This window comes from Micromonospora sp. C41 (genome assembly GCF_018070485.1).
Lineage (GTDB): Bacteria > Actinomycetota > Actinomycetes > Mycobacteriales > Micromonosporaceae > Micromonospora > Micromonospora chalcea.
The window spans coordinates 57,672-113,663 of record NZ_JAGPXP010000011.1 but is presented as its reverse complement, the minus strand read 5'-3'; the positions used below and the strand labels follow the sequence as shown (position 1 = coordinate 113,663).

Sequence of the window (55,992 nt, the reverse complement as noted above, 5' to 3'; positions counted from 1 at the left end):
GATTCCTGGGTGGCAGTCCGATCTCGTACGCGTAGATCCGCTGTACGTTGGCCGGGCTCAGTTTGCCTTTGTGGGCGAAAGCCCGATTGGACAGCTCCTTGCCGTTGTAACCGAGCCAATACTGGTTCAGCGTCGAGAGGAAGAGCCTCGCCGCCTCGCGGAGGTCGTCGGGCACCGGCACATAGTTCGACCGTCCCACCACACGTTCATACCATCGGGAAGCATCCGGAAGCGATATGCGGTTGTGGATGCTTCCCGATGCTTCCGCGCCGCGAACGGCGTTCCGGCCACCCCTTCCAGGTGATTCCGTGCCCGCCATGCCGAACAACCGGGAACCCTGGCCAGCACCGCCGCCTGCGGCGCGACGCATCGCCGACGCCGTGCGCGAGGCCAACGGCGCGGCCGACTGGAAGCTGCCGCGCGAGCTGTACCGGCAGGTCATCGCGATGTTGCCGGAGCTGCCGCCGGACGAGCTGCTCGGTGCGCTCGCCGAGGCGCTCGCCGGTCTGATGCCTTCGTACGCGGGGAAGATCGGGCTGCTCGCCTCGCACACGCTCGCCGTCATGGCGGGCGCCGAGGGCGCCGAGTTGCTGGACGATGCGCTTTTTCTTCGGCTGTACCACGACGAGCGATTCACCCGTGCGGGTGAGCTCGGACGGCGGCGCCCACCACCCTTGCAGGCAGTGGTGGAGACCTGCCGCCGGCTGCGCGACGCCGAACTGCTCAGCGATCTCCTTCGCGGGGCCGGCAGCAGCGCGGTCGTCTGCGGGTCGGTCGACTATGGCGCGTTCTACAACGTCTGCACGGCATCCGACCTCGACCTCGTCGTGGTGGTGGACGGGACGAGCACCCTGGCGACGATCGCAGACCGGCTCGCCCTCCTTCCCGGCGTGGCCGACGCGGACGTAGCTCGCTTCGCTGAGCGGGCCCGGATCTTCGCCGGACGCTACGACGACGGGAACACCTCGTTCAGCCATAAGCTGACCGTTCGCGCGGACGGCTCGCCCGATCCGCTGCTGCCGATCGACGGGCCGCTCCCGCGGTACCGGATCAGCCTGCACGTCCTGACACGGCCGCTGTTGCGATACGTCCTCGTCGACCCAGTTACCCGGCTCACCGCCGACGATGCGGGCACGGCGCGGACCATGCGCGACTACCGTGAGATCACCACCGGGCGCCGGGACGTGCACCGGACGTTCGCCGGCCGGCAGCACGCGCGCGACGCGATCGTCGAGCCCGCCGAGGACGGCCACCTGCGTACGACATCGATCTACGTCATCGACGAGACGGACGCTTACTGCCTCGGGTTCGTCCAGTCGCTGTTACTCACGGCCCGGCCCGAGCCTCTGTGGGACGATCTCGGCATCCGGTCGGAGTTGGGCGCGTTCCGGCACAAACTCCGTGAGCGCCTGCGGATGGAACGTGCCCTTCACCCGTACAAAATGATGCTCTTGAGTCTTGCCCACGTGCGGCGACCGGTCCTCGGACCGCACGTGGTCCGGTCCTTGGACGGCTACTGATCCGACGGTCTGACGAGGCCTACCTCAGCGCGGGCGTCGCGCAGAAACGCGCGCTCGGCGGCCCACAGTTCGGTGAACCGCTCCGGCGGTATCGCATCGGGTCCATGCTCGGCACGGGCGACGGCGACGAGGCGTGCTCGGCGGACCAGCGCGTCGGTGGCCTCGACCACTGTGGCGGTACCGGCGACCAGGCGAATCGCGGACTTGGTGGCCTCGAGACGCTCCTTGTGCCGCGTGCCGCGCTCATCGAAGAACGGCATGTCGTCGCCCTCCCCGCTCTGGCGCGGCACCGCGGTGACCACGGCCGTTGGCGTGAGCAGGTAGGCCACGAGCTCCCGCATCGCGGTCAGGAAGTCCGTGTATGCCTTGAGCCGGATGTCCCGCCACTGTCGCTCGGTGTCCCGGCGCCACAGGCGGTCCTGCCCGCGGAGCGTCAGCCAGCCACCGAGAACGACCGCGCAAAGCGTCGCCACCGCAGTCACACCGACCTCGATCACGCGCTCAACCGTAGCAATCACGGTCCATGCTGGAATGCTCGCAGTCCGTCGATGCCTCACGGGCTCGTCGGTTGGCGGCCGGTGTGGTGATCACGTATTCAACGGCCTTCGCCGCCCTATCCTAGGATGCCTTGCGAGCTGTGTTTTCGTCAGCAGTTCAGTCTGGATAGAGCGGCAGGGCGGGTCCTTGACCGTTCGCCGTAACGGATCCGGTAACGGTGATGGTCCGCCAGGGGAGGAGTGGCCGACATGAGATGGCATTGGGACGTGATGCGTGATGCCGTTGTGTCCGGGTATGCGGATGTATCGAGCTGTTCTGGCATGGCGTGACAGAATCGTTGTAAAGCTGGGGGTCAAGGGGTCGTCGGTTCGAATCCGGCCGTCCCGACAAAGAAGAAGCCCTGACCAGCGGGAACACTGGTCAGGGCTTTGATTTTCTTCGATGGAGATTTGAACCGCCCCCCGAAAACCCCCCGTTTACGCGGTGCGGCAACCAAGTTCGTCATCGGTGTGCATCGTTCTCTCCTGGTGACGATCCTTGGGTGCTCGGGTGGCTGCTGAGCCGTTCGAGGATGCCGGACACGTCTGGGGCTTGTACCGGCTTGGCGATGTAGTGAGCCGTCTTCATCCTGTGTAGCGGCTGGTCTCGGCGCTGTGCAGGACGAGGATGGCCTTCACGATCGCCGTAGCGCGGCGGGGACAGCAACGCAGCTTGGTCAGGATCTTCCAGGTCTTCAGCGTGGCGATGGCTCGTTCGCCGCGGGCGCGGAGCCGGGCATGACCACGGTTGACGGCCCGCTGGCGGCGGGACAGATTCGGTCGGTATCGGTGGCGCTTGAACGGCGTGCGCACGCTTCCGCTGGCTCCCTGATAGCCCTTGTCTGCGAAGGTCAGCACGTTTGCGCTGGTCAGCGCGTCGATCAGTCTCTGGGTGCGGGCGGCGGTGAGGTCGTGGACCGCGCCGGGCAGCGCGGCCGACGCCCAGACCAACCGCCCGGCCGGGTCGGCCAGGACCTGCACGTTCACCCCGTGGCGCTTGTGCTTACCGGAGTAGTAGGGCCGCTGGTCAGCGACCCGGTCGATGGGAATCAGCGTGCCGTCGAGGATCGCGTACGCCAACCGGGCAGCCCGACGCATGGCGGCGGTGAGGTCGTCGGCGCAGGCGGCGAGCAGGTCGACGGCCTCGCGTAGGTACCGCCACACGGTGGCCACCGACACCTCGAAGCCGGCCGCGAGGCGGGTGAGGGTGTCGCCGTTGCGCAGGTGGGCCAGGGCCATCAGCGCTTGCTGCTGCGCAGGCAGCCTGCGCCAGCGGCCGCCGAGCGCACGTCGGCGGTCGCGGATCAGCTCGGTCAGGCGGGTCAGGCTGCGCGTGGACAGCGGGATGCTGGCAGGATAGGTCAGCAACGAAGCTCCCGTGCTGGGCAGTGCGTCTTGGTCGACTGCTGTCCTACCGGGAGCTTCGTCCTATCCGGACAATCGACACGCCACCCCCGCCTACCTGCTCAACCGCCCTTGATCACGATGAAAAGAGCTCAATGATCCAGTCCTGGTGCACAATTGCGGTGGCTCTCGCCCTCGGCATGATGCGACATGCGCATGCGCATGCGCAGATACCGGCATTGTCACCGGATACCACCCGCAGGTGGGAGACACGGTTGTTCTCGGTAGAGCGGAGCTGGGAGTCCCGCTCGCCGAGAAGTTGAATGGAGTCCATTGCAATGGCAAGGCATACGCCAACATCGGGGAGAACGGTAATCCGCAATGGGTGAACGAAGTTCAGAATGCACTCGGTAATGATGGGATGAACATCGCCGTCGACCTAGGTGGGCTCGACGCGAAGGCGGGTTGGGGTCCCAGAGAGATCTTCGAGGCGGCGGCAAGGCGTGGGAGCGGGCCGGGAGGCTGGAGGGGCAACGCGGGTACGGACTGGGAAATGAGACAGATTATGCTCAAATCCTTCCGAAATCCGAATCTTGCTGGCCGGATAACTTGGTACCTGAACGGTTCGAATGTCACTTCGGCCATGCGAGGCGTACTGGAATGGGAACGGATGCGCCAATGTCTGAGAAGAATCTGGTTGGTGCGCTTAACGGCGAGTTGGATCACTCTCTTGCGCTGAAATTTACGGTGGGCATTGCTTCGGCCGGCACTGCAGTAGCCGTCCTTTCGGTTGGGGAACGATTCGTAAACGTGATCGATAACGATGGCTCATACTTGCTGTCATTCAACTGGAAGGAGCGGCAGCAGGCGCACGGGCAAACCTCCGACATCTCCCACGTCGCCGACGCGGCACGGCGCTGGGTAGAAGGTTCAGGTCTAGAGGATCTCGCCGCCGACCATCCGTTCATCAAGTTCTCCGGGCTTCAACTCGCCTATGAGAGAGGGACTGCTGCCGAGTACCAATGGGCTGCGCTACTTGCCTCGGTTGAAGAAGAGGATCACATCTTCCGGGGCCTTGTTCTCCTGGCCTCGCGTGACAGCGTCCTCAATCGATTCTTTCCTCGCCTGGGCCACCGTTTCGCGTTGTCTGTCGACGAATACAGCGACGGCATTCTCGTCGCGGTGTTCGTCCGCCGTCCCGGACGGTTTGTCATCTTCGGTGACGACGACGGCGTCGAATTCGAGGGTGATGCGGCCCAGATGGTCGACTATTTGGTCGCGCGGCTTCGCGATCGGGTCCCCCGGTGAGCACCCGCCTTCGGGTGGGAGGATGGCCTGGTCGCCAACGTCACTCGGGTTCGGCGTTCCGTCCGCATCCGCTCCTCGACGAACCAGTACTGGTTGGCCCGGTCGGCCAGCGTCGCCCGCCCGCCCGGCGGCAAGGCCAACGCCGGGCGCCGCGACCCCTCCGCGACACGCGCCGACCTGCTGGCCGAGATCGTCGCCCCGCAGCTCGAACTCTCAGCTGGCCATAGCTCGGACCGCTTCTCGATCAAGCCGGCCAATGGTCGGATGTCCCCAGCCCGACGGCTCGCCAGGTCGAGGTCCCCGCTTGACGAAACCCATAGGGACACCCCCCCGCAGCGGGCCGGCCGTCGGTCCCTCGTTCACGCCACTGGAGAGGTGCCATGACCTCCACGTTTGCCCGACGGTTGACGGGCGCGGTCGGCCAGGTCGCGTTGGGCGCGATGCTGCTCGGTGCCGGCATCGCCCACCTGACAGTCGCGCGCCAGGAGTTCTTGGCGCAGGTGCCCTCCTGGCTCCCGCTCGACGCCGATCTCGTCGTCGTCGCCTCCGGAGTGGTCGAGATCTGTCTCGGGCTGGCCCTGCTCGCGGCTTGGAGACAGCCCGTACGCGGCCTCACCGGAGCGGTCGTAGCCGCCTTCTTCGTCGCGGTCTTCCCGGGCAACATCGCTCAGTTCACCGAAGGGCGTGACGGATTCGGCCTGGACACCGACGCGGCACGGGCGGTCCGCCTGCTCTTCCAGCCGCTGCTCGTACTCTGGGCGCTCGCCGCCACCAACGCGGTTCCCGCGCTCCGCTCACTGCGCCGTAGCCCCTGACACACGAACCGAATCCAACGGCATCCGTCAGCCCGGCTGCCGTTCGCTACCTGGGCGCCAGTTGCAGATCGTCTCTGATGACGACCATGTATGCCCAGATGCCGTCGCCGCACCGACACGAACCCCCATGCCGGCGAGCAGCGTGTCACGATGAACGGGGGTGGGCCGTTCTCGACCGTCGCGACTGCGGCGGCCGGGTGGACGCCCCGGACTTTGACGGGTGCGCTGTTGATGGGGGACCGTGGCGCCGTGGATCTGGTGACGCCCTGTCGTCGCCCCTCGTGTCGCCAGGCCGCGAGGCTGCTCAGCAACTGGATTGTCGCTCCAGTCGCTGTCTGCCGAGGGCGGCCCGTCTACTGCCCCTGGTCGACGAGATCCCGCCGATCAAAGGCATCCGCGGCCGACCCGGACAGCGACCGAAACGCATCTACGCCGACCCTGGCTAACGGCGACCGCGGCGGACGGGCTCGGCCTGAGCTGGCGCCAGGTTGATGACCCGGGCGCGGTGGTGGCGGGTCGTCGGCTGAGCGCGATAGACGCTTACCTCGAGCTCTCGCCCGATATACGGCCGGGCGGTGGCTTGCCGCGCACAGGACCTGAGCGAGAATGGGCCAGTTCGAACTCTGCGCAACCCTGGAAGGACCCTCCCTTGGCCGGTGGACTCGTAGCCCTGCTGGATGACGTGGCGGTGCTGGCCCGAGCCGCTGCCGCGTCGATCGATGACATCGGGGCGGGCGCCGCGAAGGCCGGCGCCAAGGCTGCGGGCGTCGTCGTCGACGATGCTGCCGTCACGCCGCAGTACGTGCGGAGCCTGGCGGCCGAGCGCGAGTTGCCGATTATCAAGCGCATTGCCCTGGGGTCGCTGCGCAACAAGTTCTTCATCATCCTGCCGGCCATGCTGCTGCTCAGTCAGTTCGTGCCCTGGCTGCTCACTCCGATCCTCATGCTCGGCGGCGCCTACCTCTGTTACGAAGGCGCGGAGAAGGTGTGGGCCAAGATCTCCCATCACGATGCCCACGGCGCGGGCGAGGAAGAGGTGCAGGACGAGACGACACTGGTGTCCGGGGCGGTACGAACCGACCTGATCCTCTCGGCGGAGATCATGGTCATCAGCCTCAACGAGGTGATCAATGAGGCGTTCTGGTCCCGCCTGGCGATCCTGGCGGTCGTCGCCGTCGTCATAACCGTCATGGTGTACGGCGTGGTGGCCCTGATCGTAAAGATGGACGACGCCGGGCTGCGCCTGTCGCAACGTTCCGGCGCCGTCGCCACGTTCGGCCGCGGTCTGGTGAGGGCGATGCCGGTAGTCCTCACCGTGCTGACGGTGGTCGGCACCGCGGCGATGCTGTGGGTGGGCGGGCACATCCTGCTGCTAGGCACGAACGAGCTGAACCTGCACTTCCTGTACGAGGCCGTGCACCACGTGGAGGTCGCCGCCCACGACTCCACGGGTGCGCTCGGCGGGCTCGTCGGCTGGCTCGTCAACACGGTGGCCAGCGCGATCCTCGGGCTGATCGTCGGAGCGCTGGTCGTACTGGTCATGACTCTCACGCTCCACCGCCGCAAATCCAAGCCTGCGGCTGCGACTGCGGCGGCCACGACTCGTACTGACGGCACCATCCCCGCCCAGCCGAGCCGTGCAGCTCAGCGTCGCGACGATCCTGCGGACCGAGCGCCGCGCGGTTGACGCACATCATCGCAACTCGACTGCGGGGTCAGGCGTTCTGGTGCTGAACCGCGCTTGGTACTCCAGCCGCACCTGGTGGGGTCGGAGTCTTCGCTGGTAGTGGGCCGTTTTGGCGCGGTATTGGTGTCGTCGTCGCCATCGTGACCTACCGACTCGGCATCCGGTTCGACCGGATGCTGGAAGCGGCCCAACGTCGGCGGAGCCGGGCGTTGAGAGCTGGGCGAATAGGTCGCGGGCACTCCCGCAGTCGGGATGTGCCGTTCCGGAGTCAGCGCTCGACGCCGAACTGGATGCCGCCTCGGCCATCAGCGTACGGCGATCAGAACGGGCGAACCGCGGGCGGCATACCTGGGAAGTCCGCCGACTCGCTCACCGACGCCCACTTCTCGACGTCGTCGAGCGCTGCACGGTAGGCGCGGGTGAGGTTGCGAACCGCCTCGGCGCCGAGCGGGAGCCGGAGCGGCGCGTCGGGTGTGTCGAGCATGTTCCGGATCACCCGGGCGGCTCGTGCCGGGTCGCCCTCCTGGATGCCGTCGGCTCCCTCCATGTTCGCGCGCACGGCACCGGTGACCCCCTCGTAGATCGAGCTCTGCCGCGCTGTGTTGAGCACGTCCGCGGCGTTGAACGCGGTGCGGAATCGACTGGGCTCGACGATGAGGACACGGATGCCGAACGGTGCGACCTCGCCCGCCAGCGCCTCCGACCAGCCCTCGAGCGCGAACTTGCCGGCTGAGTAGCTGCCGACGGCGGGAAACGACATCCGCCCGCCCTGGCTGCTCATCTGCACGACCGCACCAGAGCGACGTTCCCTCATGTGGGGCAGCACGGCACGCACGTAGGCGGCCGGGCCGAACAGGTGCTGCTCGAGCATGGCCCGCAGAGCAGCGTCCGTGATCTCTTCGGCGGCGCCGACCTGTCCGGCGCCTGCATTGTTGACGAGCACGTCGACGCGCCCGAACACCTCCAGCGCCCGCTGCACGACACCGGCCGCTCCGGCCGTGTCGCGCACATCGTGCGCGACGGCGAGGAGCCCATCCCCGTACCGCGCCTTGAGCCCGTCGAAGCGGTCGGCCCGTCGCGCGGTCCCGATCACATGCTCGCCAGCCTGGAGTGCCGCCTCGGCGAGCCCCAGACCGAGGCCGGAACTCGCGCCCGTGATGATCCATGTTCTCGTCTCGGCTGTCGTGGTCACGGCCCCGACACTAGAGCTTCGAGCGCGCTTGAAAGCAAGCCGCGCTCAGGCTCCGGAGGCGACGAGTGGTCCCGCCCGCTTGATCCTCTGCGCGACGATCTCGGTTTCGACGCTGTGCACGCCGGGGAGCGCACCGCGCACCGTTTGCGTTTCAGGCTGGAAACCGAGTTGTCGGTAGACCTCGGCCTTGTCGGCTGGGTCGGCACAGTGAGACTGAACTGGTTGCCGTAGAAGGCGCGGTGGGGTTCGCCGACCACGACGGCGCAGGGTAGGCCCGCGAGCCGTGGCTCGGACCGCTATCTGGTCCGGCGTAGCCGGCCCGAGCTACGGCTTGCGATCAGGCCGTGGCCCGGGGGCGTGGTCAGGCACCTGGTTTCGGAAGTGGGCTGTGCTGTGCGGGTTCCTGCGGTGTCACCGTGAACCCCGTCATGGCCAGCGAGAGCAGGCGGGTCGCTGTGGTACCGGGGTCGCGGTCGTTCTCGGTCGCCAGGGCGATCCCGGTGACCAGCGTCGACAGGTCGCCGAAGGTGACGTCGGGCGCCAGCACTCCGGCCTCGGCGGCTCGGCGTACCAGTGGCTCACCCGCCTCGGACAGTTGGTCGGACGCGCAGTAGGCGCTTTCGACGCGGCCGCGGTTCAGCGCCTCGGCCAGGCCCCGGATCGTGGCGGCGGCCCGCGTCATCTCGATCAGGAATTCGACGAGCGCGGCCCTGGGGTCCGGTTTGCCCACTAGTTCGCCCGCGCGGGCGCAGAGGGCGTCGATGCGCTCCCGGAAGACGGCTTCGAGCAGGGCGTGGCGGGTCGGGAAGTGGCGGCGGACCGTGCCGGAGCCCACCCCGGCGGTCCGGGCGATCTGTTCCAGCGACGCGTCGGCCCCGTGCTCGGCAACCGCCTCCGCTGCCACCGCGAGCAGAAGTTCGTAGTTGCGGCGTGCGTCTGCTCGCATGTCTCACCTCGGCGTTGCTAAGCGGCGGGGCCCGCCGTATCTTAGCAAGCATAAACGGCGGGCCCCGCCGTTTCTTGGGTCGAGGAGTGTCCATGTCTGATCGAGCACCAGTACTGGTCACCGGCGCTACCGGCCAGCAGGGCGGGGCAACCGCCCGCGCCCTGCTCGCCGCCGGCGTCCCGGTGTGCGCCCTGGTCCGTAACCCTGCTGCCGCCAAGGCCGCCGCAGTCGCCGCCCTCGGCGCCGAGCTGGTCACCGGCGATCTCCGCGACCCCGCATCGCTGGTCCCGGCCGCCCGGGGCGCCCGCGCCGTCTTCTCCGTGCAGATGCCGGAGCTGCGCGGCGACACCTGGGACTTCGAGAGCGAACTCGCCCAGGGCGTCAACCTGATCGAGGCCGCGCTGGCCGCGGAGGTCCCGCAGTTCGTGCACACCTCGGTGTCCGGCGCCGGGCGGCACGAGGACGCCCCCGGCTGGACCGACGGACGCTGGGCCGCGATGGAGCGCGTCTTCCTGCCCAAGGCCGGCATGCAGGAACGCGTCCGGGCCGCCGGCTTCGATCGGTGGACGCTGATCAAGCCGGGCTTCTTCATGGAGAACTTCCTGCCCGACCTGGCCTACCTGCTGCCGCGGGGCATCGCGGGCGGGCTCGCGACGGTCCTCCGGCCGCAGACCCACCTGTCGCTGGTCGCCGTCGACGACATCGGTCGCGCGGCCGCAGCTGCCGTCGCCGACCCCGACCGCTTCCACCGCGTCGAACTCGAACTGGCCGGCGACCACCTGCCGATGACGGAAATCGCGAAGATCATCGGTGAGTCGCTCGGCATCGACGGCACCGCTCCCGACATGACCGAGGCGGAAGCGCTTGCCGCCGGCATGCCGCCGTGGGCCACCACCTCCCACGAGTTCTTGAACGTCGCCGGGCAGCCGGCCCGGCCGGAGTTCGCGCGCGCCCTCGGCATCCCCCTGACCCCGTTCGCTGAGTGGGCCGACCGCCACCTGCGCCCCCTCCGTCAGGGCTGACGCCAAGGCTTGGTCATTGTCACGCCCATGGACACGCCGTCCGGCCCAAGTCGGCGAGTTTGTCGGCGCGACGTGAGCGATCGGTCGAGTTCGACATCGTCGACGAGCCGCCGACGGCCGTCGACGTTGCGCGGAGCATTCGCGTGAGTCACCGGACGACCTCCCCACTCCGGTTCCGTGGCGCGATCAGCCCCACCGATGGAAGCAGCATGAGCAGGGCAAGCCCAGTCAGGAGAGAAGCCACCCACACGGGGCCGAGGTCGCTGGAATCCGACAGCGTCAGGGCCGCAAGTGCCGGGCCGGCGGCGGCTCCTATGTTGAGCGCGGCGGTTGCGTAGGAACCTCCCATGCTGGGCGCTTCGGATGCTGCGTAGAGCACCCGCGCGATGAGCGTGCTACCCACCGCGAAAGCCAGGATGCCCTGGACGAAGACGAGGATCAGCAGCAGTACGGGGTGTGTGGCGACGAGTGCGAGTGCCAGCCACCCCAGGAACAGGAGGGGAGCGGCCACTCCGAGAATCGGACGAGGGCGCCGGTCGGAGAGCCGCCCGGCGGCAGTGACGCCGATGAACGATCCGATGCCGAACACGACCAGGGCCAGCGGTACCCACACCTCGTCCAGTCCTGCGGTCTCGGTGACGACGGGTGCAAGAAAGGTGAACGCCGCGAAGGTCCCGCCGTTGACAAACGCTCCGAGCAGCATTGCCACGAGCAGTCGGGGCTTTCGGAGTTGCGCGAGTTCGAAGGCCAGAGACGCGCCGGCGGCGGGCCCTTCCGCTGTCGGCTCCGAGCGGGGCCGGATCCCCGCGAGGATGCCGACAGCGGCGGGGACACACAGCAGCGCGACTGCCCAGAAGGTCGCTCGCCACCCCATCGCGGTGCCGAGCAGCGCGCCCGCCGGCACGCCTGCGACGACAGCGATCGTCGTACCGGAAAGGAGGGCCGCCAAGGCACGCCCCTTCTGGTTCGGGGCCACGAGACCGGTCGCGGTGGTGAGGGCGGCGGCCAGGAAGCCGGCGTTGGCAACCGCAGCCAGGACACGGGTTGCGAACAGCACGGAGAAGGACGGGGTTGTCGCGGCGACGACGTGGCAGAGAGTGAAGATCGCCACGAATCCAAGGAGCGTGGTCCGTGCCGGCCACCGACGTGCGAAGGCAGCCATGAGGGGTGAGCCGACGATCATCCCGACCGCGAAGGCGGAGGTGAGCAGTCCGGCGGACCCGACGGAGACATCGAGGCTCGTGGCGATGTCGGGCACAAGGCCCGCGAGCATGAATTCAGAGGTGCCCATGGCGAAGACGGCGAGGGCAAGAAGATGGAGAGCGAAAGGCATCGAGTTGCTCCGAGGCATGAAACGGACAGAAGGCGTCTCGTCACCACGGCCAACCCGGGGGTCGAACAACCGCCCACACGTATGCGGTAGTGGGCGGGAGGCTGGAACCTCAGTGGTTCAGGGGCTGACGGCGTGGCCGAAAGCCCCCGAAGTGTCCGACTCGGGGCTCGACATGGACGCCACTTTACCGATGGCTGCCCGGCTCCCGCACATCCATTTTCGATGAGGCAGGCCGCGCGACAGCTGCCTGGTTCGGCCCATTCCGGTAGACGTTGCGATGGCCACGCGATGCTGAGTAGCTCCGGGGCTTGAAATCCTACTTGCTCAGTAGGAAACTTGATCCATGCTGCTTGTTCGGCTGTTCACCTCCCGCCGGGTCGTCGACCTGATGCGGGTCGCCGCGCAGCTCTGTCGCGTGGCGACCCTTTCGGCCTGAGCGGGCGCTCGCTGCCTCTCGGTCCTCGTCCCGCCGGCTCGCGTCCGGCACCTCCGCGCCCGTTTCCGAGCGGCCGCACGTCAACGAGAGGGATCCGTCATGAACAGTGAACCCGCACCGTCCGCACCCCCCGACGCCGCACGACCCACCCGCGCGTTCGCCGACGACTGGCAGGAGTGGCACCGCCGGCACGAGGAGGCGCGGGCGGACCGCCACGGCTTCCTCGCCGTGGCCGGACTGCACTGGCTCACCGCGGAGCCGCAGCGGTTCCCCGGTGTGCCCGGGGAGTGGCGCACCGGGACGGACGGGCCGGTGGTGACCCTCGCCGACGACGAGGAGATCGTCGTCGACGGCCGGCGCATCCGGAAGAGGCATCAGTTCGGGGTGATCGCCGAGCGCGCCGGGATCACCGTGGAGATCGACGGTGGTGTCCTCGAGGTGGCCCGGCGGGGTGGGCGCGACATCCTCCGACCCCGACGCCCCGACCACCCGCTGCGGACGCGCTACCGGGGCACCGCCACCTTCCCGCCCGCCGAGCGGTGGGTGCTCCAAGGGCGGTTCGTGCCGTTCGAGCGTCCCCGGCCCACCACGGTCGGCGCTGCCGTGGAGGGGCTCCAGCACATCTACGACGCGCCCGGCCGGATCGAGTTCTGCGTCGACGGGCTGCCGCTGAGCCTGACCGCGTTCAACGGTGTGACGTCCGGCAGCCTGTCGGTGTCGCTGGCCGTCGGCGCGCCGGACGAGCAGGGCCGGGTGACGCTGGACTTCAACCGGGCCGTCAACCTGCCGTGCGCGTACACCGACTTCGCGACGTGCCCGCTGCCACCGACGGAGAACCGGCTGCCGGTCGCCGTCGAGGCCGGGGAGAAGATCCCGTACGAGCGGCTGGCGGCCGACCCCGCCGCCCGTTCCTAGCGCTCCGCGCCCACACCACTCGGGAGGAACGCCCATGACCTCGTCCGCCGACGACCCGATGGACGCCGACGCCGACGCGCTACGCAGGTTGCTGCGCCACCAGGCCAGCACCGTCACTGTGGTCACCGCCCCCGGTGCGCCGCCGGTGGGCTTCACCGCGACATCGTTCACGTCGGTGTCGCTGACGCCGCCGATCGTCTCGTTCTGCCTGAACCTCGGCTCGTCCACGTGGCCGACGCTGGCGCAGGCCCGGCACGTGGCGGTGCACCTGCTCGCACACGGCCAGCACAAGTTGGCCCATACCTTCGCCACGAGCGGCGTCGACCGCTTCGCCGCTCCGACCCGCTGGCGGCCCGGGCCGAACGGACTGCCGATCCTCGACGGCGCCCTGGCCTGGCTGGCGTGCCGGGTCGTCGACCGGGTGGTCGTCGGCGATCACGCGGTCGTGCTGGCCGAGCCGGAGTTGCTCCGGCACGCCGATGTCGGCTCTCCGCTGCTCTACCACCGGGGTCGCTACGCCGGTCTCGCGGACGCTCCGGACGGCACGGCCCGTCGCGCCGCCGCCTGACCATCGGGCCGGCGTCTTGCGCCGGTCGTCGTCGACAGGGTCGCCACTGTGGGCCACCTGTCGGGAACCTGGCGAGGACCGAAGGAGGTCGTATGCGTGCGATCGTCGCCGCTCCGGGCACCGTCGACGGGTTCCGGGTGACCGATGTCCCCGAGCCCGAATGCGGGCCGGGGCAGGTGCTGGTCGAGGTGCGGCATGCCGCCGTCAACAACGGCGAGATCCGTCACCTCGACCTCTGGCCGGCCGGACAGGTGCTCGGGCACGACGCCGCCGGAGAGGTGCTGCGCGCCGCCGAAAGCGGCACCGGTCCCCGGGTGGGCGACCGGGTGCTCGCCTTCGGACCGGGCGCGTGGGCCCAACTCGCGGTGTTCGACCTGGACAGCGTCGCGGTGGTGCCCCCCGATGTCGACCTGTCCGAGGTTGCCGCGCTGCCGATGGTCGGCCTCACCGCGCTGCGGACGCTGCGTGAGTCCGGTCCGCTGCCCGGGCGTCGCGTACTGATCACCGGGGCGTCCGGGGGAGTGGGCCGAGTTGCCGTCCAGTTGGCTCGGCACGGGGGCGCGTACGTGATCGCCGCGGTCGGGTCGGCGTCCCGGGGCGACGGGCTGGCGGCGCTGGGGGCCGACGAGGTGGTGGTCGGCCTGAAGGGTGTCGGCGACCCGGTCGACGTGGTGCTGGACACCGTGGGAGGCGCCCAGCTGGTGGTCGCGTGGGGTCTGCTCGCGCCGGGCGGGGTGCTGCACAGCATTGGCTGGGCCTCCGGTGAGCCGGCCGTCTTTCCGGTGAACTCGACCTTCGCCCCGGGCGCGTCCCGGACGCTGCGGTCCTTCGGCGACACCACCGCCCCGGCCGCCGATCTGGCGCTGCTGGTGGACCTCGTGGCTCAGGGGGCGCTGCGGGCGCCGATCGGCTGGCGCGGATCGTGGCGTCACCTCGGGGGCGCGATCGAGGCGCTGCGGGAACGACGGGTGCCGGGCAAGGTCCTGCTCGATCTGGACTGACTGTGACGCGCAGCGGTGAGTGCCCGGCGGATCGGTCCCGGCCCGGAGCGGGTCTAGGTCGACCCGCCGGACACATTCGGATTGGGCAAGTGGGAGATCGACGGGTGGGAGAGCAGACGGCGCTCCCGGCGGGGACCGTCCGCCTCCACGAGCGGCCTGTCGGACACATGTCAGCGGGGAACCGACGGAATCGCCGACTGCGGGTCGACCCCGGCGAACGCCAGCCCGATGACAAAGCCGGCGACCTCCTCCAACTGTCGTACCCGGTCGAGCGTTCCGAGGACCGCGGGAACTCCACCGACGTCTCGCACGAGCGACCCGACGACATCGAGTGCGCGCTCGTCGTCACCGCACATGGCGACCGTGACCGGTCCGGCATCGGGCGTCACCCACCGCTCGGCCGGGAAGAGATGGAAAGCCTTGACCACGTGCGCGCCGGGTGCGAGGGCGGCGATGTGGCCGGCGGCCGACCGGGCGGGTTCCGTCCGGAGGGTGCCGACACCGTGCTCGACGGCGTTCGTCGGGTCGATCAGGGCGAGGCCGGCCAGTGCGCCGGCGGGCCCGCCGGCCGCTGTCAGCATCTCGGTGATGCCGTCCCAGTGGACCGCGAGCAGAACCGCGTCGGTGCCGGCGGCGACCGTCGGCACGGGCCGCGCGGTGCCGCCGATCCGGTTCGCGATCGCTTCGGCGGCGGCCGTCGAGCGACCCCCGATGATGATGTCGTGTCCGGCCCGGGCCCAGCCGGTGGCCAGTGCCGTGGCGAGGTTGCCGGTGCCGAGGATTCCGATACGCATACCGTCACGCTAGGCAGGCCGACGCGCACCGGATGGTGCATGTCGGGCGTGCCAGGATGGGCGCATGGGTGACGGCGACCTCTGCGAGGAACTCGTGGCTGACTGCCGGATGCGGATGGCGACGGACCTGTTCGCGCACACGTGGGATGCGGTCGTGCTGGCCGCGCTGGCCGAGGGCGCCCTCCGCCGCCGCTCACTGCGGGCACGCATCGGAGGAATCAGCGACAAGGCGCTTACCGAGGCCGTACACAGGCTGGTCGGCAACGGCCTGGTCGAGCGGCGGTTCTTCCCCCAGGCGCCGCCCCGGGTCGATTACGCGCTCACCGATCTCGGCCGCAGCTTCGCCGACGGCCCGATGCGGGCGCTGGGCGTCTGGGTCACCGAGCATGGCGACGAACTGTTCGAGGCGCAGGAGCGGCTCAGCGCGTCGTAGCACCGCGAACGGCCCGGGCCGTTCGCGTACCCCACCCACTGAACCGCCCGGAGTCGTCGGGGTCGGCGATGACCTCAACGGGAAGCCCGTCACTGTGACGGGGCCGTGAGGTTTCCATACGCCCATTGGCGTGGACGCTACGTGCCTCGCGCCGGGTCGTGCTCACTCCAGCCCTGATCGAGGATCCGGAATCCCGCGTCGAGCATCGGATCGGTGTCACTCGTCACGAGTAGCTGGATCTGGAGGGCGAACCGGGCGTAGATCCGGATGTCGTCGCTCGGCTGGGACAGGCCGAGATCCTCGGTGATGGCTGCGACGAGTGCGTCCTCATGGCGGAGCCACATCCGGGAGGCGTACTCCTGGAGGGCCGGTGTGGCTTCCATCAGCGACATGACCCGGCGGCGGAGCGGCGCTTCCTCGCCGGACCACATGGCGACGAATTCGGAGCGGTAGTGGGCCTTCAGCGCTTCCGAGATCGAGAGGCCGGCCGGCCGCTCGCGCACGGCGGCGACGAGTCGCTCGCGTTGCGCGTCTTCCTCGTGGAAGAGGAGTGCCTCCTTCTGGGGGAAGTGGGCGAAGACAGTGGTGGGGGAGACGTCCGCCTGGTCGGCGATCTCCCGCACGCTCACCGCGTCGAAGCCGCGCTCGAGGAACAGCTCCTGCGCAGCTCGCAGGATCGAGGCCCTGGTCACGGCCTTCTTGCGCTCGCGCCGCCCAGTTCGATTCGGCTCCCTTGCCATGCCGTCATCGTACAACTCTGACCATGATGGTATTGACACCAAAACTGGTATCACTACACTTCCGTAGTGATACCAGGCTCCTCTGCCCCTGCCGACCTCGCCGAAGGGCTCCCGGCCATGACACAACTGGTGAAGGCAACGCCGAAGGCAACCGTCTCTGCGGCGTACCGGAGCGGCCAGCGCCAGCCCGCCGGGGCGGCGCTGGCCGCCGCAGCAGCGATCTTTCTGCTGCTCGAGTTCGTCGCCGCCGCGGCCTGGCGGAGCCCGCCCTACAGCTACACCTACCACTACATCAGCGACCTCGGAGTCCACGGCCCGTTGACCGCGTTCGGCCAGTACATTTATTCGCCCCTCTGGTGGGTCATGAACACCGGCTTCTTCCTCTTCGGAGTCCTGGTGTTCATCGGTGTCGCCCTGCTCAACGGCCTGCGAGGCTGGCGCCGGGGGGGCCTGCTCGGCATGGCCGCCCTGGTCGGTGCCGGCGGCGTCGTGCTGGCGCTCTTCCCCGGCGACGGCGAAGCCGACCGGCAGGGCACTGTCGACTTCCACGGTCTGGGCGCCATGGCCGCCATCGTCGGCGGCAACATTTTGATCATCGTGCTCGGGCGCATGTACCGAGACCTCCGCATCGGCAGGAAGCCCGGGAAGGCCATGGTCATGCTCGGCGCCTTCGGACTCGTCTCCACGGCGGCTTTCCTCGCCGTCGCCGGCTCAGGGGCCAACGTCTTGGTCGGCCTCGTCGAGCGCTGCGCCGTCTACCCGATCCTCATCGGCCTCATCTCCGCAGGGGTGTCCATCTGTCGCCGCAGCTACCGGGACACCGCCGCGCTCTAGTTCGCGGCCGAGAGGGAAGAGCACCTGCCGTGGTCGCCGACGACCCCGGCAACGGGAGTGGACATCATGCTCGACGTACGCCACCTCGATCTCGAAGAGATCGCCACAGCGCTGCAGGACCAGAGCGCGTACGAGTACCGCTGGCTCATCGATCCGGCCAGCGGGGAGATCAGGATGTGGACGGCTGACGGCGGCATCGACGGGAAGACACCGGTCGACCTCGATGAACTCGATCTGGTTTCGATCGAGGCGTTGCCGCCCTCCGTCTGGCACCGCGACATGGTCGACTTTGCCCAGCGGTCAGCGACGAGCAGGCGGGCCGCAGGCTCTTACGGGCCGTCCAAGGCAGGGGTGCCTTCCGTCGGTTCAGGGACGAACTGCACGACGAGTATCCGCACCTGCTGACGGTCTGGCATGCCTTCCACCAAGCTCGGGCAACCCGCCGGGCCATTGACTGGCTGCTCGACAGATGCCTGATCGATGACGCTGCCGCGAGCCGCTGTCGGACCGAGCACCCTGACCCGGACGTGCCGTGAGTCGAACAGGCCGAGGAGACGGGGGCAGCAGAGCAGGTTGATCGAGCCTATTCGACTTCTCGGAGCAGGGCGGTCCGCCCTGCAGAGACGCGAGCTCGCATGTCGGCGACCTCATGCGATGCCAGACCGTAGTCGGTGAAGTCTTCGTCGTCGAAGCGGTCGACGTGGCGAAGCATTGCGGCGAACACGCTCCGGTCGAATCCGTCGTCGGCGGCGTGCGCGAGGTCGCAGAGCTGGTCGAGGGTGTACCGGCCGCTGATGGCGGCATCGATGTCGAGGAAGTCGCGGGCGGCTGAGTCGCAGGTCGATGTCGGCGCGGCGACGCCTGGCGCGGTGAGCGCCTGCTCGTGCTAACCTACCAATCGCTTGGTTGGTTGATACGGAAGTCATGCCGGCTCCCAAACGCACGCCGGGGGAGCCGCCTCACTACGCAAGGAGACCTCGCGATGGAGGTACTCGTGGTCGGTGGAACCGGCATGATCGGGGTCCACACCGCCCTTCACCTGCGGGACCGGGGAGACAACGTCACCGTCGCCGCCCGAGGGACGGTCGACGCGGACTCACCCGTCGCCGGCCTGCCCGTCCTCCGCGGGGACTACGCCCGCCAGACCTTCACCCGCCAGGACCTGGCCCCCTTCGACGCGGTCGTCTTCGCGGCCGGGCAGGACGTACGCCACCTGCCCCGGGACGCGGACGAGGCCACGTTCTGGAAGGAGACCCAGAGCGCGGGCGTGCCGGCCTTCGCCGCCCTCGCCAAGAGTGCGGGCGTCTCCCGCTTCGTCCAGGTCGGCAGCTACTACCACCACCTGCGACCCGACCTGGCCGACTCCAGCGCCTACGTCGCCGCCCGCCGCGACGCCGACGAGGGTGCCCGGGCGCTGGCTGACGACTCCTTCACGGTTTGCACCCTCAACCCGCCCTCGATCATCGGTGCCATCCCCGGCGTCACGGCAAAGCGCTACCGCCGCATGGTGTCCTGGGCGGCCGGCAACGAGCCGCAGATCCCCGACCACGCGCCGGCCGGCGGCACGAACTACATGTCGGCCCGGTCCCTGGCCGAGGCGATCGGCGGCGCGCTCGACCGTGGCGCGGCGGGCGCGGCCTACCTCGTCGGTGACGCCAACCTGACGTTCACGCAGTTCTTCCAGCTGCTGGTCGACGCGGCCGGGGGCAACCGCACCATCGCCGAGCGCGACGAGCCGCACCCCTTCATGCCCGACTCGATGATCGTCCAGGGTCGCGGAAACGTTCTCGCCTACGAGCCGGATCCGGCCGAGACCGCGCTGCTCGGCTACACCCGCGGCGACTGCGAGCGCGCCGTCGCCGAGCTCGTCCAGGTCGTGCGCGCGGCGACCGCTCGCGCGGCGTGACCGGCCTCGGCGCGGCCGACCTCACCGCGCTGCGCGCGCTCTCCGAGACGTACGCCGCGGCGGCCGACGACCGCGACGCGGCAGCGATCGGCGCGCTGTTCGTCCCGGACGGCGTCCTGGTGGTTCCCGAGCCGCCGGCGCACCTCGGCCCGCACGTGCCCCACGTCGGCCGCGCCGCTGTCGTGGCCGCGTTAGGGGCGCTCGCCGGCACCCTGGCGACGACTCACGTCGTGGCCGGGGCGCGCTACCTGCCGACGTCGACCGGGGCCGGTGGCCGGGTTCGCGGCACGGCCCACCACCTGCTTCCCGGTCGCGACGGGCCCTCGGACGTGGTCTGGTTCCTGCACTACGACGACGAGTACGCGCGTACCGGCGAAGGATGGGCCTTCACCCGTCGCGCGGTGACCGTCAACTGGATCGAACGCCACCGCGTCTCCGTGACCCGGGCCGACGAGGAAGGAACCGGCAGATGAGCGCCACCCGCAGGCTCGAGGGCCGGATCGCTGTCGTCACCGGCGGCGCCCTCGGGATCGGCGGCGGCATCTCCCGCCGTCTCGCCGCCGCTGGCGCCCACGTCGTCCTCGTCGACATCGACGGGGAGGCCGCCACCGGCACCGCCGCCGACATCCGGAGCGCCGGCGGCGAGGTCGAGGTCGTCCTCGCCGACGTACGCACCGCCGACGGTGTCGCCGCCGCGGTCGCCGCCGCTGCGGCCGTCGACTCGGGGCGGGTCGACGTGCTCGTCAACAACGTCGGCGACTTCCGCCCGGCCGCCAAGACCTTCCTGCACTCGACCCCGCAGCAGTGGCAGGCGCTCTACGAGATCAACCTGTGGCACGTGCTCGCGATGACGCATGCGCTGCTGCCCGGCATGGTCGATCGGGGCCGTGGCGCCATCGTCAACAACTCGACAGTCGAGGCCTTCCGGGGCATCCCGGCGTGCGCCCCGTACTCCGCCTACAACGCCGGGGTCAGCGCCTTCACCAGGAGCCTCGCCGTCGAGGTCGCCGGCCACGGGGTACGGGTCAACGCCATTGCGCCCGACCTCGCCGACACGCCCCAGACACCGGCCGCGGCGATGCTGCGCGGACGCGACCCGGAGCTGATCCGTACGTGGATCCCCGTCGGACGCTTCGGCGAGCCCGACGACTATGCCGCCGTGGTCGAGTTCCTCGCCAGCGACGACGCCCGCTTCGTCACCGGGCACACGATCCCCGTCGATGGAGGAACCCTGGCCGCATCGGGCTGGTACGCGCGTGCCGACCGCAAGGGCTGGTCGAACATGCCGAACGAGGCGTGACCGTGGACGCCGGGGCTCGTCGACGGGTCCCGGCGTCCACGGCAGTGCTCAGTCGCGGCGGTCGAGACCGAAGAGCTCCGCTGCCGCGGCGAGCTGGTCGAGGTACTCGGCCAGGTCACGGTGCCGGACGACGAGGTTGACCACGGTGGCGCCCGCCTCGCCGATCCGGCCGACGAGGTCCAGCGCGGCCTCGGGGGCGCCGGTCGGGTCGAGGCGGGCCGGAGGCGTGATGACGACGTCGAACCCGTCCGGCAGGTCGTGCTCGGCGAGCATCCGCGGCAGCGTCTCCAGGTCCGGCCCGCGATACGTGACGGGGGCCGGCGCCCACCCGTCGCCCAGGGTGACAGCACGCCGGAGGGCGCGCCTGCTGTGGCCACCGACCCAGATCGGGACCTTCTCCTGAACCGCGTGCGGGCTGATCACCTGCTCGGTGAAGTGGTAGTACTCCCCGTGGTAGGTGGCGAGCCGTACCGACAGGGACGCCCGCAGCGCCCGCAGGGCGTCGTCGGCCCGTGGCCCGCGGTCGGCGAACGGACGCCCGAGCAGCGCGAACTCCTCCTCCAGGTTGCCGACGCCGACGCCGAGGACGACCCGCCCGCCGCTGAGGTGGTCGAGGGTGCCGTACCGCTTGGCCAACTCGAGCGGATGGTGCAGCCCGAGCACGAGCACGTACGGCAGGAAGCGGATCCGCTCGGTGATCGCCGCGAGGTACGAGAATGTCGCGACCGGGTCGTAGAAGCGTTCACCCCGGGCCAGCCCCGGTGACACGCTGACGTGCTCCGGGCAGGTGAAGAACTCGTACCCGAGCCGGTCGGCGGTGGTGAAGACGGTGCGCAACTCGGCGACCCCGGCCTCGGCCTCCCACGGGGGCCGGGGCCCGGAGTCGGCCAGGACCGGGGAACTGAGGCCGATGCGCACGGCCTCAGGCCTCGGATTCGACGGCGCGGGCGAGGAGGTCGCGGCCCTCGTCGGTGCCGTCGAGCTGGCGGTTCCAGCGGTGGGTCACCTTCCAGCCCTCGTCGGTGCGGGTGAACTCCCACCGGTTGGAGCCGGTACGCCAGATCCGGTAGCCGTTCTGGTCGGGGGCGCTGAGCACGAGCTGTGAGTAGTTCGTCACGACGGCCCGGTCGCCGTCGACGACGATGTGCGGTAGCCCCATGAGGTGGGCGGCGCCGTTGTTGATCAGGGCCTGGTGCCGCTCACCGTTGACCATGCCGCGCAGCGCGTCCCGGCCGTTGAGCACGACCGGGAAGGTGTCGTACACGCCCTCCTCGGTCCACAGCTGGGCGGTGATCTCGGCCGAGCCGCTGTCCACGGCGGGGCCGTAGCTGGCCACGATCCGCCAGAGGGCGAGCTGGTCCTCGGCTGCGGCGAGGCGCCGTTCGGCCTGTTCGAGGCGAGCCTCGAGCAGGGCGAGCCGGTCGGGCTGCGAGTCGCTCATGGTGGGTTCCTTTCGATCGGGTCTCGTCGGATGAACCGGTCGGCGGCCGGTCAGGCCGGGTTCGTCTCGAAGCGTTCCGGGGCGAGTTCGCGCAGCGCTGCCATCTGCTCGAGGTGGTGGGCGGCCGAGGTGGCCACGAGGCTCGCGTTGACAGCGGTCGCCCCGACGGTGTCGGCCGTGCGCAGGTGCGCGCGGGAGCCGTCCGGGTCGCCGAGCGGGTCCAGCGGCGGGATCTGCAGCACGAGGTCGAAGCCGTCCGGGCGTTCCACGGATTCCCAGATGCGGGTCAGCTCCCGCGGTCCGAGGCCGAACGGCGCCCATCCGGTGCCGTACGTCACGGCGCGGCGCAGCGAGCGGCGGGTGCGCCCGCCGATCCACATCGGCACCGTGGTGCGCGGCGCGTGCGGTTCGACGACGAAGTCGGTGAACGTGAACCGGGGCCCCTCGTGGTGCGGCACTGCCCTGCCCCACGCCGCGCGCAGGGCGGTGATCGCCTCGTCGGCGATCGCGCCGCGCCCGGCGAACTCGGCGCCGAGCAGGTCGAACTCCTCTTCGAGGCTGCCGACCCCGATCCCGAGGACGACGCGGCCGCCGCTGAGCAGGTCGAGGGTGCCGTAGGTCTTGGCGAGGGCGAGCGGATGGTGGTAGCCGATGACGACGACGTTCGTCGCGAGCCGGACGCGGCGCGTCGCCGAGGCGAGGAACGACAGCGTGGCCACGGGGTCGAAGTACGTCGCGCCCCGCTCGGCGGCGATCGGGGCGGGCACGGCGACGTGCTCGCTGCAGGTCAGGTGGTGGTAGCCCAGGTCGTCGGCGGCGCGGGCGACGGCCAGCAGCGCGCCGCCGACGTCGGGGCCGGACAGGACGTCCCGTTCCCAGGCGGCCGCGGTGCGCGGATGCTGGACGACGACCGGGGTGAGCAGCCCGATGCGTGCGGTCATGACAGGGTCTCCGATCCGGCGACGCCGCGCGTCGCGCTGGTGGGGCCGGCGTTCGCGGGCGGGATGGTGGCCGCGGCACTGGTCGGGATGAGCCGGAGGCGTTCGAGCAACGCGCCGAAGTCCTCGTCGTCGTCCGGGTCGAGCGGCAGCCCGAGCCCGAGCCCGTCGGCGATGCCGCCGTACGCCTGCCCGAGCACGTCCGGCAGCTCGGCGTAGGTGCCGTGCGGGATGAGAGCGGCCAGGGTCTCGTCGTCGAGGACGGTGGCGAGTCCGGTCCAGCGCCCGGAGGCGGCCATCGCGGCGAGCCGTTCGCCGACCCGGCCCAGGCCGAGCCGGTCCAGGGTGGTGCGGTAGGCGGGAGTGGAGAAGAGGAACGCCAGCTCCTGGCGGGCGGAGTCGCGGCTCGCGGCGAGCGCGGCCGGCGTCGGCCCGGTGATCGACTTGGACACCACGACGACCCGCGGGATCCCGGCGCGTCCGGCCCGTTCGGCCCCGGCGCGCAGCGCGGGGAGTACGACCGTGCGCAGGTGACTCGGGTGCGAGTTGGTGGCGTGGGTGACGAAGCCGTCGGCGAGCTCGCCGGCCACCTCGCAGACGCGCCGGTTGACCCCGCCGGTGTAGAGCGCCGGGGCCGCGGTCGGCAGCGGGCCGGGATTGAAGTACGGCTGCAGCCGGGTGAAGCGGTAGTGGCTGCCCTCGTGCTCCAGGGGTTCGCCGGTGCTGAACGCGGCGAAGATCGCCCGGATCGAGGCGAGGTAGTCGCGCAGGTTCTCCACCGGCCGCTCCCACGGCACCGAGAAGCGCCCGACGATGTTGCCGCGCACCTGGGTGGCCAGACCGAGCTGGAAGCGGCCCTCGGAGAACCGCGCGAGGTCCCACGCGGCGTACGCGGTCACCATCGGGCTGCGGGGGAAGGCCAGCGTCATGCTGGTGCGTACGGTGATCCGGCTGGTGTGCTCGGCCGCGAGCAGCGCGACCGCCAGGGAGTCGTGCGTCGTCTCGGGGATGTGCACGGTGTCGAAGCCGAGCCGTTCGATGCGCGCCACGACCGCGGGCACCTCGCGCAGCGCCGTCGTCGGCGGCAGCGTCGTGGTCAGCTCCATCCGGGTTGCGGGTGTCTGTGACGCCGTCACGGGATGCGGCCCGCCAGGGTGGCGTCGACGACCTCGTCGCCGTTGACGATCCGGGCGAGCTTCTCCAGCCGGGGCGCGCGCCGCAGGTGTGCCCCGCCTTCGACGGGCAGGCACGCGCCGGTGATCCAGGAGGAGCCGGGACCGCAGAGGAAGCGGACCGCGGCGGCGACGTCCTCGGCGCGCCCGATCCGCGACAGGGGCTTCTCGGCGACCGTCGCGGCGGCCAGTTCGGGGTCGGCCAGCAGCCGGCCCGGGTTCTCGCCGTCGGTGGCGACGATGCCGGGGCGTACCACGTTGACCCGTACCGCGAGGTGGCCGAGCTCGTCGGCGGCGACCCGGACGAGCGCTTCGAGCGCGGCCTTGCTCACCGAGTACGACGGCATGAACGGGAAGGAGTGCCCGCCCGCGCTCGACGAGGTGCACACGATCGCGCCCCCGCCGCGCGCGGCCAGGGCCTGCCCGCCGTGCCGGATGGCGTGCAGCGCCGTGGTGACGTTGCGCCGGAAGTCGTGTTCGAGGGTCTCGGCGTCGAGGGCGAGCAGGGGACGGAAGGTGCCGCCGCCGACTGTGGTGACGACCGCGGCCAGCGGGGTCTCGTCGGCGGCGCGTACCGCTGCTGCCACGTCCTTTTCGCGGGTGGAGTCGCCGGCGCTGATCCGTACCGGTGGTGCTCCGGGGGCGGCCGCGGCGATCGTCCCGGCCGCCGCCCGCAGCGTCGCCTCGGTCCGTCCCATGATCGTCACGGCGGCGCCGTCGGCGGCCAGCGCGGCGGCGATGGCGCGGCCGAAGCCGCCGCCCCCGCCGATGACGAGCGCGCCGCGGCCGGCGAGCGGGCCGGGTGCGGCGCTGCTCGGATGGGGATCGGTGCTCATGCCTGCTCCCTCGACGCTCGGCGGAACTTCTCCCGCGTGGACGGGTCGTCCATGAGGACGAAGGTGCCGGTGGCCGTGACGCACGTCAGGTCCCCGACGCGCAGTTCGCCGGAGCTGCGCACCTTGCGTCCGTCGCGCCCGTCGTGCCGGGCCAGGATCGTGATCGTCGAGCCGATCGGGATGGCCGCGCGGAACGAGATGTCGAGCCCGACGGTCACCGCGGCGTATCCGGCGCGGGCGTTGGCGATGCCGAGGGCGTGGTCCATCAGCATGGCCGAGGTGCCGCCGTGCACGTGCCCGGGTGGTCCTTGGAAGGCAAGCCTCAGGGTGACCTCCCCGCGTAAGGAACCGTCCGGCTCGACCCAGAGGGACACCGGCGGCGACAGCGGATTCTCGGTGCCGCCGGCGGGGTCGAAGCGGCCCGGGCCGGGCTGGCGCCACATCGTCGCGATCCGCTCGGCGAGGTCCGGGGCGTGGGCGTCGATCCGGGCGGTGAGCGCGTCGAGGTCGGCCACTATCGCGTCGGCGTCGGGGTCGACGGCGCCGCCCGCGCGCGTGACCGCGTCGATGAGCCGGCGGGTGGCCGAGGCGACCGCGTCGATGCCGGTGTCGCGGGGCTGTGCCGTGGCGAGGGGGGCTTCCACCGTGCGGACTCCTTTGGCCGGCCGGACATCAAGCAACCAAGCGCTTGCTTGATGCGCACCTTAGCGACCTGATCGCGTGCTGGCAACGGTTGCCCGCTACGCGCCGCCCCCTTGTCGATCATGCTGCCGATCGCCTATTGACGTGCCCGCACGCTGCCACCTACGGTTCCCAATCGAGCGCTTGTTTGGATCGCGAACGGCCGCAACACCGCCAGTCTCGGGCGCGGATGCCGATCAGCTCCGGACAGGCGCTCCACACCAGCGCCGCCATCCATCACCTCCATGACCATCGCGCCCGCACGGCCGCCGCCGAACGGCCCGGCCGCCCCCGGGAACCCGCCGGGTGACCCGCGGAGCCGCTCCCGCTCTCGGGCCGAAGGTCAGGAAAGGACCATTGTGTCTCGCCTCCCGCGCCGCCGACGCCTCGCCGTCGCCGCGAGCCTGCTCGCCGCCACCCTCGTCGTCGGAGCCTGCTCCGCCACCGGAACCGGCGACCCCGGTGCCACCACGGGTGAGATCGACCCCGACGCCGTCCTGCGGGTGAGCGCCTCGTCGCCGTTCCAGAACCTCGACCCGGCGCAGCCGGCCCCCGGCGGCTACCCCTACCTCACGCTGATCTACGACCGGCTCACCATGGTCGACTCCACCGACCAGGTCGTCCCCGGCCTGGCCAAGAAGTGGACCTACGCCCAGGACGGCTCCCACCTCGAACTCGCCCTGCGCGACGACGTCAAGTTCCACGACGGGACGCCCTTCGACGCCAACGCCGTCAAGGTCAACATCGAGCGCGGCCAGACGCTGCCCACGAGCACCATCAAGCAGGACCTCGCCAGCATCACCGGCGTCACAGTCGTCGACGCGCACACCGTGCGCCTCAACCTCAAGCCGGGCACCGGCGCCGTGCTCCCCTCGGCCCTGGCCACCGCCGCCGGGATGATGGTCTCGCCCAAGGCGATCGCCGACGGCGTCGACCTCAAGCGCGCCCCCGGCAAGGCCGGCTCGGGCCCGTACGTCGTCACCGAGTTCATCCCGAACGAGAAGTACGTCGTCAAGCGCGCCGAGGGCACCTACTGGGACCCCAACGCCGGGCGCCTCGCCGGCATGGAGATCACCCGGGTCCCCGAGGGCGCCACCCGGCTCAACGGCGTCATCAGCGGTCAGACCGACCTCAGCTTCGTCTCCTCGGCCAACGAGATCACCCAGGCCCGCCAGCTCGGCGAGGACGGCCAGCTCAAGGTGACCACCCGGCCGTTCCGCAACGTCCTCGGCATCCTGCTGCGCGCCAACATGGGCGACCTCAAGGACAAGCGGGTCCGTGAGGCAATCGCGCGCTCGGTCGACCCGGCCGCCATCCGCGCGCTCTTCGCCGACACCTGCACGCCCACCCGCAGCATCTACCCGGACAGCCCGTGGGAGGACCCGGCGGCGACCTACCCGTACGAGTTCGACCTGGCCAAGGCCAAGGCGCTGATCTCCGAGGTCGGCGGGGCGAAGGTGTCGATCAGCTTCTCCGCCGGCACCAACACCGAGCAGCCCGCCACCGCCATCCAGGCCGCCATGTCCCAGGCCGGCATCGACGCGAAGCTCAACCCGACGCCGAACTCCGAGACCGAGGCCCGCTTCATCGCCGGCGACTTCGAGCTCGAGGTGTCCAACACGTTCAATCCGCGTCTCGACCCGGCGGGCACTGTGGACAACTACCTGATCGGCAACTACAAGCTCGCCACCGACCCGGAGGTCATCGGCCCGATCGCGGCCAAGGCCGCCGACCCCCGCTCCAGCGTCGAGGAGCGCGCCAAGCAGTACCACCAGCTGTGGGAGCGGCTGTTCAGCGAGGCGTGGTTCATCCCGATCTGCAACCTCACCAGCGCCACCATCGCCTCCCCGAAGGTCGTCGGGGCCGAGCAGCTGCCGTGGACCAACCTCGGCCTGTTCGACCTGCGGACCGTCGCGATGACGAAGGGCTGAGCGTCAGGTCCCCGCCGTCCGCCACCGCGCGCGGCCGACCCGAAGAAAGGTAGCCAGAGCCAGTGAACCGTCCCACCGCAGCCACCCCGCTCCTGCCCGCCCTGTCCCGCCTGCTCGACGAGCAGCCGGACCTGACCCTCACCCTCGCCGGCGCCCCGTTCACAGTGGCCGAGCTCGACGCCGCGTCGCGTCGCCTCGCCGGGTTCCTCGCCGACCGCGTCGCGCCCGGCGACCGGGTCGTCGTCCTCGCCCGCAACGGCCGCCTGGCCCTGCTCTCCTGGTGGGCGACGACGCTTCGCGGCGGTTTCGTCGTCCCGCTCAACACGAGCAACCGCGGCGCCGTACTGGCCCACCAGGTGCTCGACGCCGACCCGGTCGCGATGATCGTCGAGGACGAGTTCGTGCCCGTCCTGGACGACGCCCTCATCGGCACGGAGCTACGGGTGCCGGTCCTCGTCGGCGCCCCCATCCGGCCCGCCTCGGGCCCGGCGCCCGCCTGGGCCACCGAGGTCGTGGACTTCGACGCCGCCGTCGCTGAGGGCTCGGCGGTGACGACCACCCCGGACCTCGACGCGTACGCCACCAGCCACCTCATCTACACGGCCGGCACGACCGGGCCGTCCAAGGCGTGCATGGTCAGCCACGGCTACGTGGCGAACATGGCCCGCCAGATGCACGAGAACCTCGAACGCCGCGCCGACGACGTCCTCTGGACGGCGATGCCGCTGTTCCACATGGCCGCCGTCGGGCACGTGATGGGTTCGCTCCAGCTCGGCTCGGCCATCGACCTCGCGTCGCGCTTCTCGGTCCGGGGCTTCTGGAACGAGATCCTGCGCAGCCGCGCGACGATGGCCGCGCTCATGGGCTCGATGCTGCCGATGATCGCCGGCGCCCCCGACTCCGAGGCCACCCGCGAGGCCTTCGGCCGGCTGCGCGTCGTGTCCGGCTCGCCGGTCACCGCCGAGCTCGCCGCTCGCTGGACGGAGCGCTTCGGCGTCGAACGGGTCGGCTCGGGCGCCTACGGCCTGACCGAGGCCTGCCTGATCACCCTCACCCCACCCGGGGGCTACCGGGCCGGGAGCGCCGGCAAGATCAACGACTCCTTCGAGGTACGCATCGTCGACGAGCACGACAACCCGCTGCCCGTCGGCGAGGTCGGCGAGATCGTCGCCCGTCCCAACCGTCCGGCGATCATGTTCAACGGCTACTGGCGTGAGCCGGAGAAGACGCTGGAGGTCTTCCGGGGACTGTGGTTCCACTGCGGTGACTACGGCCGCCTCGACGAGGACGGCTACCTCTACTTCGTCGACCGGGGCAAGGACTACCTGCGCCGCGGCGGCGAGAACATCTCCAGCTTCGAGATCGAGGGCGTCGTCGCGACCCACCCGGCCGTCGGCGAGGTCGCCGTCCACGCCGTCCCCTCCCCGCTGGCCGAGGACGACCTCAAGGTGACTGTCGTGCCCGCGCCCGGCGCCCAGATCGACCCCGCTGAGCTCTTCGAGTGGCTGCACCCGCGCATCCCGCGGTACGCCGTGCCCTCACACATCGAGGTCCGCACCGAACTGCCCAAGAACGCCGTCGGGCGGGTCCTCAAGCGCGTCCTGCGCGAGGAGGGCGTGACCGCGCGGACGTGGAGCACCGACCCCCGTGCCGTGACCGGCCTCCCGGTCCCGGCCGGCGCCCAGGAGCAGGCGTGAACAGCGTCCCCGGCCAGCGGTTCGAAGGGCCGCTGGCCGGCCTGCGGCTCCTCGAACTCGGTGGGCAGGGGCCGGTGCCGTTCGCGACGATGATGCTCGCCGACATGGGTGCCCAGGTGGTCCGGGTGGACCCGCCCGGCGAGCCCGACCGGCGGGAGCGCGCGCAGGTCAACGCGATCGACAGGGGCCGTACGACAGTCACGCTCGACCTGAAGTCCGAGGCCGACCGGGCGCTCGTGCACCGGCTGCTCGCCGACGCGGACGTGCTGCTCGACCCGTTCCGGCCCGGGGTGCTCGAACGTCTCGGCCTGGCCCCGGCCGAACTCACCGAGCGGTACCCGCGCCTGGTCGTGGCGCGGATGACCGGCTGGGGCCAGGACGGCCCTCTCGCCGCGGCCGCCGGGCACGACCTCAACTACATCGCCGTCTCCGGGGTGCTCGACACGATCGGCCTGCCCGACACCGGCCCCGTCGTACCGCCGATGTATCTGGCCGACTTCGCCGGCGGCGGCATGATGCTGGCCTTCGGCGTGCTGGCCGCACTGCAGGAGCGTGTCTCCTCCGGGCGTGGGCAGGTCGTGGACGCCTCGATGCTCGAGGGCAGCGCGCTGCTCACCGTCGTCATCCACTCGATGCTCGCGCGGGGCGCCTGGAACCTCACCCGTGGCACGAACTACCTCGACGGCGGGGCGCACTTCTACCGGGTGTACCGCACCGCCGACGACAGGTTCATGTCCGTGGCGGCCATCGAGGCGAAGTTCTACCGCACGTTCCTGCGTACCCTCGGCCTCGATCCGGAGGACGGGCCGGCGCAGTTCGACGAGTCGGGGTGGGCCGGCTGGGCCGAGCGGATCGCGTCGGTCTTCGCCGGCCGCACCCGGCGGGAGTGGACCGGCGTCTTCGAGGGCGTCGACGCGTGCGTGCATCCGGTGCTGGACATCGCCGAGTCGGCCGAGCACCCGCAGATGCGGGCCCGGGGCGCCGTCGTCGAGGTCGAGGGGGTCGCCCAGCCGGCCCCGACGCCCCGTTTCTCGCGTACACCCGCGGGGGTCCCACGGGCCCCGCGCCGGCGTGGTGAGGACACCGACCGGGTGCGCTCGGCGCTCGCCGCGAGCAGCCCATGGGAAGCGTTGTCAAGGCCTTGACCTGCGGCAAGCCTCACTCTACGCTTCGACCAAGCGCTTGCTTGTTTGGTGATTCGCATTTGACGACGGACGAGACGGAGCAAACGTCAATGACGACTCAGGCCCCGGTGGCCCGAAACTCGGGACCCGCCGTCTTCGCCGACATCGTGCGGGCACGCACGGGCGACGACCACCCCGGCCTGCTCTTCGAAGGCCGCACCATCACCTGGGGCCGGATCGTGCAGGAGGCCGCCGACCGGGCCGCGGCACTGGACGACGTGCCCCGGCCCGACGGCAGGCCACTGCACATCGGGCTGCTCCTGGAGAACACCCCCGACTACGTGTACTGGATCTGTGCCGCCGCGCTGGCCGGCGCCACAGTGGTCGGGATCAACCCGACCCGGCGTGGCGCCGAGCTGGCCCACGACGTGCGGCACACCGACACCGACCTGCTCCTCACCGAGGACCGCCTCGCCGGCCTCGTCGACGGGCTCGACCTGGGCATCCCCGCCGGGCAGGTGCGCAACATCGACTCCCCGGAGTACGCCGCCTGGCTGGCCCGGCACGCCGGCGCGCCGGTACCCACCGACGAGGTCGACCCGCGCGCCAACCTGCTGCTCATGTTCTCCTCCGGCTCGACCGGCGCCCCTAAGGCGGTCATCTGCTCCCACGGGCGCCTCGCCGCGGTCTCCGAGGCGCTGCTGGCCCGCACCGAGCTGACCCGCGACTCGGTCAGCTACCTGGCGATGCCGCTGTTCCACGGCAACGCCGTCATGCTCAACCTCGGCCCCGCCATGGTCTGCGGCGCGACGATCTGCATGGTCCGCAGGTTCTCCGCGTCCGGCTTCGTACGCGACGTGCACGAGCACGGCGTCACCTACTTCAACTACGTCGGCCGGGCACTGGCCTACATCCTGGCCCGGCCGGTCGACCCCCGCGACGCGACGAGCACGCTGCGGCGCGCCGTCGGAACCGAGGCCTCGGCCGCCGACATCGCCCGCTTCGCCGAGCGCTTCGGTGTCGTCATCTCCGAGGGCTACGGCTCCAGCGAGGGCGTCATGCGGATCAACCGCACCCCTGAGACGCCCGCCGAGGCGCTCGGTGTGGCCGTCGCCGGCGCCGAGATCAAGGTCATGAACGAGGAGACCGGGCTGGAGTGCCCGCCGGCCCGGCTCGACGGGACCGGGCGGCTGCTCAACGCCGACGAGGCCATCGGCCAGCTCGTCGGCGTCGGCATGGCGGCGAAGTTCGAGGGCTACTACAAGAACCCCGAGGCCGCCGCCGAGCGGGTCCGCGGCGAGGACTTCTGGTCCGGGGACCTGGCCTACCGCGACGCCGACGGCTACTTCTACTTCGCCGGCCGCTCCTCGGACTGGATCCGCGTCGACAGCGAGAACTTCGCGGCCGGCCCCGCCGAGCGGATCATCGAGCGCTGGGACCGGGTGGCGGTCGCCCCCGTCTTCGCCGTGCCCGACCCGCGTACCGGCGACCAGGTCATGTGCGTGATCCAGCTGCGCAGCGGCGCCACCTTCGACCCCGAGGCGTTCACCGCCTTCCTCGACGAGCAGGCCGACCTCGGCACCAAGTGGCGGCCCCGCTTCGTGCGGATCGTCGACCAGATCCCCAGCACCGGCAACGGCAAGGTCGCCAAGCAGATCCTGCGCCGTACCGCCTGGGTCACGACCGACCCCGTCTGGGTCCGCGACGGCGCGTCCACCGCGTACCGCCCGCTGACCGAGGCGGACGTCCGGGACCTCGAGAAGCAGTTCGCCGACAACGGACGTGCCGCGCTCCTGCCGGCCACCTGACCTGCCGGCCCGCCCGGCACACCGACTGGCGCCCACGCCCCGAGAATGAGGAACATCCATGTACCTGGAGTACACGCCCGAGCAGCGAGAGCTGAGCAGGGAGCTGCGAGCCTACTTCGCGCGCCTGCTCACGCCCGAGGTCCGCGAGGCGCTCGGCGGCACCAACGAGGACCGCCCGGCCTACCGCGAGATCATCCGTCAGATCGGCAAGGACGGCCTGCTCGGACTCGGCTGGCCCACGGAGTACGGCGGCCAGGGCCGCCCGGCGATCGACCAGTACATCCTCTTCGACGAGATCAACCGCGCCCAGGCACCGTTCCCCTTCGTCACCATCAACAACATCGGCCCGATGCTGATGCGCTACGGCACCGAGGAGCAGAAGCGCACCTACCTGCCGGGCATGCTGACCGGCGACGTCATCTTCGCCATCGGCTACAGCGAGCCGGGCTCCGGCACCGACCTCGCCTCGCTGAGCGCCCGGGCCGAGGCGACGCCCGACGGTGGCTGGGTCATCAACGGCCAGAAGGTGTTCACCAGCGGTGTCAGCCAGGCCGACTTCGTCTGGATGGCCGTGCGCACCGACCCCGCCGCCCCGAAGCACAAGGGCATCACCATCCTCATCGTGCCGACGTCGGACCCGGGCTTCAGCTGCACGCCGATCGCCACCAGCGGCATCACCCACACCAACGCCTCCTACTACGAGGACGTACGCGTCGGCCCCGAAGCCCTCGTCGGCGAGGTCAACGGCGGCTGGCGCCTCATCACCGGCCAGCTCGGTCACGAGCGGGTGGGCCTGGCCGCGATGGGCGGGCGCACCGAGCAGCTGTGGACCGACGTCGCCGCGTGGGCCGCCGAGCCCGACGCCGACGGCAACCGCGTCCTGGACAAGCCGTGGGTGCGCACGGAACTGGCCCGCGACTACGCCGAGCTGACCGCGATGCGCCTGCTCAACTGGAAGATCGCCGTCGTGGGGGAGGGCCAGAACCCGGCGCCCGCCGCCGCGTCGGTCGCCAAGGTCTACGGCACGGAGACCCACGACCGGGTCTGCCGCAACCTCGTCTCCGTCGTCGGTCCCCGCGCGACCCGGCGCGCCGGCGCGCCGGACGCCGTCCTCGGCGGACAGCTGGAGGCGTACACCCGCGGCTCCTACATCAACACCTTCGGCGGCGGCACCAACGAGGTGCTGCGCGACATGATCGCGGTCGCCGGTCTCGGCATGCCGAGGAAGGGGCGTTCCGCATGAGCACCACGACGCAGGCCCCCGCCTCCGAAGCCACCGACCAGGACGCCTTCCTCGCCCGTCTGCGCGAGTTCGTCGGCCTCGAGGCCACGCCCACCCGCTACGCCCAGGACGCCGTCAACCAGGCGATGATCCGGCACTTCGTCGAGGCGATGGGCGACGAGAACCCCGTCTACGTCGACGACCGGGCCGCCCGGGACACCGGCCGCGAGGGCGTCGTCGCCCCGCCGCCGATGCTGTCCACCTGGCTCATGGTCGGCTACAAGGCCCACACGGCCGCCGCCGCGGGCGCCGCGCCGGACACCCCGATGGCCCGGCTGCTCGCGCTGCTCGCCGACGCCGGCTTCGTCGGGGTCGTCGCGACGAACGACGAGCACGAGTACGTGCGCGAGCTGCGCCTGGGCGACGAGATCAAGATGACCACTGTCATCGAGGACGTCTCCCCGCGCAAGACCACCGGCCTGGGCACCGGCCACTTCATCACGACGCTGCGCACCTACACCGACCAGAACGACGAGGTCGTGGCCCGCCAGCGCTTCCGCATCCTGCGCTTCGACCCGTCCGGCGCCAAGCCCGCGGCGCCGGCCGCCGCCGACCCGGCGCTGCGGCACAAGCCGTTCATCCTGCGCGACAACGCGTTCTGGTTCGCCGCCGCCGCGCAGCGTCGCCTCGTCATCCAGGCCTGCACCGACTGCGGCACGCTGCGCCACCCGCCCGGCCCGATCTGCCCGTCCTGCCACTCGTACGCGTGGCACGAGGTGGAGGCGAGCGGCCGGGGCACCGTGCACAGCTACGTCGTCAGCCACCACCCGAAGGCGCCCGGGTACGACTACCCGCTCACCGTCGTGCTCGTCGACCTCGAAGAGGGCACCCGTCTGGTCGCCGACTTCGTCGGGGACGCCGGCGAGGTCGAGATCGGCATGCCCGTGCAGGTCGACTGGCTCGACTACGACGAGAACCTCACGCTGCCGCGTTTCCGGGCCGCGACCTCCGCATCGGAGCCCACAGAAGAGGAAGGGAACTGATGGACTTCCAGCTCGCCGAGGAACAGGTCACGGTCAACGACCTGGCGCGCGACGTGTTCTCGCGCAACGGCGACCCGCAGCGGCTCTTCGACATCGAGGCCGGGCCGGACCGCTTCGACCGCGTCCTGTACCGCGACCTGGCCGAGTCCGGCATCCTCGGGCTGCCCGTGCCCGAGGAGCACGGCGGCGCCGGGCTGGGCCTGTGGGAGATCGCCGGGGTCTTCGTCGAACAGGGCCGCACGCTCGGCACCGTCCCGCTGTGGGAGACCCTCGTCGGCGGCGTCCTGCCGCTGCTGCGCTACGGCAACGCCAAGCAACAGGCCGAGTGGCTGCCCCGCGTGGCCGCCGGAGACGCGGTCCTCACCGTGGCCGTCGACGACCTGACCGACGCCCGGCCGTACGGCGCCCGCGTCCGCGCGCGGTCCGGCGCCGAGCCCGGCGGTGACGGGGTCACCCTGAGCGGCACCGCCGTCGGCGTCCGCTCGGCGCACCTCGCCGACGCGATCGTCGTCCCGGCCACCGACGAGGCGGGCGCGGTCGGGCTGTACCTCGTGCCGACCGCCGGACCCGGGGTACGCCGGGACACCTTCGAGCGCACCGACCGTGGACTCGCCTCCGACGTTCACTTCGAGGACGCCGCCGCGGCGCTGCTCGCCGAGGGTCCCGAGGAGGACCGGCTCGACTGGCTGCTGCGCCAGGTCTGGACCGCGGTGGCGGCTCTGCAGAGCGGCGTCAGCCAGGCCGCCGTACGCCAGGCCGCCGACTATACCTCGGGCCGTGAGCAGTTCGGTGTGCCGATCGCGACCTTCCAGGCCGTCGCCCACCAGCTCGCCGACTGCCACATCGACACCGAGGCGATGGAGGTCACCTACCTCAACGCGCTCTGGCGCGAGACGACCGGGCGGCCGTCCCGGGCGGCGGTGCACGTCGCGAAGTACTGGGCCGCCGAGGCGGGCGACCGCGTCGCGCGCACCGTGCAGCACGTGCACGGCGGCATGGGCGCCGACGTCACCTATCCGATCCACCGTTACATGCTCTGGACCACGCAGCTTGCCAACACCGCCGGCTCCGGAGCCTGGCACCTGCAGCAGCTCGCGGACCTCGTGGGCGAGGGGGAGCAGCTGTGAGCACGCAGATCACCATCGAGCAGGTGAGCCCCGGCGACACGCTGCCGGAGCTGGAGATCCCGCTGACCCGGACCGTCATCGTCGCCGGCGCGCTCGCGACCCGCGACTACGAGGACGTGCACCACGACCCGGCCCAGGCCCAGCGTCGCGGCACCCCCGACACGTACATGAGCATCAACCACACCAACGGGCTCGTCGGCCGCTACGTCACCGACTGGGCCGGCCCCGCCGCGCGCATGGTGCGCCTGAGCACCCGCCTCGGGGTGCCGAACTTCCCGGGTGACGTGATGCGGCTGACCGGTGAGGTCGTCGGCGTCGAGGAGGACACCGTGCGCGTCGCGGTGCGTGGCATGAACAGCAAGGGCGGGCACGTCGTCTCCGAGGTGACAGTGCGCCTGCCCCGCGGATCGGAGCAGTGACGTGACGTCCACCTTCCTGTCGGGTCGCACCGCTGTCGTCGGCATCGGCGCGACGGAGTTCTCGAAGAACTCCGGCCGCAGCGAGCTGCAGCTGGCCGTCGAGGCCGTCTCGGCCGCCCTGGCCGACGCGGGCCTCAGCCCAGCCGACGTCGACGGCATGACGACCTTCACCATGGAGACCAACCCGGAGAACATGGTCGCCCGCAGCCTGGGCATCCCCGAGCTGAAGTTCTTCTCCCGGATCCCCTACGGCGGCGGCGGCGCCTGCGCACCCGTCCAGCAGGCCGCCATGGCCGTCGCGAGCGGGATCGCCGACGTCGTCGTGGCGTACCGCGCCTTCAACGAGCGCTCCGGCGTCCGCTTCGGGCAGGGACCTCCGCCGGCGAAGACCCAGGCCACCTCGGACAACGAGTACCGCTCCTGGGTCAACCCGTACGGCCTGCTCACCCCGGCCCAGCACACCGCGATGTTCGCCCGCCGCTACATGCACACGTACGGCGCGACCAGCGAGGACTACGGCCGGGTGGCGGTGCTCGCCCGCAAGCACGCCGCGAACAACCCCAGGGCGTGGTTCTACGGCAAGCCGCTCACGCTCGAGGAGCACCAGGCCTCGCGCTGGATCGCCGAGCCGCTGCACCTGTTCGACTGCTGCCAGGAGACCGACGGCGGCCAGGCGATGGTCGTCGTCAGCGCCGAACGCGCCAAGGACCTGCCCGTCACCCCGGTCTACATCCGGGGCGCGGCCCAGGGCCTGGGACCGGACCAGTACCAGATGGTCAGCTACTACCGCGAGGACCTGACCCGGATCCCCGAGGTCGAGCTCTGCGCCCGGCAGTTGTGGGCCCAGTCGGGGCTCGGTCCCGCCGACATGGACGCGGCGATCCTCTACGACCACTTCACGCCGTACGTGCTCAACCAGCTCGAGGAGTACGGCTTCTGCGGTCGCGGTGAGGCCAAGGACTTCATCGCCGACGGCAACCTGGAGGTCACCGGCTCGCTGCCGACGAACACCCACGGCGGCCAGATCGGCGAGGCCTACCTGCACGGCACGAACGGTGTCGCGGAGGGCGTCCGCCTCGTCCGGGGCACCTCGACCAACCAGCCCGACGGCGTCCGCAACGTCCTGGTGACGGCGGGCGTCGGCGTTCCCACCAGTGCACTGATCCTCTCCGCGGAGGGCTGAGACGCCGGCCACCACCACAGCTCCGAAGGCCGTCAGCGACCCACGGATCCCACCCGGCAGCGGCCGGAAGGGACAACACCACCTCTGATCAGCCGGAACGACTCGGCTCGTGTTTAGGAAGGATGAGAATGGGCGTCACCATAACGGCCCGCAAACGTGTGGTCGCGTTGATCAGCATCGGGGCTCTCGCCCTGGCCGGCTGCAGCTCGCCGGACAACTCCGGCAGCGGCAGCAGCGCAGCGCAGGGCGAGATCGACACGTCGGCAGTGCTCAAGTTCGCGTCGGCGGGTCCGTTGCGCGACCTCGACCCGGCCCTGCAGACGAGCTACGGCGCGTGGGGCTACCTGTTCCTCGTCTGGGACCGGCTGACCATGCTGGACAAGGACGACAAGATCGTGCCGGGCCTGGCCAAGGAGTGGAACTTCGTCGAGGACGGCAGCGTCCTGGAACTCAAGCTCCGGGACGACGTGAAGTTCCACGACGGCACGCCGTTCGACGCCGAGGCCGTCAAGGTCAACATCGAGCGCGGCAAGACGCTCGAGGGCTCGACCCTCAAGAGCGACCTCGCCGACATCGAGTCGGTCGAGGTCGTCGACGCGACGACCGCGCGCCTCAAGCTGGTCAAGGGCAAGGGCGTCCAGCTGCCCGCGTCCTTCACCGGCACGGCCGGCATGATGGTCAGCCCGAAGGCGATCAAGGACGGCGCCGACATCAAGAACAATCCCGGCACCGCCGGGTCCGGCCCGTACATCGCCACCCAGCTCGTCCCCCAGGAGAAGCTCGTCCTCAAGCGGGCCGACAACTACTGGGACCCGAACGTCGGCCGTCTCGGCGGCATCGAGCTGCAGCGGGTGCCCGACGCCGCCGCCCGCCTCAACGGCCTGCAGAGCGGCCAGGTCGACCTGGCCCCGCTCAGCTCGGCCGGCGAGATCGCCACGGTGGAGAAGATCGTCACCCCGGGCAGCGGTCTCCAGCAGCACCAGGTGAAGTTCAAGAACGTCGTCGGCATCTACCTGCGCGCCAACAAGGGCGACCTCGTCAAGCCGGAGGTCCGCCAGGCGATCGCCCACGCGGTCGACCCGGAGGCGATCAGCGCGCTCTTCAGCGGCTACTGCACGCCGACCCGCCAGGTCGTGCCGGAGACGGACCCGAGCCGCATCCCGAGCTACACCTACCCGTACGAGTTCAGCGTGGACAAGGCCAAGGCCCTCGTGCAGCAGGCCGGCGGCGCCAAGGTGTCGGTCACCTTCGCCGCGGGCACGAACGCCGAGCAGCCGGCAAACGTCGTGCAGGCGTCCCTGCGGGCCGCCGGCGTCGACGCGACGCTCAACCCCGTGCCCAACACCGAGAACGAGCCGCGCTTCATCGCCGGCGACTTCGAGCTGATGGTCGGCACGTCGTGGAGCCCGAAGGCCGACCCGGCGGCGACGGTGAACACCTACATGCTGAACACGTACAAGCTCGCCGCGGACCCCTCGCTCATCGCGGGCAAGGCGGCCGAGGCCGCCAACCCCACGCTGCCGATGGACAAGCGGGCCCCGCTGTACCAGGACATCTGGAAGACGACGCTCGAGCAGGCCTGGTTCGTGCCGCTGTGCAACCAGACCAACGCGAACGTCTCGAAGGCGAACATCGTCGGCACCGACAACATCCCGATGTCGAACATCGGCATCTGGGACCTGCGCCACATCGCCGTCAAGAAGTAACCGGTCGCTCCTGACCACCGGTGGCGTCGCCGCCGGACCACCCGCTGCGGCGGGGGCCGGCGGCGACACCACCGGCCTTGCCGGCACCAGGCCGTGCGAGGCGCAGTCCCAGGCACACGCTCAGAGTCGAGGTAGGACATGATCCGCTACGCCAGCAGGCGCTTGCTCGCGGCAATACCCCTGCTGTTCGTCGTCCCGCTGCTCGTCTTCGCCCTGATCGAACTCGCTCCGGGCGACCCGGCCGTCGTCCTGGCCGGCGACGAGCCGACCCCGGAACGTGTCGAGGCGATCCGCGAGGAACTCAACCTCAACGCTCCGGTCCTGGTGCGCTACGCCATGTGGGTCGGCGACGTCCTGCGCGGCGACCTCGGCACGTCCTTCCTGTCCGATCAGACAGTCATCGAGCTGCTGACGCGGCGAATGGCCACGACGATGTCGCTGGTGCTCGTCGCGATGATCTTCGCCGTCGTGCTCGGGGCCACCCTCGCCCTCGTGGCCACGCTGCGCTCCGGTGGCATCGTCGACCGGTTCGTCAACGGGCTCGCCTCGATCGCGATCGCCATCCCGGGCTTCTGGTTCGGCCTCGTGCTCGCCTCGGTCTTCGCGGTGGGCCTGCAGATGTTTCCGGCGTTCGGCTACCAGCCGCTGGCCGACGGCTTCTGGCCGTGGCTGTCGCACCTCGTCCTGCCGGGCATCGCCCTCGGCCTGCTACCCGCGGCCGAGGTGACCCTGCAACTCCGCTCGGCGCTCGGGCAGGTCATGAAGTCCGACTACGTCCTCAACGCCGAGGCCAAGGGACTGTCGCGATCCAGCGTGGTGTTCAAGCACTCCCTGAAGAACGCATGCATCCCCGTCGTCACCGTCCTCGGCTTCCGCGTCGCGGAGGTCCTCGCCGGGTCGGTGACCATCGAGATGATCTACAACATGCCGGGCCTCGGTCGTACCGCGATCGAGGCGGTGCAGGGCCGTGACATCCCGGTGCTGCTCGGCTTCGTCCTGTTCAGCACGACTGTCGTCGTGCTCGTCAACCTCATCGTCGACATCTCCTACGGCTACTTCAACCCGAAGGTGCGGTCATGAGCGCCAACCAGACCCCCTCGGCTCCGGCGCCGGGGAACGACTCGGGCCTAGCCGAGGTGCCGGCGGCGGCCATCGGCACGGGCGAACCGGAGCCGGTCGCCGCCCCCGGCATCCTCAAGAGCATCGTGCGCCGCCCCGCGACGATCGCGGCCGGCGTCTTCCTGCTCGTGCTGACCTTCATCGCGATCTTCGCCCCGGCCCTGGCACCGTACGACCCCGACGTGCAGAACCTGTTGCTGCGGCTCCGGCCGCCGAACGCCGAGCACTGGCTGGGGACCGACGACTACGGCCGGGACGTGCTGAGCCGGCTCATCTTCGGCGCGCGGGTCTCGCTGTGGGCGGCGCTGCAGGCCGCGGCCGTCGCGCTCGTCCTCGGTCTGCCGCTCGGCATGATCGCGGGCTACCGCGGCGGCTGGGTCGACGCGATCCTGACCCGCATCATGGACGCGCTGATGAGCGCCCCGTCGCTCGTGCTGGCCATCACCATCGTCGCGGTCCTCGGCGCCGGCATCACCAACGCGATGCTCGCCATCGGCCTGGTCATGGCCCCGCGCTTCTTCCGGGTGGCCCGCGCCGGCACGATGGACGTGCGGCACGAGACCTACATCGAGGCCTCGATCGCCCTGGGCTGCAGCACCCTGCGGATCGCGGTGCGGCACGTGCTGCCCAACGTGCTGCCGCCGATCATCCTCGTCATCTCGGTGTCGCTTGGTACCGCCGTCGCGGCCGAGGCGAGCCTGAGCTTCCTCGGGCTGGGCGTCCAGGCCCCCGCGGCCAGCTGGGGCTCGATGCTCTCGACCGCCTCGTCGAACATGCGCCTCGCGCCGTACCTCGTGTGGCCGCCCGGCGTGATGATCTTCCTCGCCGTCCTCGCCTTCACCTACGTCGGTGACGGCGTCCGTCGCGCCCTCGTGCGCACCCGCTCGGGCAACTGACCGTCCGGCAACCACCAGGAGCTGACATGGCACGTGAAACGGCGCCCGCCGGCACCAGGACCGACGCCACCGGCGGAACGGCGGACCTGCTGCGCGTGGAGAACCTGAGCGTCGAGTTCCCCTCGCCCTCGGGCGGCTGGCAGACGACCGTCCAGGACGTCTCGTTCTCGCTCAAGCCGGGCGGTTCGATGGCCCTGGTCGGCGAGTCCGGGTCGGGCAAGACGGTGACCTCCATCGCGGTGATGGGCCTGACCGGGGCGACCGGAGGACGGATCGCCTCGGGCCGGATCGTCTTCGACGGCGTGGATCTCACCGCGGGCACCCAGAAGCAGTGGCGGGACCTGCGCGGCCCGGGCATGGGCATGATCTTCCAGCAGCCGATCCGCAGCCTCAACCCGGCGTACACGGTTGGGGACCAGATCGCCGAGTCGGTGCGCAAGCACCTGGGCATGAACCGCAAGCAAGCCCGGGCCCGTGCCGTCGAGATGCTCGACATGGTGCAGATCCCGCGGGCGGCGCAGCGGATCGACGACTACCCGCACGCGTTCTCCGGCGGCATGTGCCAGCGCGTCATGATCGCGATGGTCATGGCGTGCAACCCGCGCCTGCTCATCGCCGACGAGCCGACGACGGCGCTCGACGTGACGGTGCAGGAACGGATCCTCGAACTGCTGCGCGACCTGCAGGAGCAGACCGGGGTGGCGCTGCTGTTCGTCAGCCACGACCTCGCGGTGGTGGCCGAGCTGTGCCGGGACGTCGTGGTCATGTACGCCGGCGAGGTGGCCGAGAACGCGCCCTCGGAGCAGTTGTTCTTCCACCCGCGGCACCCCTACACGTCCGGCCTGATCGGCTCGATCCCGAAGCCGGGCCTGAGCACCGACCGGCGGTTGCGCGCGATCCCCGGTGGCATCCCGGCGCCGGGCGCCTGGCCGCACGGGTGCCGGTTCAGCAGCCGGTGCGAGTTCGCCGTGCCGGGCCGGTGCGACGTGGCCCACCCCGGCCTGGTCCGTCTCGACGGCGCCGCCGAGCACCATGCGCGGTGCGTGCGGGCCGCGGAGCTCTCTCTGGATGGAGTGACGGTCTGATGAGCCTGCTCGAAGTCGAGAACCTCACGAAGTCGTTCAGCGCCGGCCGGGACTGGCTAGGCCGGCGTACGAAATGGTTGGACGCGGTCAAGGGGGTGAGCTTCACCCTGGAGCGCGGAGAGTGCCTCGCCGTCGTCGGCGAGTCCGGCGCGGGCAAGTCGACGGTCGGGCGCATGGTGCTGCGCCTCATCGAGCCGGACTCCGGCTCGGTGACCTTCGACGGGATCGACGTACTGGCCACGAAGCCGAAGCAACTGCGCGCGCTGCGCCAGCGGATGCAGATGATCTTCCAGGATCCGTACAGCTCGCTCGACCCGCGGATGACGATCAGGGACGCGGTCGCCGAACCTCTCCTCGTGCACACCGACAAGGACCGGGCCACGCGGGAGAAGGAAGCCGTCGAGCTGCTCGACAAGGTCGGCATCGGCTCGCGCTACCTGGAGCGGTACCCGGCCGAGCTGTCCGGCGGGCAGTTGCAGCGGGTCGCGATCGCCCGGGCGCTGACGATGAAGCCGAGCCTCATCGTGTGCGACGAGCCGGTCGCGGCGCTCGACGTGTCGGTCCGGGCGCAGGTGCTCAACCTGCTCCGGGACCTGCAGGAGGAGCTGGGTCTGGCGTACCTGTTCGTCTGTCACGACCTGGCCCTCGTCGAGGTCATCGCCGACCGGGTCATGGTGATGGCCGCAGGTGAGGTGGTGGAGACGGACACCACGGACCAGATCTTCGCCAACCCGCGGCAGGAGTATACGAAGAAGCTGCTCGCGGCGATCCCCGTGCCGCTGCCGCGCGACGCGCAGGGCAACCGGCTCGTCGCGCCCGGAAGGGTGGGCTGAACGGTGACCGGAACGACGGAACCGACCCGGACGCAGCTGCTGGCGCGGTTCGCGACCACGCGCGACGAGGAGATCCCCGAGTCGGTACGCGACTACGGCAAGCTCGTCCTGCTCGACTCGCTCGTCTGCGGGCTGGCGGCGGTGCGGTTGCGGCGCAGCCGCATGGTCCAGCGGGTCGCCGCCCGGTTCGGCGGCCCGGCCGAGGCGACGGTGTTCGGGCTGGAGCAGCGGGTCGCGGCGATCAACGCCGCGCACGCCAACGCGGACATGATGAACGCGCTGGACGCCGACGACACGTTCTTCAACTCGGCGCACTTCGCGGTTTTCGGCGTCGCGGCCGGTCTGGCGGAGGCCGAGCGGCTGCACGCCGACGGGGCGAGCCTGCTGCGCGCGAGCATCATCGCGTTCGAGATCAACGCGCGGCTGAACCTGTCGACCTCGCTCATGGCCTTCGAGGACGGCCAGTTCCGCTGGTCGCCGCTGTCGTCGCACGGGTACGCCTCGATGGGCGCGGCCGCGGCGTGCGCTGTCGTCGGCGGCTGGGAGCCGGAGCGGCTGACCCACGCGCTCGGCCTGGTCGCCTGGCTGGCCCCGCCGGCGAAGAACTCCTACATGGCCGAGCGGCGCTCGTTCAACGCGTTCAAGTACGGCCCGTACGGCGCGATCGCGCACGCCGGGATGCTCGGCGCGGCGCTGGCCGAGGAGGGCTACACCGGCGACCTGGACGTGCTGGACCGCACCCCGGGCTTCATCGAGGCGATGGGCTTCCTCGGCGGCGAGCGGCACGAGATGGTCGCCGGCCTGGGGTCGAAGTGGTGGATCACCGAGACGTCGCTCAAGCCGTACCCGACGTGCCGTTTCACCCACGCGGCGCTCGACGCGATCCGCGCGTTCCCGGGCACCCACGGGGTGCCGGTGTCGCAGATCGAGTCCATGGAGATCCGGCTGAGCCCGGCGGCCTACCGGACGTTGCAGTTCCGGGAGCCGGCCCCGCAGATCCCGGACACCGCCGTCGCGCCGCTGGACGGCGCCTTCAACATGCCGTACGCCGCGGCGCTGGCGTTGCTCGGGCACGCACCGGGACCGCAGTGGTACGACCCCGAGCGGCTGGCCGACCCGGCGGTGTGGGACCTGGCGCGCCGGATCACGACGGCGCCCGACCCGGTGCTCGACGCGGAGTGGGAGGCCGACCTCAGGGAACACCCGGGCGGCCAGATCCGCCGGACGCGGGGCGCGCTGACGATCCGGGCCGGCGGCCGGGAGTACGTGGTCGAGTCGGACTTCGCCCAGGGCGACCCGTGGGACGACACGACGCGGGCGGACTGGGACTTCGTGACCGGCAAGCTGGCCTCGTTCTGCGACGGGATCCTCGACGCGGACACGCAGGAGCGGCTCGTCGAGGTGGTCCGGGGCATCGACGACGTCGCCGACGTCGCCGAGACGCTGTCGCCGCTGCTGGCGCGTGCGCGGTGAGCCGACGGATCGGCGCGGAGACGAGGTCGTTCGCCTCGTACGGCCGGTCGTGGCTGATCGTCATCCGCGGGCCGCGCGGGATGGCGTTCGACCGGTTCCTCGTGCGACGGACCGGGTTCTCGCTCGTGTCGTTGCAGTACGCGCTGGCGGGCAGGTTCCCGTACCACCCGACGCTGCTGCTGACGACTGTGGGCCGTCGCTCCGGGGAACTGCGCGACGCGGCGCTGCCCTACGTGCCGTACGGGAAGGATCTGGTGGTCGTCGGCTCCAAGGGCGGCGGCCCCAAGGACCCCGCCTGGGTGGTCAACGCGCGTCACCACGAACTGTGCTGGATCGTCCTGCGGCGCAGGACGGTCCCGGTGCGGGCGCGGGTGACCGACGGCGAGCGCGACCCGGAGCTGTTCGCGCACGTCGTGGCGCGCAAGCCGAACGTGGGACGCTACGCCGAACGGGCCGCCGGCTTCGGGCGGCAGATCCCGCTCGTCGTCCTGACCGCCGTCTCGGGGGAGCCGCTCGCCTGAGCGGCTCAGCCGGTGGTGAGGACGATCCGCCCGACGAACTCGGACGCCTCCAGCCGGTCGTGCGCGACAGTGGCCTGCTCGAGCGGGTACGTCGCGGCGATCGCGGGGGCGGCGGTCACGGCCGAGAGGGTGAGCGCCTCGCGTAGCTGGCAGGCCACCGCCTCGGGCCCGGGCCGGCCGATGCCGCGCAGCGTCCAGCCCTTGACCATGAGGCGACCCAGGTGCAGGTGGGCGTGGCTGTCGGCGGTGACGCCGCAGGTGACCAGCCGGCCGCCGGGGGCGAGGACCTTGAGCACGTCGGACCAGAGGGTGCCGCCGACCGACTCGACGATGACGTCCACCTCGCCGCCGGGCAGCGCGGCGCGCAGGGACTCGACGACGTCGGGGCGGTAGTGGTCCACGACGTCGAGCGCGCCGAGAGCGCGTACCGCGTCGGCCTTCGCCGGGGCGCTGGTGCCGAAGACGCGCGCGCCCAGGTGGTGGGCGTACTGGACGGCGAAGGTGCCGACCGCGCCCGCGGCGGCGACGACGAGGACCCGGTCGCCGGGGCGTACGCCGGCGAGGTTGACGACCGCGTCGTAGGCGGTGCGTCCGGCGGTGGGCACCGCCGCGGCGTGGACGGCGTCGAGCGCGGCCGGTCGCGGGAAGCAGTGCGTGGCCGGGACGACGGCGTACTCCGCGTGGGCGCCGGTGGTCAGCCCGACGACCGCGTCGCCGGCGGTGAAGCCGGTGACGCCCGGACCGGTCCGCACGACGGTGCCGGCGACGTCCCGGCCGAGGATGGTCGGGCCGGTGACCGCCATCCCGTGGGTGCCGCGACGGATGTAGGTGTCGACCCGGTCCAGGCTTGCCGCCTGGACCCGCACGAGCACGTGACCGGGGCCGGGCGCCGGGGCGTCGAGTTGGCCGAGGCGCAGGCTGTCGGGGGAGCCGGAGTCGACGACGTAGCTGGCGAGCACGCGATTCCTCTCAGGGCAGGGCGATGGTGGCGGAGGCGATGACGTGGTCGCCGAGGCTGTTGGTGCCGCGGACGTCGACGGTGACGTGCGTTCCCCCGTCCGCCGGCTGCAGGCCGGTGACGACGCCGTCGAGCGTGCAGGTGTCGCCGGGGTGGTTCTGCGCGGCGAGGCGGGTGCGGAAGTCGACGACGCGAGCCTCCGGTCCGGCCCAGTCGGTGAGGTAGCAGTTGACCAGCGCGCTGGAGCCGAGGATGTTCATGTAGACGTCGCGGGCGCCTCGTTCGAGGGCGGCGTCGCGGTCGAGGTGCACGTCGTTGAAGTCGAAGGTCGCGGTCGCCAGCGCCGCGATGGACAGCTGGGTGACCGGGATCGGCCAGGGCGCGAGGCGTTGCCCGATGCTCACCTCGGCCCCGGTGCGGGTGCTCGTGCGGCGTTGCGGCCGGGGGGCGGTGAGCACCGGCAGGATCGCCCCGTCGCGGGTGCGCCGATGCGCCACGACGACCGGCATGCCGTCGTGCACGAGGTCGGGGCGCAGGTACGCGACGTCTCCGGTGAAGCGGGTCCCGTCGGCGAGGTCGGCGCTACCGACGAGGTAGGGGCGCTCGTCGAGGGGGGCGGCGGCGTAGCCGGGTTGCAGGTGCGCGGTCAGGGTGCCGGTGGTGCCGGCCGGCGGCAGGTCGACCGGGGCGGCGGCCGGGCGTACCGGGCGGGCGAGGCGGTCCCCTGACCTCGCCGGGCCCTCGGTCCGGGTCGCCGGGTTCCAGCGGAGCATCCGCAGGACGACGCGCCCGACCGGCTCGCCCTCGACGGTGCGGTAGTCGCTGACGAGGTCGACGAAGTGGCCCCGGCCGAGCCGGGTGGACTTCTCGGGGGAGACCGCGCCGATGGAGGGGAACTGCTCCAGGTGGTCGCCGGGGCGCAGCGGGCGTACGTAGGTGTGCTCCGTCTGCACCGCGGCCACCGAGGTGAACCCGCGCGTGGCGAGGACCTCGTTGACCCGGTCGAGGCTCTCGGCGTGGCGGTGAGCGCGCCTGTTGCCCGGCAGGGTCCACATGTTCAGCGAGGTCGCCGGGGCCACGATGCCGCCCCAGACGGAGCGGGCGGCCCACCGGGGGTCCTGGTACGCGGGGTTCTCGTCGCCGACGGCGTCGCACCAGACGCGGATGGCCGCTTCGGTGATCGCGTCCTTGGCCCGGCGGGGCGGGTCGGTGAGGCCGATCAGAGCGTCGAGTCGGGCGCGGAAATCCGCGTCACTGCCGGTCATGGGGCTCCTCTTGCGGACAACGGTGTCAACCAAGCGCTTGCTTGACCATATGACCGGCGCTGCCCTAGGGTCAAGGCTCGAAACACCGGCCGCGCCCCGGCGGCGACACCGGACCGATCGTGCGTCACCAGCGCCCCGACCCGCGAAGAGGGCCGAGATGCTCCCCAGCACCCCAGCGACAGCCACCCGAGCCTTCTTCTCGTTTCCGAAGGTGACCGACCCCGCCCGCCATCGCGACTACAACGCCTGGCATCAGCTCGACCACCGCCCCGAGAACCTCGCCCTGCCCGGCGTCGTGCACGGCGACCGCTGGGTGCGTACGCCCGCGTGCGAGCGGCTCGGCAGCTACCCCGATCCCGCCCTCGCCGGCAGCCAGTACATGGCGATGTACTGGTTCGCCGAGCCGGCCGCGGACGCGGTCGCCGAGTGGACGGACCTCGGCGACCGGGCGATCCACCAGGGCCGGCGTCCGGAGCTGGCCTGGACCGAACGGCCGATGACCCGGATGTTCCGGCCCGTCCAGGGCCACGTCGCCCCCCGGGCCCTGGTCACCCTCGCCGCGCTGCCGTTCCGGCCCCACCGCGGGGTGTACGTCGAGGTGAGCCGGGTCGAGACGTCCCAGTGCCCGGACGTGGCCGACCTGTCCCGGTTCGAGCACGAGACGCAGGTGCCCGACCTGCTCGCGCGCGACGGCGTCGCGGGCGTGTGGACCTTCCGCAGCGCCCCGAGCCGCAGCCGCCCCGACGGACCCGTCGTGCGGATCCGGCTCACCTACCTCGAAGCCGACCCGGTCGAGTTCGCGCGGGCCCTGGCCGCGGACCCGCCGGCGACCCCGCCCACGGCGCTCGCCGGCACGGCCACCCCGCTGTTCACCGGGCCCCTGGCCACCATCACACCCTGGGAGTGGGACTGGTTCGACGAGCCCGCCACGGCGACGGACCGCGTGGCATGAGCGAGGCCACCGCCGGACTGTTCGAGCGCTACGGGCCCTGGGCCCTGGTCGTCGGCGGTTCCGAGGGGGTCGGCGCCGCGTTCGCCGAGGAGCTGGCCCGGGCCGGCCTGGGCATCGTGCTCGTCGCCCGCAAGCCCGCGCCGCTCGGGGAGACCGCCGACCGGGTCCGGGCGCACGGGGTCCCGTGCCGCGTGCTCGCCCTGGACCTGCTCGACGCGGACGCGACCGCCCGGATCGTCGAGGCCGTCGCCGACCTCGACCTCGGCCTGCTCGTCCTCAACGCGGGCGCGAACACCTACCGCAGCCGCTTCGTCGAGGCGAACCTCGCCCGGATCCAGGCCGTCATCGATCTCAACGTCACCCGCCCGCTCGAACTCTGCCGGGAGCTCGGCGCCCGGCTCGCCGCACGCGGCCGCGGCGGCATCCTCGTCGTCGGCTCCTCGGCCGGCTACCTCGGCCACGCCGACATCGGCGTCTACGCCGCCGCCAAGGCCTTCACCCGGATCTTCACCGAGGGCCTCTGGCTCGAGCTGCGGCAGGTCGGTGTCGACGTGCTGCACCTGGTGCTCGGGCTCACTGCCACCCCCGCCATGGCGCGCGCCGGCCTCGACCTGACCGGCGCGGCCGACCCGGCCGACGTCGCCGCCGAGGGGCTGGCGGCCCTGGGCGCCGGCCCGGTGCACGTGGTGCGCCAGCAGGCCGAGGTCGCCGCGCGGCGCTCCGGCCCGGACCGGGCCGCCCTCGTCGCCGGCAACCACGGCGGGATGCGGGCGATGCTCGGCGGCCCGGGCACCGACCCGAGCTGACCGGCCGCGTTCACTGCGTGACGGTCCACCCGCCGTCGACGACGAGCACCGCCCCGTTGACGTACGAGGCCAGCGGCGAGAGCAGGAAGAGGATCGGCCAGGCGATCTCGTCCGGTGTGGCCATCCGGTGGCTCGGCACCCGGGCCAGCACGGACTGCCCCGTCGGAGACCCGGCGAAGCCCCGCAACCTCGGGGTGTCCACCATGCCGGGTGCGACCGCGTTGGCCCGTACGACGTCGGCCCGGTGCGCGGCCAGGTGCCGGGTGTAGCCGACGATCGCTGCCTTCGCCGCGCTGTACCAGTCGGAGGCGGTGCCCACGACGGTGCCGGCGACCGAGGCGGTGTTCACGAGGGTCGCCCCGGGCGGGGCCTGGTCGAGCCAGGCCCGGGTCACCGACCGTACGCTGCCGACACACAGCCGTACGGCGTGGTCGAAGTCGAGTTCGGTTGCCGAGGACGGGCCGGCGTTGTTGACCAGGTGGCGCACCGGCCCGTACGCCGAGCAAGTCGCGGCGAGGGCCGCGCGCACGGCCGCCTCGTCGGCGACGTCGACCACGTGCGGGTCGACCACCCCGCCCGCCGCGCGGACGGCGGCGCTCACCGTCGTGAGTGCGGCGGCGTCGAGGTCCCAGGCGGACACCACGAGTCCCTGGGCGGCGGCTGCTGCCGCGGTCGCCGCGCCGATCCCGCTGCCGGCCCCGGTCACGACGACGACGTCGCCCGTACGGAAGCCGAGCCGCGGCGCGTCGGCGCCGACCCCCGGCCGCGGGTCACCCACAGGGGCGCCCGGGCTCGCCGGCCGGGTCCGGCCCGGCCTCCGCGGCCGGGCCGTCGGGCGGCCACGGGCTGCTGATCGGGTCGGAGGCGTCGCGGGCTCCCCGCAGTGCCGCCTCGGGGATCGGCCACTGGCCGGCGAGGTCGTCGACCCGCTGCCACTCGGAGACGGTGCGGCGTTCCTGCACGCGCCACTCGCCCGCGCGCCGGGTGACCAGGTCGACGTAGCGGAACCCGCTGATGATGTTGCCGCGGGGCGGTTCGGACGTGCTGCGCTGCAACGCGATGCCGTACGTCTCGGCCCGGGCGCGGTCCGGGTCGGCCGGGTCGAGTTCGACCAGGATGTTCGTCAGGTAGTGCATCGTCATGGTGCGCCGCGCCACGAGCGCGAAGACCGTGTCCAGCATCGTGTCCCGGTCGGCGGTGGTCCCGCCGAGGGTGATCCGGGCGTCCCGGTGGAAGGCGCTCGCGGCCAGGTCCCGGTCCATCCGGTCGATCCCGCGTGCATAGCGCAGCAGGGCCCGTTCGACGGCCCGCTCGGCGAGCAGCGCGTCCAGCTCGACCGGGAGGGACCGCGACGGTTCAGACACCGAAGCCTCCGTCGACGTCGAGCTTCTGCCCGGAGATGAAGCCGGCCCGGTCGCTGGCCAGGAAGCAGGCGGCCTCGGCGATGTCGAGGGCGCTGCCGAACCGCCGCAGTGGAGTCGAGGACCGGGCGACGGCCAGGGCGCGCTCGTCGAGGTCACCGGAGGAGATCAGCCGCTCGGCCATGCCGTCGGTGAGCATGCCCGGCCCGACGCAGTTGAACCGGATGCCGAAGCGGCCCTCCTCGTTGGCGAAGGCCCGTACGAGCGCCTCGACCGCCGCCTTCGGCGCGGCGGACAGGCCGTCCCGGGCGGGATAGCGCGTCGTCGCCGCGGTCGTGATCGCCACGACGTTGCCACGGCTCTGCCGCAGGGCCGGGAGACAGGCCGAGACCAGCGTGAAGAAGGCGGTCGTGTCGTTTGCGACCTGCGTGGCGAACTGCTCGGGACGCACTGTGGACAGGTGCCGCATGGGCACGTGCGGCCCGGCCGCGTGCACGACCGTGTGCAGCGGTCCGCGTCCGGTGAGCTGCGCCACGAGCGCGGCGGTGGCCTCGGCGTCGGTGAGATCGAGGTGGTGCGCCGAGTGCGTGCCGGACGCGACGGGCGGCAGTTCGTCGAGCACCTGCCGGGCGGCGTCGGCGTCGCTGCGGTAGGTGATCGCCACCGCCGACCCTCGGCGCGCCAGCTCGCGGGCGATGACCCGGCCGAGGCCGCCGGTGCCGCCGGTGACGAGCGCGACGCCGGCGCGGTGGACGAAGTCGGCGGGCACGGGCAGTGCCGCCGTGGGCGCGGTCGGGGAGGACTGGTCGGTCACGACAACTCCTGAGGAGGTGGGAGGGCCGGGGGAGGTCAGGTCGCGGGGAGGGGGTCGGCGCGTCCGCGACGCAACCACAGGAGCACGGTGGCGGCCGTGGCCAGGCATGCGGCGGCGTACAGCAGGAACGCGGTCGTGGAGCCGAGCCACGTGCTCAGCCCGCCGAGCAGGAGGGCGCCGAACGGCATGCCACCCCAGCCGAGGAAGTAGAGGCTCATCACCCGGCCGCGCTGCGCGTCGTCGACGACCTTCTGGACCACCGTCTGCAGGGTCACCATGGCGCCGATGCTGAACGTGCCGCACAGCAGCGCGGCCGCCGCGAGCACGGGCACCGTCGTGGCGGCGCCGAGCAGGGCGTTGCTCAGGCCGAGCAGAACGAGGGTGACAGCGGCGTGCCACACGGTGGCGATGCGCTCGGAGAGGCGGGCCACGACGAGGATGCCGAGGAGCGAGCCCAGCCCGGTCAGCGCCACGAGCACGGGGAAGACCGGGTCCGGGTTGTCAGTGGTCGCGGCCGCCCGGACGGGGAGCTGGGTGGTGAAGGCGCACCCGAAGAACGCGTTCACCGCGACGATGACGAGGCAGAGCGCGGCCGGGGGACGCTCGCGGGCGTGCCGGATCCCGGCGCGTACCTGGGTGGTCAGGCTCTCCCGGGCCACCCGGACGGCCGGCGGGATGCGCCGGGTGCGGACCGCTACCGCGGCGGCGGCCGCGGCGAGAGTGAGCGTCGCGTACATCACGAACGTGCCCAGCGGTCCCCAGGCCACGAGGATCAGCCCGGCGACCGCGGGGCCGATCGAGCGGGCGAGGTTGAGCCCGGCCGCCTGGATCGGGACGGCATGGCCGAGCGCCTCGGCCGGGACGGTGTTTGCCACGAGGGCCTGGGTCACGGGGGACAGGAAGCTGATTCCGGTGCCGGCGAGGAAGGCGAGCCCGAGCATCACGGGCAGGGCGACGATGCTGGCCGCGATCGTCGCCGCGCAGACCCCGGCCAGGACGGTGGTCGCCAGGAGCACGCCGATCTGCAGCCGCCGCCGGTCGACCGCGTCGGCCAGCACCCCGGCCGGGATGGAGAAGAGCGTGAACGGCACGAGCAGACAGAAGAAGAGCGCCCCCATCGTCGCCGGGGTGGCGTCGCTCTCGATCAGCACCGACTGGAAGGCGATGTTGCAGCCCCAGTAGCCGGCCTGGGACAACACCAGGGTCAGGAGTACGAAGCGGAAGTCTCGGAATTGCAGGGCCGAGAACATTTTCACGTCTTTCGCCATCCTTCTGTCGTTTCCGGGACCCTACCAAGCGCTTGCTTGCATAGCTAGTGCCGGGTGTGGTTTTCTTCCCGTACCTCGAGTGAAAGGGCGTGCCGTGAGCGGCTTCTGCGCAGGACGAACGGTGATCGTGACCGGTGCCGGACAGGGGCTGGGCCGGGTCCACGCCCTCGAATTCGCCCGGCAGGGCGCGAACGTCGTCGTCAACGACATCGACAGCAGCCGGGCGGCGGCCCAGGCCGTCGTCGACGAGATCCGCGCGCTGGGCGGTCGCGCGGTCGTCAGCACCGGCGACGTCAGCGACTGGGCCTACGGTGAGCGTCTCGTGCGCGAGACGGTCGAGACCTTCGGCGGGCTGCACACCCTCGTCAACAACGCCGGCATCAACCGCGACCGGATGCTTGTCAACATGAGCGAGCAGGAGTGGGACCTGGTTCTGCGGGTCGACCTCAAGGGACACTTCGTCCCGATGCGCCACGCCGCCGCCTACTGGCGGGACGAGGCCAAGGCCGGCCGCCCGGTCGCCGCGCGCGTGGTCAACACGTCCTCCGGCGCGGGGCTCATGGGCAGCGTCGGACAGGGCAACTACGGCGCCGCCAAGGCCGGGATCGCCGCGCTGACCCAGATCGCGGCCGCCGAGTGGGCCCGGTACGGCATCGTCGTCAACGCGATCGCCCCCTCGGCCCGTACCCCGATGACCGAGGCCGTCTTCGCCGAGGCGATGGCCGCCCCCGCGACGGGCTTCGACGCGATGGACCCGGCAAACGTCTCCCCGCTCGTGGTCTGGCTCGGCTCCGACGCCGCGCGGGCCGTCACCGGCGCCGTCTTCGAGGTCGCCGGCGGCGAGGTCTCGCTCGCCGACGGCTGGCGCCACGGGCCGGCCGCCGACAAGGGCGGCCGATGGGAACCGGAGGAGCTCACCGACGTGGTCGCCGACCTCATCGTCCGCTCCGAGCCGCCGACCCCCGTCTACGGTGCCTGACATGGGTGCGCCGGTGAGCGACGAGCAGTTCCGGGCCGAGATCCGCGGCTGGCTCCAGGAGGCCCTGACCGGGCCGTTCGCCGAGGCGGTCGGCACCGGCGGCGAGGGACGCGAGCACGAGGCGCACGAGCTGCGCCGCGAGTGGGAGCGCCACCTGGGCCGGGCCGGCTGGATCGGCCTCTCCTGGCCCACCGAGTACGGCGGTCGCCCGGCGACCCTCGCCCAGCAGGTCATCTTCCACGAGGAGTACGCCCGCGCCGGCGCGCCCGGCCGGCTCGGGCACATGTCCGAGCAACTGCTCGGCCCGACCCTGCTCGCGTTCGGCACGCCGGAGCAGAAGGCCCGCTTCCTGCCCCGCATCACCAGCGGCGAGGACATCTGGTGCCAGGGCTACTCCGAGCCCGGCGCGGGCTCGGACCTCGCCGGGGTGCGCACCCGCGCCGAACGCCGGGGCGACCACTACGTCATCACCGGGCAAAAGGTGTGGACCTCGCTGGCGCACCTGGCCGACTGGTGCTTCGTGCTGTGCCGCACCGATCCCGGCTCGACCCGCCACGCGGGCCTGTCGTACCTGCTGGTGCCGATGAATCAGCCCGGCGTGACGGTGCGCCCGATCACCCAGCTGACCGGCACGAGCGAGTTCAACGAGGTCTTCTTCGACGAGGCCGTCGCCGCCGTCGAGCACCGTGTCGGCGCCGAGGGCGAGGGCTGGAAGGTCGCCATGGGCACGCTGGGCTTCGAGCGGGGCGTGTCCACCCTCGGCCAGCAGATCGGCTTCCGCCGGCGCCTCGACGCCGTCATCGCCCGGGCCCGCTCCAACGGCGCCTGGCAGGAGCCGGCGCTGCGTGACCGCCTCGTCGACGCATACATCGGGCTCGAGGTGATGCGGCACTCGGCGGTGCGGCTGCTCGCGTCCGCCGGTGAGGGGCTGTCCGGTCTGGAGGCGTCGATCTCCAAGCTCCAGTGGGCCACGTGGAACCGCTCGCTGGGTGAGCTCGCGGTCGACGTCGAGGGGGCCGGGGCGCTGCTCACCGGGCCCGGGTACGAGCTGGACGACGCCCAGACCCATTTCCTCTTCAGCCGCGCCAACACGATCTACGGCGGCTCCAACGAGATCCAGCGCAACATCATCGCCGAGCGCCTGCTCGGCCTGCCCCGATGAGGTGAGGACGATGACCGGAACGCCCGAGGACCTCGCCGAGATCCGTGCCTCCGTGGCCGAGGTGCTCGACGGGCAGGCCGACCTGCGCCGAACCCACGAGGTCATGGTCGGGGAGCGGGGCTACGACCCGCTGCTGCACGAGTTGCTCACGGCCGAGCTGGGCCTGCTCGGCCTCGTCGTACCGGAGCACCTCGGCGGCCTCGGCCTGGACGTGCCCGCCGCGACCGCCGTCATCGAGGAGCTCGGGGCCCGGCTCGTGCCGGGCGCGCTCGCGACGAGCCTCACCGCGATCCTCGCCGCCCGCGCCCTCGGCCCGAGCGCCGAGCCCCTGCTGGCACGCGTCGTGGACGAGCAGCTGACCCTGGCCGTCGCGCTCGCCGAGGACGGCGCGGGCTGGGATCTCGGGCAGACCGCCACCCGGGCCACCGGCGCCGGGGACGAGTGGGCGCTGACCGGGACGAAGACCCTCGTCGCCGGGGCCGAAGCCGCCCGGGTCGTTCTCGTCACCGCCCGCAACGAGGGCGGTGAGCTCGGCGTCTACGCGGTGGACCGGGCCGCCGACGGGGTGGACGTGCGGACGCACATGACGCTCGACCAGACCCGTCGGCTGAGCACCGTGCGCCTGCGCGAGGCCGCCGCCACCCGGGTCGACGCCCCCGGCGGCGACGGTGCCCGGGTGCTGCTGGACCACGTACGCGCGATGCTCGCGCTGGAGTCGGCGGCCGCCGCCCGCGCCTGCCTCGACCTCACCGTCGACTACCTCAAGGTGCGGGAGCAGTTCGGCCGCCCGATCGGGTCGTTCCAGGCCCTCAAGCACCGCTGCGCCGACCTCGCCGTCGCGGTCGCCGGGGCGCGGGCCACCGCCGACCACCTCGTCACGACGTTGCGCACCGGGGCCGCCACCCGCTCGCACGACGCGGCGCTGGCCAAGCTCGTGTGCACCGACACGCTGATGACCGTCGCGGCCGAGGCGATCCAGTTGCACGGCGGCATCGGGTTCACCTTCGAGCACCACGCACACCTGTTCTTCAAGCGCGGCAAGTCGGCCCAGCTGCTGGCCGGCTCTGCGGCGGCGGTCCGCGCCGAGGTGGTGGCGCTCGCCGGCCTCTGAGCGAGGCGCCGCACTCCACGGCAGGCAGGAGCGGAGGGGCCGCACCGAACCGGTGCGGCCCCTCCGCCGTACATGCCCCGCGCGCTCAGCCGAGCGGACCGGCGCCGGGCGGCTGGGCGGCCAGGTGCCGCGACGGGATCTCCCCACCACCGTCGACGACGATCTCCGTGCCGGTGACGTAGGCGGACAGCGGCGAGACGAGCAACAGGCAGGCCGCGGCGATGTCGGCCGGGGTGGCCATCCGCCGCATGGGGATGGTCCGCGCCACGCGGTCCTGCCCCGCCTCGTCGCCGTAGTAGAGATGCGACAGCTCGGTCTGCACGAGACCCACAGTCACCTGGTTGACCCGTACGGCGGGCGCGAAGTCGAGTCCGAGGCACCGGGTCAGCATCGTCAGGCCCGCCTTGGCCGCGGCGTACGCGGCGGTGTCC

Annotated in this window: 57 protein-coding genes and 1 pseudogene (2 of these 58 running past the window's edge); 37 read left to right on the top strand and 21 right to left on the bottom strand. The window is 71.5% G+C overall.

The features are described from left to right. On the bottom strand, positions 1-175 hold the start of the coding sequence (locus KBX43_RS14665) for an NACHT domain-containing NTPase (RefSeq protein WP_210884857.1). The gene continues 3,671 nt to the left of window position 1, outside the view; only the first 175 of its 3,846 coding nucleotides appear in the window; it begins with the start codon at positions 173-175; its stop codon lies beyond the left edge, outside the window. Positions 176-308: 133 nt separating this feature from the next. Between KBX43_RS14665 and KBX43_RS14660 the strand changes: the two genes are divergently transcribed. Then, positions 309-1,520, top strand: coding sequence for a hypothetical protein (locus KBX43_RS14660; RefSeq protein WP_210884855.1), 1,212 nt, complete (start codon positions 309-311; stop codon positions 1,518-1,520). Here KBX43_RS14660 and KBX43_RS14655 read toward each other — a convergent pair. Together KBX43_RS14655 and KBX43_RS14650 are read right to left on the bottom strand one after the other, a co-directional pair. Next, the gene (locus KBX43_RS14655) at positions 1,514-2,017 is read right to left on the bottom strand and encodes a hypothetical protein (protein WP_210884848.1); all 504 of its coding nucleotides are present in this window, start codon (positions 2,015-2,017) and stop codon (positions 1,514-1,516) included. The genes KBX43_RS14660 and KBX43_RS14655 overlap by 7 nt on opposite strands. 624 nt (positions 2,018-2,641) lie before the next feature. Next, positions 2,642-3,424, bottom strand: coding sequence for an IS5/IS1182 family transposase (locus KBX43_RS14650; protein WP_043324857.1), 783 nt, complete (start codon positions 3,422-3,424; stop codon positions 2,642-2,644). Positions 3,425-4,078: 654 nt separating this feature from the next. Between KBX43_RS14650 and KBX43_RS14645 the strand changes: the two genes are divergently transcribed. From KBX43_RS14645 to KBX43_RS14630, 4 genes and pseudogenes are all read left to right on the top strand, one after another. Further along, entirely contained in the window at positions 4,079-4,708 is a 630-nt protein-coding gene (locus KBX43_RS14645) for a hypothetical protein (RefSeq protein ID WP_210884846.1), read from the top strand. Positions 4,709-5,088: 380 nt separating this feature from the next. Then, complete coding sequence (locus tag KBX43_RS14640) at positions 5,089-5,523, top strand: hypothetical protein (RefSeq protein ID WP_043324855.1); 435 nt, start codon at positions 5,089-5,091, stop codon at positions 5,521-5,523. A gap of 350 nt (positions 5,524-5,873) precedes the next feature. Beyond that, a pseudogene (locus tag KBX43_RS14635) lies at positions 5,874-5,966 on the top strand (IS5/IS1182 family transposase); the annotation flags it as partial. Between the two features lie 206 nt (positions 5,967-6,172). Beyond that, a complete protein-coding gene (locus KBX43_RS14630) occupies positions 6,173-7,210 on the top strand; it encodes a DUF808 domain-containing protein (RefSeq protein WP_210884844.1) in 1,038 nt (345 codons plus the stop codon). 319 nt (positions 7,211-7,529) lie between these two features. On the opposite strand, the gene KBX43_RS14625 is transcribed toward KBX43_RS14630, so the two are convergent. Next, positions 7,530-8,402 carry an SDR family NAD(P)-dependent oxidoreductase gene (locus tag KBX43_RS14625; RefSeq protein WP_064446367.1) on the bottom strand — a complete coding sequence of 291 codons (873 nt, stop codon included), beginning with the start codon at positions 8,400-8,402 and terminating at the stop codon, positions 7,530-7,532. 361 nt (positions 8,403-8,763) lie between these two features. Next, positions 8,764-9,348 carry a TetR/AcrR family transcriptional regulator gene (locus KBX43_RS14620; protein WP_210884841.1) on the bottom strand — a complete coding sequence of 195 codons (585 nt, stop codon included), beginning with the start codon at positions 9,346-9,348 and terminating at the stop codon, positions 8,764-8,766. Between the two features lie 92 nt (positions 9,349-9,440). On the opposite strand from KBX43_RS14620, the gene KBX43_RS14615 reads away from it, so the two are divergent. After that, positions 9,441-10,370, top strand: a complete 930-nt coding sequence (locus KBX43_RS14615; RefSeq protein ID WP_210884839.1) for an NmrA family NAD(P)-binding protein — start codon at positions 9,441-9,443, stop codon at positions 10,368-10,370. A 148-nt stretch (positions 10,371-10,518) separates the two neighbouring features. Here the strand turns inward: KBX43_RS14615 and KBX43_RS14610 are convergent, their stop codons facing one another. Further along, complete coding sequence (locus tag KBX43_RS14610) at positions 10,519-11,703, bottom strand: Cmx/CmrA family chloramphenicol efflux MFS transporter (RefSeq protein ID WP_210884831.1); 1,185 nt, start codon at positions 11,701-11,703, stop codon at positions 10,519-10,521. Positions 11,704-12,238: 535 nt separating this feature from the next. On the opposite strand from KBX43_RS14610, the gene KBX43_RS14605 reads away from it, so the two are divergent. From KBX43_RS14605 to KBX43_RS14595, 3 genes are all read left to right on the top strand, one after another. Then, entirely contained in the window at positions 12,239-13,054 is an 816-nt protein-coding gene (locus KBX43_RS14605) for a DUF1684 domain-containing protein (RefSeq protein ID WP_210884824.1), read from the top strand. A 34-nt stretch (positions 13,055-13,088) separates the two neighbouring features. Beyond that, positions 13,089-13,622, top strand: coding sequence for a flavin reductase family protein (locus KBX43_RS14600; protein WP_210884822.1), 534 nt, complete (start codon positions 13,089-13,091; stop codon positions 13,620-13,622). A 92-nt stretch (positions 13,623-13,714) separates the two neighbouring features. Continuing rightward, on the top strand, positions 13,715-14,623 hold the full coding sequence (locus tag KBX43_RS14595) for a zinc-binding dehydrogenase (protein ID WP_210884820.1): 909 nt from the start codon (positions 13,715-13,717) through the stop codon (positions 14,621-14,623). 170 nt (positions 14,624-14,793) lie between these two features. Here KBX43_RS14595 and KBX43_RS14590 read toward each other — a convergent pair whose 3' ends face one another. Next, a complete protein-coding gene (locus KBX43_RS14590; RefSeq protein ID WP_210884818.1) occupies positions 14,794-15,417 on the bottom strand; it encodes an NADPH-dependent F420 reductase in 624 nt (207 codons plus the stop codon). A 64-nt stretch (positions 15,418-15,481) separates the two neighbouring features. Here KBX43_RS14590 and KBX43_RS14585 point away from each other — a divergent pair, with 64 nt between their 5' ends. Then, a complete protein-coding gene (locus tag KBX43_RS14585; RefSeq protein WP_069090057.1) occupies positions 15,482-15,850 on the top strand; it encodes a helix-turn-helix domain-containing protein in 369 nt (122 codons plus the stop codon). Between the two features lie 137 nt (positions 15,851-15,987). Here the strand turns inward: KBX43_RS14585 and KBX43_RS14580 are convergent, their stop codons facing one another. Beyond that, entirely contained in the window at positions 15,988-16,590 is a 603-nt protein-coding gene (locus KBX43_RS14580; RefSeq protein ID WP_083297135.1) for a TetR/AcrR family transcriptional regulator, read from the bottom strand. Positions 16,591-16,707: 117 nt separating this feature from the next. Here KBX43_RS14580 and KBX43_RS14575 point away from each other — a divergent pair, with 117 nt between their 5' ends. The 6 genes from KBX43_RS14575 (at position 16,708) to KBX43_RS14550 (ending at position 20,630) form a co-directional block, all read left to right on the top strand. Next, on the top strand, positions 16,708-17,424 hold the full coding sequence (locus KBX43_RS14575) for a DUF998 domain-containing protein (RefSeq protein ID WP_210884811.1): 717 nt from the start codon (positions 16,708-16,710) through the stop codon (positions 17,422-17,424). Positions 17,425-17,690: 266 nt separating this feature from the next. Next, complete coding sequence (locus KBX43_RS32225; protein ID WP_210884995.1) at positions 17,691-17,960, top strand: UPF0158 family protein; 270 nt, start codon at positions 17,691-17,693, stop codon at positions 17,958-17,960. Positions 17,961-18,073: 113 nt separating this feature from the next. Beyond that, positions 18,074-18,256 carry a hypothetical protein gene (locus KBX43_RS14565; protein WP_113974442.1) on the top strand — a complete coding sequence of 61 codons (183 nt, stop codon included), beginning with the start codon at positions 18,074-18,076 and terminating at the stop codon, positions 18,254-18,256. 150 nt (positions 18,257-18,406) lie between these two features. Further along, entirely contained in the window at positions 18,407-19,330 is a 924-nt protein-coding gene (locus KBX43_RS14560; protein ID WP_113974440.1) for an NAD(P)-dependent oxidoreductase, read from the top strand. Further along, positions 19,327-19,803: a nuclear transport factor 2 family protein gene (locus KBX43_RS14555; protein WP_187692484.1), complete on the top strand. Its 477-nt coding sequence runs from the start codon at positions 19,327-19,329 to the stop codon at positions 19,801-19,803. The genes KBX43_RS14560 and KBX43_RS14555 overlap by 4 nt, the downstream gene beginning before the upstream one ends. Further along, entirely contained in the window at positions 19,800-20,630 is an 831-nt protein-coding gene (locus KBX43_RS14550; protein WP_043324845.1) for an SDR family NAD(P)-dependent oxidoreductase, read from the top strand. The genes KBX43_RS14555 and KBX43_RS14550 overlap by 4 nt, the downstream gene beginning before the upstream one ends. Before the next feature lie 48 nt (positions 20,631-20,678). On the opposite strand, the gene KBX43_RS14545 is transcribed toward KBX43_RS14550, so the two are convergent. Genes KBX43_RS14545 through KBX43_RS31895 form a run of 6 tightly spaced genes read right to left on the bottom strand, consistent with a single transcriptional unit; the run spans position 20,679 to position 25,661 of the window. Further along, positions 20,679-21,548 carry a TIGR03619 family F420-dependent LLM class oxidoreductase gene (locus tag KBX43_RS14545; protein WP_210884809.1) on the bottom strand — a complete coding sequence of 290 codons (870 nt, stop codon included), beginning with the start codon at positions 21,546-21,548 and terminating at the stop codon, positions 20,679-20,681. Positions 21,549-21,552: 4 nt separating this feature from the next. Further along, entirely contained in the window at positions 21,553-22,071 is a 519-nt protein-coding gene (locus KBX43_RS14540) for a nuclear transport factor 2 family protein (protein ID WP_082930946.1), read from the bottom strand. A 50-nt stretch (positions 22,072-22,121) separates the two neighbouring features. Continuing rightward, positions 22,122-23,012, bottom strand: coding sequence for a TIGR03619 family F420-dependent LLM class oxidoreductase (locus KBX43_RS14535; RefSeq protein WP_166456564.1), 891 nt, complete (start codon positions 23,010-23,012; stop codon positions 22,122-22,124). Further along, positions 23,009-24,115: a TIGR03617 family F420-dependent LLM class oxidoreductase gene (locus KBX43_RS14530; RefSeq protein WP_043330306.1), complete on the bottom strand. Its 1,107-nt coding sequence runs from the start codon at positions 24,113-24,115 to the stop codon at positions 23,009-23,011. Before KBX43_RS14530 ends, KBX43_RS14535 begins: the two co-directional genes overlap by 4 nt. Positions 24,116-24,141: 26 nt before the next feature. After that, a complete protein-coding gene (locus tag KBX43_RS14525) occupies positions 24,142-25,017 on the bottom strand; it encodes an SDR family NAD(P)-dependent oxidoreductase (protein WP_113974432.1) in 876 nt (291 codons plus the stop codon). Next, positions 25,014-25,661 carry a PaaI family thioesterase gene (locus KBX43_RS31895; RefSeq protein ID WP_209961398.1) on the bottom strand — a complete coding sequence of 216 codons (648 nt, stop codon included), beginning with the start codon at positions 25,659-25,661 and terminating at the stop codon, positions 25,014-25,016. Before KBX43_RS31895 ends, KBX43_RS14525 begins: the two co-directional genes overlap by 4 nt. Before the next feature lie 396 nt (positions 25,662-26,057). Between KBX43_RS31895 and KBX43_RS14515 the strand changes: the two genes are divergently transcribed. The 16 genes from KBX43_RS14515 (at position 26,058) to KBX43_RS14440 (ending at position 44,885) form a co-directional block, all read left to right on the top strand. Next, positions 26,058-27,629 (top strand): ABC transporter substrate-binding protein, encoded by a 1,572-nt coding sequence (locus KBX43_RS14515; RefSeq protein ID WP_209961400.1) that lies wholly within the window; start codon positions 26,058-26,060, stop codon positions 27,627-27,629. A gap of 62 nt (positions 27,630-27,691) precedes the next feature. Further along, complete coding sequence (locus KBX43_RS14510) at positions 27,692-29,326, top strand: AMP-binding protein (protein WP_064446355.1); 1,635 nt, start codon at positions 27,692-27,694, stop codon at positions 29,324-29,326. Then, a complete protein-coding gene (locus KBX43_RS14505) occupies positions 29,323-30,471 on the top strand; it encodes a CaiB/BaiF CoA-transferase family protein (RefSeq protein WP_064446354.1) in 1,149 nt (382 codons plus the stop codon). The genes KBX43_RS14510 and KBX43_RS14505 overlap by 4 nt, the downstream gene beginning before the upstream one ends. A gap of 89 nt (positions 30,472-30,560) precedes the next feature. Continuing rightward, positions 30,561-32,258 (top strand): AMP-binding protein, encoded by a 1,698-nt coding sequence (locus KBX43_RS14500; RefSeq protein ID WP_210884788.1) that lies wholly within the window; start codon positions 30,561-30,563, stop codon positions 32,256-32,258. Positions 32,259-32,316: 58 nt separating this feature from the next. After that, positions 32,317-33,501, top strand: a complete 1,185-nt coding sequence (locus KBX43_RS14495) for an acyl-CoA dehydrogenase family protein (protein ID WP_113974428.1) — start codon at positions 32,317-32,319, stop codon at positions 33,499-33,501. Then, a complete protein-coding gene (locus KBX43_RS14490) occupies positions 33,498-34,523 on the top strand; it encodes a bifunctional MaoC family dehydratase N-terminal/OB-fold nucleic acid binding domain-containing protein (protein ID WP_069090069.1) in 1,026 nt (341 codons plus the stop codon). Before KBX43_RS14495 ends, KBX43_RS14490 begins: the two co-directional genes overlap by 4 nt. Continuing rightward, positions 34,523-35,650 (top strand): acyl-CoA dehydrogenase family protein, encoded by a 1,128-nt coding sequence (locus KBX43_RS14485; protein ID WP_043324838.1) that lies wholly within the window; start codon positions 34,523-34,525, stop codon positions 35,648-35,650. The genes KBX43_RS14490 and KBX43_RS14485 overlap by 1 nt, the downstream gene beginning before the upstream one ends. After that, entirely contained in the window at positions 35,647-36,069 is a 423-nt protein-coding gene (locus KBX43_RS14480) for a MaoC/PaaZ C-terminal domain-containing protein (protein ID WP_223201125.1), read from the top strand. The genes KBX43_RS14485 and KBX43_RS14480 overlap by 4 nt, the downstream gene beginning before the upstream one ends. Position 36,070: 1 nt before the next feature. Further along, positions 36,071-37,252 carry a lipid-transfer protein gene (locus KBX43_RS14475; protein WP_043324837.1) on the top strand — a complete coding sequence of 394 codons (1,182 nt, stop codon included), beginning with the start codon at positions 36,071-36,073 and terminating at the stop codon, positions 37,250-37,252. 128 nt (positions 37,253-37,380) lie between these two features. After that, complete coding sequence (locus KBX43_RS14470; RefSeq protein WP_064446348.1) at positions 37,381-38,958, top strand: ABC transporter substrate-binding protein; 1,578 nt, start codon at positions 37,381-37,383, stop codon at positions 38,956-38,958. Between the two features lie 138 nt (positions 38,959-39,096). Next, a complete protein-coding gene (locus KBX43_RS14465) occupies positions 39,097-40,038 on the top strand; it encodes an ABC transporter permease (RefSeq protein ID WP_043324835.1) in 942 nt (313 codons plus the stop codon). Beyond that, positions 40,035-40,973, top strand: coding sequence for an ABC transporter permease (locus KBX43_RS14460; protein ID WP_043324834.1), 939 nt, complete (start codon positions 40,035-40,037; stop codon positions 40,971-40,973). The genes KBX43_RS14465 and KBX43_RS14460 overlap by 4 nt, the downstream gene beginning before the upstream one ends. Positions 40,974-40,999: 26 nt before the next feature. Then, positions 41,000-42,058: an ABC transporter ATP-binding protein gene (locus KBX43_RS14455; RefSeq protein WP_064446347.1), complete on the top strand. Its 1,059-nt coding sequence runs from the start codon at positions 41,000-41,002 to the stop codon at positions 42,056-42,058. Then, on the top strand, positions 42,058-42,891 hold the full coding sequence (locus tag KBX43_RS14450; RefSeq protein WP_210884781.1) for an ATP-binding cassette domain-containing protein: 834 nt from the start codon (positions 42,058-42,060) through the stop codon (positions 42,889-42,891). The genes KBX43_RS14455 and KBX43_RS14450 overlap by 1 nt, the downstream gene beginning before the upstream one ends. 3 nt (positions 42,892-42,894) lie before the next feature. After that, positions 42,895-44,364: an MmgE/PrpD family protein gene (locus KBX43_RS14445; protein WP_210884778.1), complete on the top strand. Its 1,470-nt coding sequence runs from the start codon at positions 42,895-42,897 to the stop codon at positions 44,362-44,364. After that, positions 44,361-44,885 (top strand): nitroreductase/quinone reductase family protein, encoded by a 525-nt coding sequence (locus tag KBX43_RS14440; RefSeq protein WP_051611044.1) that lies wholly within the window; start codon positions 44,361-44,363, stop codon positions 44,883-44,885. The genes KBX43_RS14445 and KBX43_RS14440 overlap by 4 nt, the downstream gene beginning before the upstream one ends. Before the next feature lie 5 nt (positions 44,886-44,890). Here KBX43_RS14440 and KBX43_RS14435 read toward each other — a convergent pair whose 3' ends face one another. Further along, complete coding sequence (locus KBX43_RS14435; RefSeq protein WP_210884776.1) at positions 44,891-45,844, bottom strand: zinc-binding dehydrogenase; 954 nt, start codon at positions 45,842-45,844, stop codon at positions 44,891-44,893. A gap of 10 nt (positions 45,845-45,854) precedes the next feature. Then, positions 45,855-47,108, bottom strand: a complete 1,254-nt coding sequence (locus tag KBX43_RS14430) for a MaoC family dehydratase N-terminal domain-containing protein (RefSeq protein ID WP_166456556.1) — start codon at positions 47,106-47,108, stop codon at positions 45,855-45,857. Between the two features lie 211 nt (positions 47,109-47,319). Between KBX43_RS14430 and KBX43_RS14425 the strand changes: the two genes are divergently transcribed. Continuing rightward, on the top strand, positions 47,320-48,060 hold the full coding sequence (locus KBX43_RS14425; RefSeq protein WP_210884774.1) for a hypothetical protein: 741 nt from the start codon (positions 47,320-47,322) through the stop codon (positions 48,058-48,060). After that, positions 48,057-48,866, top strand: a complete 810-nt coding sequence (locus KBX43_RS14420; protein WP_210884772.1) for an SDR family oxidoreductase — start codon at positions 48,057-48,059, stop codon at positions 48,864-48,866. Before KBX43_RS14425 ends, KBX43_RS14420 begins: the two co-directional genes overlap by 4 nt. Before the next feature lie 10 nt (positions 48,867-48,876). Here KBX43_RS14420 and KBX43_RS14415 read toward each other — a convergent pair whose 3' ends face one another. Genes KBX43_RS14415 through KBX43_RS14400 form a run of 4 tightly spaced genes read right to left on the bottom strand, consistent with a single transcriptional unit; the run spans position 48,877 to position 52,291 of the window. Then, positions 48,877-49,644: an SDR family NAD(P)-dependent oxidoreductase gene (locus KBX43_RS14415; protein ID WP_210884756.1), complete on the bottom strand. Its 768-nt coding sequence runs from the start codon at positions 49,642-49,644 to the stop codon at positions 48,877-48,879. Further along, complete coding sequence (locus KBX43_RS14410; RefSeq protein ID WP_210884754.1) at positions 49,637-50,230, bottom strand: nuclear transport factor 2 family protein; 594 nt, start codon at positions 50,228-50,230, stop codon at positions 49,637-49,639. Before KBX43_RS14410 ends, KBX43_RS14415 begins: the two co-directional genes overlap by 8 nt. Beyond that, complete coding sequence (locus tag KBX43_RS14405) at positions 50,223-51,041, bottom strand: SDR family NAD(P)-dependent oxidoreductase (RefSeq protein WP_210884752.1); 819 nt, start codon at positions 51,039-51,041, stop codon at positions 50,223-50,225. Before KBX43_RS14405 ends, KBX43_RS14410 begins: the two co-directional genes overlap by 8 nt. A 35-nt stretch (positions 51,042-51,076) precedes the next feature. Beyond that, positions 51,077-52,291, bottom strand: a complete 1,215-nt coding sequence (locus KBX43_RS14400) for an MFS transporter (RefSeq protein WP_064446342.1) — start codon at positions 52,289-52,291, stop codon at positions 51,077-51,079. A 139-nt stretch (positions 52,292-52,430) separates the two neighbouring features. Between KBX43_RS14400 and KBX43_RS14395 the strand changes: the two genes are divergently transcribed. The 3 genes from KBX43_RS14395 to KBX43_RS14385 are packed head-to-tail and all read left to right on the top strand — an operon-like array spanning position 52,431 to position 55,561. Next, positions 52,431-53,288 carry an SDR family oxidoreductase gene (locus KBX43_RS14395; RefSeq protein WP_307851525.1) on the top strand — a complete coding sequence of 286 codons (858 nt, stop codon included), beginning with the start codon at positions 52,431-52,433 and terminating at the stop codon, positions 53,286-53,288. Position 53,289: 1 nt separating this feature from the next. Then, entirely contained in the window at positions 53,290-54,450 is a 1,161-nt protein-coding gene (locus KBX43_RS14390) for an acyl-CoA dehydrogenase family protein (protein ID WP_069090076.1), read from the top strand. A 10-nt stretch (positions 54,451-54,460) separates the two neighbouring features. Beyond that, entirely contained in the window at positions 54,461-55,561 is a 1,101-nt protein-coding gene (locus tag KBX43_RS14385) for an acyl-CoA dehydrogenase family protein (RefSeq protein ID WP_210884748.1), read from the top strand. Positions 55,562-55,646: 85 nt separating this feature from the next. Here KBX43_RS14385 and KBX43_RS14380 read toward each other — a convergent pair whose 3' ends face one another. Continuing rightward, positions 55,647-55,992, bottom strand: partial view of an SDR family oxidoreductase gene (locus tag KBX43_RS14380; RefSeq protein WP_043324825.1) — the final stretch only. Its footprint extends 461 nt past the window's final position; the window shows 346 of its 807 coding nt (coding positions 462-807); the start codon falls outside the window, past its right edge; the stop codon is at positions 55,647-55,649.

Coding starts and splice junctions, on each gene's coding strand:
- KBX43_RS14645 (WP_210884846.1), top strand. CDS start 4,079: ATGTCTGAGAAGAATCTGGTTGGTGCGCTTAACGGCGAGTTGGATCAC.
- KBX43_RS14640 (WP_043324855.1), top strand. CDS start 5,089: ATGACCTCCACGTTTGCCCGACGGTTGACGGGCGCGGTCGGCCAGGTC.
- KBX43_RS14620 (WP_210884841.1), bottom strand. CDS start 9,348: ATGCGAGCAGACGCACGCCGCAACTACGAACTTCTGCTCGCGGTGGCA.
- KBX43_RS14615 (WP_210884839.1), top strand. CDS start 9,441: ATGTCTGATCGAGCACCAGTACTGGTCACCGGCGCTACCGGCCAGCAG.
- KBX43_RS14610 (WP_210884831.1), bottom strand. CDS start 11,703: ATGCCTTTCGCTCTCCATCTTCTTGCCCTCGCCGTCTTCGCCATGGGC.
- KBX43_RS14605 (WP_210884824.1), top strand. CDS start 12,239: ATGAACAGTGAACCCGCACCGTCCGCACCCCCCGACGCCGCACGACCC.
- KBX43_RS14600 (WP_210884822.1), top strand. CDS start 13,089: ATGACCTCGTCCGCCGACGACCCGATGGACGCCGACGCCGACGCGCTA.
- KBX43_RS14595 (WP_210884820.1), top strand. CDS start 13,715: ATGCGTGCGATCGTCGCCGCTCCGGGCACCGTCGACGGGTTCCGGGTG.
- KBX43_RS14590 (WP_210884818.1), bottom strand. CDS start 15,417: ATGCGTATCGGAATCCTCGGCACCGGCAACCTCGCCACGGCACTGGCC.
- KBX43_RS14585 (WP_069090057.1), top strand. CDS start 15,482: ATGGGTGACGGCGACCTCTGCGAGGAACTCGTGGCTGACTGCCGGATG.
- KBX43_RS14580 (WP_083297135.1), bottom strand. CDS start 16,590: ATGGCAAGGGAGCCGAATCGAACTGGGCGGCGCGAGCGCAAGAAGGCC.
- KBX43_RS14575 (WP_210884811.1), top strand. CDS start 16,708: ATGACACAACTGGTGAAGGCAACGCCGAAGGCAACCGTCTCTGCGGCG.
- KBX43_RS14565 (WP_113974442.1), top strand. CDS start 18,074: ATGCGATGCCAGACCGTAGTCGGTGAAGTCTTCGTCGTCGAAGCGGTC.
- KBX43_RS14560 (WP_113974440.1), top strand. CDS start 18,407: ATGGAGGTACTCGTGGTCGGTGGAACCGGCATGATCGGGGTCCACACC.
- KBX43_RS14550 (WP_043324845.1), top strand. CDS start 19,800: ATGAGCGCCACCCGCAGGCTCGAGGGCCGGATCGCTGTCGTCACCGGC.
- KBX43_RS14540 (WP_082930946.1), bottom strand. CDS start 22,071: ATGAGCGACTCGCAGCCCGACCGGCTCGCCCTGCTCGAGGCTCGCCTC.
- KBX43_RS14535 (WP_166456564.1), bottom strand. CDS start 23,012: ATGACCGCACGCATCGGGCTGCTCACCCCGGTCGTCGTCCAGCATCCG.
- KBX43_RS14530 (WP_043330306.1), bottom strand. CDS start 24,115: ATGGAGCTGACCACGACGCTGCCGCCGACGACGGCGCTGCGCGAGGTG.
- KBX43_RS14525 (WP_113974432.1), bottom strand. CDS start 25,017: ATGAGCACCGATCCCCATCCGAGCAGCGCCGCACCCGGCCCGCTCGCC.
- KBX43_RS14500 (WP_210884788.1), top strand. CDS start 30,561: ATGACGACTCAGGCCCCGGTGGCCCGAAACTCGGGACCCGCCGTCTTC.
- KBX43_RS14495 (WP_113974428.1), top strand. CDS start 32,317: ATGTACCTGGAGTACACGCCCGAGCAGCGAGAGCTGAGCAGGGAGCTG.
- KBX43_RS14490 (WP_069090069.1), top strand. CDS start 33,498: ATGAGCACCACGACGCAGGCCCCCGCCTCCGAAGCCACCGACCAGGAC.
- KBX43_RS14485 (WP_043324838.1), top strand. CDS start 34,523: ATGGACTTCCAGCTCGCCGAGGAACAGGTCACGGTCAACGACCTGGCG.
- KBX43_RS14470 (WP_064446348.1), top strand. CDS start 37,381: ATGGGCGTCACCATAACGGCCCGCAAACGTGTGGTCGCGTTGATCAGC.
- KBX43_RS14465 (WP_043324835.1), top strand. CDS start 39,097: ATGATCCGCTACGCCAGCAGGCGCTTGCTCGCGGCAATACCCCTGCTG.
- KBX43_RS14460 (WP_043324834.1), top strand. CDS start 40,035: ATGAGCGCCAACCAGACCCCCTCGGCTCCGGCGCCGGGGAACGACTCG.
- KBX43_RS14455 (WP_064446347.1), top strand. CDS start 41,000: ATGGCACGTGAAACGGCGCCCGCCGGCACCAGGACCGACGCCACCGGC.
- KBX43_RS14450 (WP_210884781.1), top strand. CDS start 42,058: ATGAGCCTGCTCGAAGTCGAGAACCTCACGAAGTCGTTCAGCGCCGGC.
- KBX43_RS14430 (WP_166456556.1), bottom strand. CDS start 47,108: ATGACCGGCAGTGACGCGGATTTCCGCGCCCGACTCGACGCTCTGATC.
- KBX43_RS14420 (WP_210884772.1), top strand. CDS start 48,057: ATGAGCGAGGCCACCGCCGGACTGTTCGAGCGCTACGGGCCCTGGGCC.
- KBX43_RS14400 (WP_064446342.1), bottom strand. CDS start 52,291: ATGTTCTCGGCCCTGCAATTCCGAGACTTCCGCTTCGTACTCCTGACC.
- KBX43_RS14390 (WP_069090076.1), top strand. CDS start 53,290: ATGGGTGCGCCGGTGAGCGACGAGCAGTTCCGGGCCGAGATCCGCGGC.
- KBX43_RS14385 (WP_210884748.1), top strand. CDS start 54,461: ATGACCGGAACGCCCGAGGACCTCGCCGAGATCCGTGCCTCCGTGGCC.